Raw genomic sequence first — 57,671 nt, 5'->3', positions numbered from 1 at the left:
TAACAGGGGGAAACTTGTAGTATAACAGCATTTTATTTAAGATCCCATAATAGAACCCCAATAAAGGACGACTCATGAGTCATGCTTTATTATGTTTAGTGCCTATTTTTTTTGCTTACACTAGGCTATAATAAACTGTTACTGCAATTTTAAAGTAAGGAGATTTATTATGAATGTCATTGGTGCTACTTTAAATGCTAAGTTTATTCATACAAACTTAGCGATCCGCTATCTAAAAGCCTATGCTTTACCGGAATTCAACATCCAAATAAAAGAATATACGATAAAAGACCCTATCATGAATATTGTCACCGACCTCTATCAACAAAAGCCAGCCGTTATCGGGTTTAGTTGTTATATTTGGAATATCGGGGAGACGAGAAATGTTATCAATATGCTAAAAAAAATAGATCCTTCCATTATCATCGTGTTGGGGGGACCAGAAGTTTCCTATGATACTGCTGATTGGATGAAAGAGATCCCTGATGTTGATTTTATTGTCATGGGTGAAGGAGAACAAACGTTTAAACAGCTGCTTACAGAGATTGAAACGAATCACAACTACGATCATGTTCATGGAATTGCCTATCGGAAAAATAATGAAGTGGTCATTACACCGCAAATGAACAAGCTCGACTTAAAGGAACTCCCATCACCATACAGATTTCCAGAAGATGCTGGTCAATTAAGCAAACGGATTACCTATATTGAGACGAGCCGCGGCTGCCCATTCAGCTGCCAATTTTGCCTCTCCTCTATTGAAGTTGGCGTCCGCTATTTTGACAGAGAGAAAATCAAAGAAGATATCCGCTATTTAATGAAAAATGGTGCCAAAACTCTCAAGTTTGTGGACCGGACCTTTAATATTAGCAGGAGCTATGCAATGGATATGTTCCGCTTTTTGATTGACGAACATCTTCCGGGTACGGTTTTTCAATTTGAAATTACAGCTGATATTATGCGGCCTGAGGTCATTGAGTTTTTAAACTACGAGGCGCCGGAAGGGCTCTTTCGATTTGAAATTGGTGTTCAATCGACAAATGACTACACCAATGAACTTGTGATGCGAAAGCAAAATTTTGCAAAGCTCACCCGAACAGTTATGATGGTTAAAGAGGGCGGCAAGATCGACCAGCATCTTGATTTAATCGCTGGATTGCCTGAAGAAGACTACAAATCATTTCGTAAGACATTTAATGATGTTTTTGAAATGCGCCCGGAGGAATTGCAGTTAGGATTTTTAAAAATGTTAAGAGGAACCGGCGTGCGGCTTCGTGCAGAAGAACACAAATATATATATATGGATCAATCACCTTATGAAATTTTAGGCAATAATGTCCTGCCTTTTGAAGATATTGTCAAAATCAAACAAGTGGAAGACGTTTTGGAAAAATACTGGAATGACCACCGAATGGATCAAACGATTGAATATTTAGTCACAAAAGTGTTCCCGTCTCCCTTTGATTTTTTCCAACAGTTTGGTTCCTTTTGGGATGAACAAGGCTGGGTTAGAATAGGGCATCAATTAGAAGATTTGTTCCGGAGGTTATCTTCCTTCCTGGAACATTATAAGGCTAAAGACAAGGATATCATCCTTGGTCTGATGAAATTTGATTATCTCAGAAACCACAAATACAAACCAAGGAAGCCATGGTGGGATGCAAGCTTTGATAAGGAAAGGCGTGTAAACATCTATAAAAAAATTATTGAAAATCCAAACCTTTTAGGACCGGACTTCTTAAAACTGGAACTAGAAGAAAAAGAGTTATTTAAGCATACGATGCTTGAGGAGCTTACTTTTGATTTAGCAGAGTACAAAAAAACCGGAAATATAAAAATTCAGCCAACCTGTTTATTAGCCTATTTTGATCCCATCAACGAAAGGACACTCATGTTTTCCTTTAAAGAGTAATATAGCCGGCTATGCCGGCTTATTTTTTTTGGATATTTTTCTTTTGATTCATTTGCGGAATTTCATATAGTTTGATTCCATTTACATCTCCAAATTCAATACTAAATTCCTCACTTGGAATGCGGGGAGGGATTCTTCGCCGCCTTTTCATTACCCTCTTCCTTTTTTCCCTAATTTAGAATTTCGATTGGCTCCCCTAATCGCATTGTTATTATCGGTAAATTCCGCAGAAAATTCACTTTCCTGAATATTTTTATCAGGTGTTTTTGAATATTTTTCAACTGCATTAAATTCAGCTTTACGCTTTGCCATGTTTTTTCCTCCCTGTCGATAATCTGTTACAAATTTAGTTTTCAACAAAAAGGGAGAATCATTCATTACCTTTTTTTCCATTAATAAAATAACTTTTCTGTAGGAAAATAAAGAAAAAACAGGAGTGTGAATCATGAGCAAAAATAAGAAGGAACAATCTCTCGATTCATTAAGTATTGACGACACGTTTCCACATCAAATCAATGCGGTTAGTTTTAAAAATACCGGGATAAAAATGCAGCCTCCATTTATTAATGAACATGGAGTGGTGATTGGTGACAGCAAATACGCCTCTCCAAATTCACCGTTAGAGAATTGGTCAAAAGATACAGACCCATCGATTATGGCAGGTGATGAATGGGTACACCCGACAAATGATATCGGCTGGAACACTGCAGAAAATCGTGAACTTCTGGAAGAGAAACAAAAACCTCAAGCTGCGCCATTCATGCATCCGACAAAGGACGTTAGTCAGGGGAATGACTGATTAAGAATGCCATATCGGATAAACATTACCACTTATGAATTTTGAAGATTTATCAATACTATCTTTACAGAGATAAATTATTCTCTGCAGTGATTTTAAGGAGTTGACAATATGGCTAATAGCAGCAATAAATTATTAGTTCCAGGAATTGAACAGTATTTGGACCAAGTGAAATACGAAATTGCCCAAGAATTTGGAGTCAATTTAGGCTCAGACACCGTTTCACGTGCAAATGGTTCTGTTGGCGGAGAAATCACAAAAAGACTTGTTCAGCAGGCCCAAGCTCAATTATCCGGCAAATAATTAAATAAAATGGAAAAAAGTCCGGCATCGCTGGACTTTTGTTTGTTAATTGTTATGCTGTTTATTCTTCCCGCCATTTTTCTCGTGTCCAGGGTGATCCCCGTGCTGCGATTCATGAAGGTGTTTGCAGGTGGACCACTGCTTTAAGCTATCAATATTGTTCCAGCCCTTCCAAAGATAAACGTCATTTTTTAACCCCATCAATTTATGATGACTTGACTTATGCTTTTGGTTTGACTCTTCCTGAAAGGAATCGGTTGAGTTCTTTTGCAGCTTTTTTACTTGGCCTGGTGCAGATGAATTCTTTTTATTCTTTTGGTATGGTTTCTCTTTATCTTCGTGCTGCTTTTTTACAGCATTATTATTATCATTTTGTTTCTTTTCTTGTCCATGAGTCCAAGATTTCTTTTTATTGGCAGGAGCAGTTACCTTAGGTTTCTTTTCCTGCATAATTGCCGGTTTGTTCGTTTGTTGCTTCGCTTCACTATTAGTTGTCTGATTTTTGCTCTCTTGATATTTTCCTGTGGTAATACCTAATTTGTGAGCTTTCTCTCGATCTTGTTCCGTTCCATTTTGGACTTTTAAGGCTAAATGATCTTTATTTGCCGTTTCTTTTATTTCTTTTATATTTTCCGAAAGCTTTTCTTCCGCACTTTTTTCCTTTTGATTTGCCCTTACCGTGGTTAGGATAACCTGTTGATGATCCTTTAAATATCCTTCTTTTTGCATTTCATCTAAAATGGTTTTGGTTACATCACACGCTTCCTGATTTTTCCAATGGTTAATTTGTGAAATAACTTTTTTACCTTCTGGATTATATCCTTTTAATTCGACTACTTGCATGTTTTTATTAACGCCAAGTTCAATACTTGGATTTACATCAATGGACATGTAGGCATATGCTTTATTGTTTTGATAAAATGGGATAAATGTTCCTAGAAAAATAATGATTGCAAAAGCGGCTCCCCAAGCAGTCTTCATTTTTAACAAGTTTTTGGTCGACATTAAGGATGGACGAGTTTTAACATTCCCAACCGGGAAAAAATAGATTTCTTCTCCAATTGTATATGGTTGACTTTGTTTCTTGGCACGCAAAAACTCACCCTCAGGGGTTAAAAGCAACAGAAATGCGTCGTCAATTTCCATTACAATTCCTTTTTTCATGTTTCCAGCACCCCCTTTATATAATCCTTCATAAACACATAATCACTTATTAAAATAAGAGCTATGGCAATGATATATTTTCGATTGCGTTCTATTGTCTTTCGGCTGACGTTGACCATTTTTTCAAGCTGTTTAATTGGAAGCCGTTTTTTTTCCAGCAATAAATCCTTCAGTTCATGATCTTCAACGAGCATTTTTGCAGCAAGAATGGCATTTTTTCTAGCATCAGCATGCTTCGGAGAATTTTCCACGAGATCATGAAAGCTTAAATCAAAAGTTTTTAATAATTTTTGGAAATGGATAATTTCATCTTTTCGAAGCTGTTCATCCGATATTTTCTGATATTCATCAAGAGAAAGCTCATTGACAATAGCTGTTCCCGGTGACTCTTCCTCAAGAGATGTAATATGAAAATCCAAGCTTATATGTTGATTTCTCGTTTGTTTTCGAATATAGTCAATAACTCTTCTTTTAATTAGTACTTCGGAGAAGCTTAACAGGGAGCTGCCACGCTCAGCTGAAAATTTTTCAATCGCTTCATTAAAAGCGAGAAGTCCTATACTAAATTCATCATCTGTCTCATATATATATCGTTTGCAAACAGATGAAACTGTTTTTGCGATAAAAGGTTTATATGCTTCAATGATTTCATTAAGCAATAGGCGATCCCCTTGCTGAATTTGGATAACTGAATCTTCAAGGGTTCTCTTCTTCCTTTTGGTCATGAACGATAAACTGAGCATTAGCCTCACCTCTCTATTAAACCAATTATAACATACGAATGTTATTTTTGATTTTAGGGGGTGTTTGCCAGTTTAAGAAAGATAGCCGATAAAAAGCTGTCTTATCTGCACAGTTAATTGCCAATGAAAGCTATTAATCGTTATATCTCTTTTTTCCTCAATTCCTTCCCTCGATGATTTTTTGCGATCGCTTTTTTCACTACAAAGTTACGTTATCTGCTAAGTAGTTTGTGGGGGTGTGAAAAAATTTTTTACACAAAAAAACTTCCGCCCTTAAAACGGAAGCTTTCAGTTACTATTTTTAATCGAATTGGAAACTAACAAGAATTTAAGTAGAAAACCAATAAGTAAGCCAGGTATTAAGAAAAGGATGGGCAAAAAGATCGGGCCTGGATGGCAATCAAGGATGGTAACCTTTGGTGATACCATTAGACCTATGGTAACAAAATAGGCACTAAAAACAAAAGGCAAAAATGAAAATTTTTCATTTGCCGGCATCGCATTACGATAGGCATCCCACATCGAAAACATATAAACACATGGGTAAAACATTAACCATTGGTAATTTACGACATCTTCCGCCCTTTCAATTTCACCTAAGAAGCTAAACATAATCGCCCTATTAAAATGACTTTTCATATTCATAATAAATTCCAGGGCTACAAATAAAATTCCTTTGATATAATTCCCAGTTAGCAATTGACTAAATCCAGGAAAGGCAATATTCCATAAAACTGCTTCTAATTTACTGATTGTCTTCATGCTTTAGCCCTGCTTCGTGTGGGATAGGATTGGAACTCAAAATGGATTTACACCTATTATCATAACCAATTAATTACCAATTAACAAAAAATAAATAAACAAAAATGCACACAAGAAAGAGAAATCTTGTGTGCATTTTTGTTATTTTTGAACCAGTATATTAAGCATATGCTAATGGTTTTGATTCCCAAACAATTTCTTCTACTTCAGAACCTTCAAGTGTTTCTTTTTTTAATAAAGCATCGACTAATCGTTGATACTGATAGTGATGGGTTTCAATAAGCTGTTCGGCTTTTGATAACCCTCTTTCAAAAAGCTCTTGCATTTTTGCTTCTTTATCTTGTTTATTAAATGTTAAGGTAAATCCTTCTTGAAGCATACCTGTATCTACCATATGCTCGATCATTTGCTTGGCTTGCTGCACATCACCGCTAACACCGATACTGTGCTCACCCAGGATCATTCTTTCTGCAACCCCACCCGCTAAGATCATTGCCACACGATCCAATAAGTCACTGGTTGTGGATAAATGCAGTTCTTTTGGGATAGGTGCGACATAGCCCAGTGCTTCACCGCGCGGGATAATGGTCGCCTTTCGAACAGATCCGCGTTTTGTTAACGAAGCAATAATGGCATGTCCTGCTTCATGAATAGCCACTCTTCGTTTTGTTTCAAGGTCCTGCAAGGAGCGGGAGGTGCTCCCTAAAATCGTCCGATCAAGGGCATAATCAATGTCTGCTTTTTGAATGATATCCTGCCCATTTCGTACAGCTCTTCTGCTTGCCGTTTCAAATAGTGATTGAAGCTCTGCACCAGAAAATCCTGAAGTGCTTTCTGCCAGGTCATCTAAAGAAGCTAAAACATCTGAAGCCAATGCTTTTCCTTTTGTATGAATCGCAATAATTTCTTTTCGGCCTTTAGTATCAGGCAGTGGTACTTGGAAAGAGAAGTCGATTCTTCCAGGGCGGAGAAACGCCTCATCAAGCATGTCCTTGCGGTTGGTTGCCGCAATAAATAAAATACCATCATTTGAATGTCCGCCATCCAATTGGACAAGAAGCTCCGTTAAGGTTTTTTCCGCTTCTTCTCCACCATGTGCTTTTCTTTTGCCGGCAAGGGCATCGACTTCATCGATGAAAATAACGGCCGGTCCTTGTTTTCTAGCAGTCTGGAATAAGGAACGAACGCGGCTTGCCCCTACACCGACAAACAACTCATTAAAAGCAGAGCCGCTTGCGGAGAAAAATGCTGCATTTAATTCACGAGCGATGGCTTGGGCGAGTAAGGTTTTTCCCGTGCCTGGAGGACCGTATAATAGAATGCCCTTAGGTGGTTTAATTCCCATTTTGATTGCCCGTTCGGGTTCTTTTAAGGTAGAGAGTGTTTGCAGAATCTCTTCTTTCATTTCCTCTCCAAGTCCACCCACATCCTTTAAAGTGATCGTTGGAAGAGAGCGGGCTTTTGAAACACTGTTCTTCATTGTATTGGTTAATCCAAAACCGCCTTTTGTTTTTTGTAATGTTAGAGCGGCCCCAGCCAGCAGGATGATCACACCGCCTAAAATCCACTTTCCATATGGACTGCTGTCTGAAAAGGAATAGTTTATATTGTATTTCTCCACAAGCTTACTTACCATTTGACTGTTTGGAGGTACATGAGAAACATATTTGGCACTGCCTGCCTTAATATGGATGCTTCCATCCGATTGCTCAGTTAATGTGACCGTCTTTCCATGTTGATTTTGAATGGTCTTTTCCACTGATGAAAATGGGATAGCAACCTCGGCATTTGATGTCTCCACAATCCAGGCGATCCCGGCAATAACTATAATAATCGCTGCAATAAGCGGAATAATTTTAGAAATGATTTTTTTGCTTTTATTCAATTCACTTCATCTCCTTTAACAGAGTCTCATTCTATTATAGTACGATATTCCTAAATTGCAGGTGGGAATCGGTGGAAAGAGAATAGGCACAGATTAGAATAAAAAGGAAAACGCCTTTCCGAACAGAGTCGAAGAAGGCGAGAGATGGAAAAATTATGAAAGTAATCGCAGATGTGGAATAATTGGCATTAAAACGCTTTGGGCTAAAGCTCCTATACTGACACCTTGGCTTGATTGCTTGCTCCATTTAAATACATGAACTTTTTCTTCTTTTCCTTCATACAAAAATAACAATTGATCCGTTTCCTGTGCAATGCCAATCCTTTTATAAGAGATATCGTTTTGCTTTAGGACAATTTCAAAGGCTTTACGCAAAAGATTTAGTGTTGGTTCGTCAAACGAAGTAACTTCCATAATTCCTCCTGATTGTTTAAGAATAGTACCTTGATGCACTATGGTTCATTATATTCTTTTCACCTTCTGGGCAAAAGAAATAAAATGTTATTTGCAAAAGTTTAGCTTCAGAGATAAGATTGAAGTTATAGACAAAAATATTTACTGTCAAAAGAGAGGAAGACAAGATGGGTAACAAATTTACAGAAGAAGTTTTGTCACGCCGGACATTTGCGATTATTTCTCACCCGGATGCCGGTAAAACAACGTTAACTGAAAAATTATTGTTATTTGGCGGTGCCATACGTGATGCGGGAACTGTCAAAGCGAAAAAAACGGGAAAATTTGCAACAAGTGATTGGATGGAAATTGAAAAACAACGGGGAATTTCCGTTACATCTTCCGTTATGCAATTTGACTATGATGGCTTTCGTGTCAATATTTTGGATACCCCTGGCCACCAGGATTTTAGTGAAGACACCTATCGTACGCTGATGGCGGTTGATAGTGCCGTCATGATCATCGACTCTGCCAAGGGGATTGAAGAACAAACACTCAAGCTATTTAAAGTTTGTCGTATGCGCGGTATCCCAATTTTTACTTTTATGAATAAATTGGATCGTCAAGGGAAACCTCCATTGGAGCTTTTGGCTGAGTTAGAGGAAGTTCTCGGGATTGAATCCTATCCAATGAATTGGCCTATTGGCATGGGAAAAGAGTTTCTAGGTATTTATGACCGCTACCATAACAGAGTAGAACAATTCCGTGTGAAGGAAGAGGAAAGATTTATTCCTTTAAATGAAGATGGGGAAATTGAAGGAAACCATTCGATAAAAAATTCCGGCCTTTTTGAACAAACCCTTGATGAAATCATGCTTCTTAATGAAGCAGGTAATGAATTTTCTGTTGAGAAAATTGCTGACGGAAAGCTAACGCCCGTTTTCTTTGGCAGTGCCTTAACCAATTTTGGAGTGCAAACGTTTCTAGAGTCCTACCTCCAATTTGCTCCGCCTCCAAAAGCACGAAATTCTTCGATTGGAGAAATCAATCCGCTAGCTGAACAATTTTCAGGTTTTGTTTTTAAAATTCAAGCGAATATGAATCCCGCTCACCGTGACCGAATTGCATTTGTCCGGATTTGTTCTGGGAAATTCGAGCGTGGAATGACAGTGAATCTGCCTCGCTTGGGAAAGCAGCTGAAGCTTTCTCAGTCCACTTCATTTATGGCTGAAGAACGCAATACGGTTGATGAAGCGGTTAGCGGTGATATTATAGGTCTTTATGATACAGGCACATACCAAATTGGTGACACATTGACGACAGGGAAAGATGATTTTCAATACGAGAGACTGCCTCAATTTACACCGGAACTATATGTTAGCGTGTCAGCCAAAAACGTTATGAAGCAAAAATCTTTTTATAAAGGTATTCAGCAGTTAGTTCAAGAAGGAGCCATTCAGCTCTTTAAAACGGTGAAAACCGACGATTATTTGATGGGAGCAGTTGGTCAACTGCAATTTGAAGTATTCGAGCATCGGATGAAAAATGAATATAATGCTGAAGTGTTAATGGAACGGATGGGTTCTAAAATTGCAAGATGGGTTGATTCGGAGATGGTGGATGAAAATCTTTCAAGCTCCAGAAGTCTTCTCGTCAAAGACCGTTTTGACCAATATGTCTTTTTATTTGAAAATGACTTTGCCCTTCGTTGGTTCCAGGAAAAAAATCCAACAGTACCTCTGTACAATCCAATGGATCAGCATGAATAGTCAATCGTCTGAACAGTATGATGTAATCCTATAAACTAAAGTCAATGAGGATGTCCAAATCAGGGCATCCTCATTTTAGTTATATACATAAAGCCAAACGTACGATTTTTTCCCTTCTATTTGAGGTAAACTAACATGAATTCCTCTAAAAGGGAGTGATAGTGTGTTCAAAAAAAATGGTCTTTTTGAAAAAGAACAATCAAAATATAATGACCTTGCAAAAGGTTATCTCAACAATCAACAGGAAACGGAAGGATTATTAAATAAAGCCATTCGAAAGGCAAGTAAGAGGAAATCTGCGTTAGGGGAAACTTGGGACAAACTGCAGTTATTCATTGATTTAATTAAATCCTATTCAAAGGGAGAATATCGGGATGTTTCAACAGGAACAATGATAACAGTAATCGGTGCAATTCTTTACTTCGTGTCCCCGCTTGACCTAATCCCGGATTTTATTGTTGGGCTGGGCATTGTCGATGATGCAGCAGTTATAGGCTATGCATTAAAAAAAATCGGAAAAGAATTAGATGAATTTGACCGATGGAAAAAAAATCGTCTGTTTAATGCCGAAGATCATTTTGATTAAATATTAAAAGAACAGCAAGGTTTCCTTGCTGTTCTTAACAAAAACAATTGTATTATTAATAATTAAAGCAAGCTGCGCCTACAATAATTAAGAGGATAAATAATACGACGATTAATGCAAAGCCGCCGCCATAGCCAAATCCACCACAGCCGCATCCTCCAAAGCCGTAACCTCCATAGCCGTAGCCTCCAAAACCACCATATCCAAACATTTTCATTACCTCCTGTTTATATTAAAAACACCACGAAGCTCCGATAATGATTAACAAAATGAATAATACGACCAGTAGGGCAAATCCGTTGCCAAATCCAGCTACACCTGTCATTTTCATTACCTCCTTTTTTAATTTCTCTACATCCTATTCAGTTTGGTAAAAATGTGCGATAGACACTTATCCCAATTACCCAATGAGTGAAAAAGGGGATAAGCCTTTTCTTCATGTTTGACCCCTTCGCACATATTAAAAATATGGTTAGTCATTTTGGCATAATAAAAAGCAGCAGGATATCATAACTCCCGCTGCTTTCATTATTTTATTAGTTTATGATCCGAACAACCCGACCGTTGAATGCTGATTTCCAATAGCTATTGGACAATGAGGCAATTGCGACCCCAGTAGAACTTTGCGATCCAATAAATTTGCCCCCGCCAATATAAATTCCTACGTGACCATCTGTTTTATAAGTATTAAAGAATACTAGATCCCCTGGTTGCATTTGACTTGCAGGAACCTGTCTTCCAGCATACTTTAATGAGTCTGTGCTTGAACCAATATTATAACCAGCTTGCGCAAATGCCCAATGAACAAAACTAGAGCAATCAAATCTGCCATTTGCTACATCGGAAGCTGTACGACCGCCGCCAAATACATAAACGGAATTCCCAATATATTTATATCCTGCTGTAATGACAGTATGAACTGACCCGCCCCCAGTTGGTACTGTTGGTACTGGAGTGGAATCATTGGTGTTTGTATTGGTATCAGATGGACTGGAAGAATTTGTATTGGTATCAGATAGACTGGAAGAATTTGAATTATCTTCTGCCGGCTGATTTACATTCACCTGGCTAATCTGAAGTTCTTGTGAAGCAAGATTCTGATCTTGGGCAATTAGCATCGCTTTTTTAAATAGCTTATCCTTTTCTTTGCTCTTTAGATCTTGCTTTAATGCGTCATTTTGCTTTTTTTGATCCAAGATTTGGGACTGCATTCCTACTAAATCAGATTTCATATTGGTTAAATCATTAAGTTTATTTTCAACAGAAGCTTGCTTAACCTCAACTTCCTTTTTATCGGACTCAGTCTGTTTCAAAAGATCCTGATCGGCTTCGACCATAGTAGAAACAGCTCCAAGACGGTCAACAAAATCACTAAAACTGGAAGCCCCAAGCAAAACATCCAGGTAACTTACGGTCCCACCTGTTTCTTGGAATGAAACAGCACGCTTCTTTAAAATTTCGTTTCGCTTTGCAATTCTTTCCTTTAACGTAGACACCTCTTGCTGAAGTTGATGAATTTCAGTTTGAGACGCTTTCATTTGTTGCTCAGTTTGCTCAATCTTCGTTTGATTATCTTTTATAGCTTGATCAACACGTTTTGATTGCTCTATTAATTTCACAAGATTTGCTTCAACTTGTGAAATTTCTCCATTTGTTTTCGAGATGCTTTCCTGTATCCCCGAACGCTGATCTTTAATACTTGAAAGATTATTATTCGCTGCCGCTTTTACCGTTGGGATTGAGAATGCGCTTCCCAAACCAAGCATTATAATCGTACTAAGTGCAGTTAGTTTCTTTTTCATACCATTTCCCTACTTTCCAAATAGTCAAACTAGCATTTCAGCAGTTTTATTATTTTTAAATAATAATATGTTGTAGTAGTCTTAGATTTTTCGCATTATTTGACATATTTTATGTATACTAGTCTGTTTTTCATCTATAAATCTCACATTATTCTATGACAAACGACCTAATTCCATCTTGTTTTGTTGTAATTAGTAGTATATCATCTGATTTTGTCAATTAAGTTATGATAATATTACATTTATATTTCAATAGTTCTTTTTTTTGTTTTTGTTACAAAATGGACAAAAAAAGGATGTCCCAGCAGGGTTAAACCCTTGAAGGACATCCTTTTTTTGAAGATTAATACAGTACAGCACTATTAATTTAATAAAATACGCAGTTTGTTTTGTTCATTGACACCTATATCCCAGCAGTGGGTATGGAGCTGGAATTGTTCGTTAATTTTAATACGATTGAGTCGCAGCCATTTTACAGCAAATTTATTAGCATCTTTTTCAGCCCAGGAAAGAGAATAAAATGGACTTTTTTGAGGATGTTCAAATAAAAATTGATGTTTATTTGTAGTGAATTGATGATGATGCCGCATTTCATGAAATAGACAAAATGCACCATGGAGTTTTTTTAAGAATGGGTCTTTGTACGGGAGATTAAAAAGATAAATAAAAATCTTTTTTTGTTCATAGTTGTATGTAGAAAAAATCGATGATTTTACTAGGTGCTTTAGGAGATTGTACCTGGAATATAAGTTGCTTTTCATGCCATTTAATGCAGAAATGGTATTCCAATCGTCAAATATATAAATATCAGGTGCGGATGGTTGTGAATTTGGCAATAAATCTAATAAAAAAAGAATCTCTTTTTCTGGCAAAATTTGCGAAGAACTATAAACAGCCATACTTTGCACCACCTTTTGTCAAATAAAAAAGAAGTCTTATAATTTTATTATAGATAGTTATTTGAAAATTTCAATTATATTAAAATAAAAAGCGTGAGAATGATCTCACGCCTGGTACAAAGTAATATTATCTTGTTTTCACAAGCTCTTTAAAACCACTTTTGCTGCGGTCGACGATTTGATAATGTGTGTTTTTTACTAATTTTACATACTCCTTTTTCACCTGTAACCAGGCATTCCGGCTCTCTCGAGCAAAGGTCATACTTGATTCTGCACTTTTTTCAAGATTTTTTTCAAATTGATCGAAAATTTGAAACATGGACTTTATTGGGGTGAGAGCCAGTTTTTCTACTTGTTTAGAGACATTATTAAATTGATTTAAAAGTTCTTCCTGTTCACTCGCAACCGTCGCTTGTTCAATTGCTTCTTCCTTAACTAACTGAAAGCAGTTCAGCATTCCATCGAATACTTCTTTATTTGTTTTCTTCGATTGCTCATAAAAGTTTTCCAGAGATTTTCGATATTGTTTATTAAACTTAATTACTTCCTTAAATGACTTTAAGTAGGCATCCTCACGATTTTCTCGAAACTGTCTTCCCCGTTCACTAAACTGCTCGTATTGTTTCCAGAATGTGTCGATAAACAAGCCTTGGAAATTTGCTTCTTCCATTGACGAAATGAATTGATCATCTGCAGCTTGAATGGTTTCATTTTTCTTTTGTGCCATTGTCTTTCCTCCACTTATTCTTTTTTACTTTCTCTATCGGATCCCTTTTTTGGAAATGTGGGGATATAGAGCTCTATGAAACTGGAATACATGTTAAAAAATTGTTCCAGCAATGATTGGTATGTTTCTAGTTGATTGGCGTAGCCTTTTAAATATGTAATACCAGCTTTAGTGATAGAATATCTTCTTTTTGCGGGACCTCTTCCAGTTGTATCCCATTCAGATGTAACAAGCTCTTCCTTCTCCAGTTGCCTAAGGAGCCGATAAAGATTACCTTGGTCAATCGTTTTAAATCCATGTGTTTGCAGCTTCTGACTAAGCTCATAACCATGAAGAGAAACCTTGCTAAGAAGCAATAAAATAAATGGCAGTACAAAATTTTTAGAAGGATTAACTGTCTGATTATCCTGATTCACCATATCTTTATCACCCCACCTATATGTATTTTACACCTATGAGTATTTCCCCGTCAATCTTGTCTTAACTTTCTTCTTAAAAGTTTTCCGATTGACGATTTTGGAAGTTCATCAAGAATTTCAATTACTTTCGGCACCTTGTAAACAATTAAATTATTGTTTTAAAAAAGGAATTTGAAACGAGACGATATCGACATGATTCTTCATCATTCTCATCCATTTTCAGATATACATACAATGAATTTATTAAGGCGACAAACCTCTACAAAATCCAAGTTTTTTATACAAAATTTCTTTAAGCCCTTCTATGCTTATTCACAATAATTTCGAAAAATCGGCCTCTGTGAAACACTAAAAAAACACACAAGATTTTATCATCCTGTGTGTTTTTTTCATAATCAATCCAATTACTATTCTTCTAAGCCCGATGCATCAGCCTGTATTCCTTAATCCCGCAGAAATACCGCTGATGGTCAATAGCACTTCTGTTAATAGTTCGTCATTTGGCTCATCCTGTCCACGCAATTGTTTGATGAGCTCAACCTGCAGAAAGTTTAATGGGTCAACGTATGGATTTCTTCTAAAAACCGAGTCCTTAATATTAGGAGTGTGATCAAGCAATTCTTTATCACCGGTTATTTTGAGGAGAATGGCTTTCGTCCGTTCATATTCTTCCACAATATTAGTAAAAATCCGTTCGGCAATGGTTTGATCCTCGACAAGTGATAAATATTCTTTTGCCGTCATGATGTCCGCTTTCATCAGAGCCATTTGCAAATTATCTATCGTTGATTGGAAGAATGGCCATTTTTCGTACATGTTCTGTAAGAGCGTCAGGTTTTGATTACTTTTCGAAGCGTAGCTGTCCAGCCCAGTTCCAGCCGCATACCAGGCAGGAAGAAGCTGGCGGCATTGCGTCCAAGCAAATACCCATGGAATCGCCCGTAAATCTTCAAATCGCCCTTTATTTTTACGGCTCATTGGCCTTGAACCGATGTTTAAGTCCCCAAGCTCTCGTAATGGGGTTGCTTCGTTAAAATAAGTCAGGAAGTCTGGTTCATCAAAAACAAGCGACTGATACTTCGATAAAGCTGTACTTGAAATTTCTTCAAGGGCCCTTTCCCATTGCACATCACGTGATTGACCCTGGTCCGCTTCTTTCGAAACATGGGTTGCCACCCGCAGCAAGGTTGATGTTGCCTGTTCAAGGCTGCGATAAGCGATATCTTCAAGCAAGTAACGGGAAGACAAAACTTCTCCCTGTTCTGTAATTTTAACACCATCACCAATCGTTTCAGCAGGCTGAGATAAAATACTTTTGTTTAATGGTCCGCCTCCGCGGCCAAGCGAACCTCCGCGGCCATGGAAAAACTTTAGGCCGATTTGGTAGCTTTTCGCCATTTCATGAATTTCAATTTGGGCCTTATACAGCTTCCAGTTTGCCGTTAACGTTCCGCCGTCCTTACTTCCATCCGAATAACCCAGCATAATTTCCTGCTGATCACCTAAAATCTGCAAATGATTTCGGTACAAAGGCATTTTGAAAAGTGTTTCCATAATTTTGGACCCAGCTGTTAAATCATCAATGGTTTCCAATAATGGAGCAACATTTATATGACTCTCCAAAGTTCCATCGGCGTGGAGCCGGTAAATGCCAGCCTCCTTTGCCAGCACCAGCACTTCAAGCAGGTCGCTTGGAGACTTTGTCATACTTACGAGATAAACTGAAATGGAACGTTTTCCAAATTCTTCATGTGCCTTTTTAATCATTTGGAAAACCTTAATCATTTCTTGAGTTTGGCTTGAATAATCTTCATCCAATAATAACAACGGCCGCGGATCAGCAAGAATATTTTGTAAGATTTTAATCTTTTCCTCTTCAGCGAGCTCAGTATAATTCTCAGAGATTCGCACTTTTCTTAAAATTTCCGATATAGCCGCCTCATGTTCCCCGCTATGGTTGCGAATATCAAGTGTAGCCAAATGAAAACCAAAAAGTTGAACCTGTCGAATAAGCTTTTGTAAGATCTTCAATTCATGTGCTGCAGGATGGTGTTTTTTCAGACTCCTTTTTATCATCCATAAATCTTTCAAAAATTCTTCGGCTGAATGGTAGCCGATTTCAGATTTTCCTACTTGTTTTACCCGTTCAATAATCACCGCAAAAACGCGTCGGTAAACCTCGGTTTGAACCGGCCATTTTTTATCGTCCGATAACACCTTGTCCTCTTGCTCTGCAAGCAGTTGAAGAAGCTCATCACTAACGTCAACCCTTGTCGTGGAATGACTGTATCGTTTCATCAAATCCACTAACACATTCTTATATTTTTTTATGACTAATCTTCTTTGCCGCTTTAACGTCTCCCAGGTAACCTCATGAGTAACATTGGGATTACCGTCACGGTCACCGCCAATCCATGAACCAAACCGAAGAAAATTCGGTATTGTCCACTCGGTTTGAGAAAAATTATTCTCAAGGCACTCCTCTACTTCTTGATGGATTTCAGGAAGTACATCAAAGAGAGTTTGATCAAAATAATACAAACCGTTCCGAACTTCATCTAAAACAGTTGGCTTGTTATGTCTGAGTTCATCCGTCTGCCAGAGGATGGTGACTTCATTGAACAAATTTTCTTCCAGCTTTTTCTGTTCTTTTTTCGTTAATAGCGGATGATCAAGACTTTTTAAGATATCTGCGATTCTTTGTTGGATTTCAAGAATAGACCTCTTCGTTGCTTCAGTTGGATGGGCAGTGATAATCAATTCAAGTGACAACGTATTAAGGACTTTTTGAATCGTCTCTTCATTTATGTCATTTTCCTTTAGCGCCAGGATGGCACTTTCAATCGATGCAGGCTGGACGATAGAATCATCTTGCAGTTGATATTGCCTGCGTCTGCGAATGCGATGATTCAGTTCCGCCGCGTTGATTAAATGGAAATACATTGAAAATGCACGAATAATCTGTTTCCTCATCGGCGTGCTTAAGTTTGCAATTTCTTCTTTTAAGAGGGTGTAGGTCGTTTCATCGTATTGATTACGCAGCGATTTACACATGTTTCGAATTTTTTCCACTTTGTCGAATAATTCTGCTCCACCATGATTAACAAGGATTTCCCCGAGCATTTGGCCTAGTAATTTGACATCTCGACGCAATGGAAGACTGCTGTCATTTACACTTAATGCTGTTGTCATATTCTCACCTTCCCTTTAAAACTAAAAATTCAATAAATTTTTATAAATTAATATAACACACTCCTAGTAAATTGTTTAATGAAAAGATTTAATAAATTTATTTTTTTCTAAAGAAACCAATAAAAAAAGAGGCTGTCCGGTCACAACCTCTAAAAAATATTTTTGAAAAAAGCACCAATACTATCAACAATTCGTCCCCAAATGGATGTTGAAGCGGTATTATTTCTTCCATTCCATGCCGCCTGCTGGCCGATTGAATTATTATTGCTGGTGGTCGTGGCAGCTGGACTGCTTACAGTTGCATCGGCAGTGACAACCGCTTCCGTTTTTACTGCACTAATTGGCTGGTTTTTTTCAAATACCAATACATAGGTTTTTCGGTCCTCTCCATTGGTGACAACGACCGGAATCGTTGTTTTATTGCCATCAAGCTTTACCGTTCCGCTTGTGCCTCCATCAATTTTAATGGAGCTGCTGCTATAGGTCGCACCGGGAGTAAGCGTAATCGTATTTACATTATTAGATTCGGCTAAATGATAGGTATAGGCCGTTTTGGAAAAAGTTTTATTCCACGTTCCATTTGAAACTGTTAAGGAAGACAAGGTTGCCTTATTTATTTTCGGAACAGCTGCTCCTGATTGGTTAGCCGCGCCATTTTTCCATGCTGAAGTTTGATTCTGGCTGGACTGAGTAGAAGAATTCCTATTCTTGAATCCATTTGCAGGCTGCTTGGATTGATTTGGACTATGGGATCCATTTCCAGGTTGCTTCGATTGGTTTGGATTATGGGATCCATTTCCTTGCGGCTTGGTCCCAGGCTTATTACCGTGTGTAGACGGCGGATTACTGGTTTGTTTTGCCGCTCGTATTACATGCAAGGTATATGTTTTTGGCTCCCCAGTTTCCGCGGTAACTAAAATAGCAATATCAGATTTACCTACAGGAAGCGAAATGTTAATTCCTTCCCCGTTAAATGGTTTGTTATTGATCTTAATTCCTGAGGTTTTTTCGAAAGCAACAGGCGTAATCGTAATGGCAGCTGTCTCGTTTGGCAAACTTACATTATATTGAGCAATAGCCGGTTTAAAGGCAGGTGATAATTCACCCTTTGATAGTTTAATATTTTCTAGTAAATTATTGCTATTTTGTTTCCTCATCACCGTCAGTTTATAAATACCTGGAGGATTTGAGCCATCATCAACGGTAATGGTAAAAATATTTTCACCGGTTTTTAGCGATAATGCACCAATCTCCCCATTGCTTACAGTTTGTCCATTTATGGTCACCACCGCTTGCGGATTTTGCGTTTCCACGTGCATGGCTGTTTGTTGAACACTATTTTCAACTGTTGCCGTATAATCAAAAACATCAGGAGAGAAATCTTGATCGAAAGTAATGTTATCGAATTCTAACTTAGATAATGCATTTTGTTGGTCTACTGCAGCGGTAGTAGTGGTTGGATTCATTGCCGCATAGGTAGTTGGTATGTAGGAGACTGACCCAATGCCAAACATCGAAACCACAAGAATTATTTTCACTCCTTTACCGTTTCGCAGCCTTTTGAGCATCTAAATTCCCCCTAAATTCTTCGCTAAATTAAAATGTGGACTAACTATATCATTCAAGGCTTAATTTTTTCTTAATTTTTTCGATCAAAAAAACTCAAACCAGCTCTTTATCCGGTTTGAGTTTTTCTTTTAATGGTTATTAAGTTCTGTAAGCCTTAAGCCTATCGCTGCTCCCATTTCTTCTGCGGCTTTTGGAATGGTATTTTTTAATATTGAATTCACCATTTTACCCATCGCTCCACTTGCATTGACATCTAAAAAGCCAGTCATTTTTGTTTTGTTATTCCCGAGTGCTTCTACTTCGAAATATCCTCCACCTGCATACTTATCACTCAATCCGGTTAAATCAAAAGAAACTCTTGTTGGTTCCTTCCATTCTTTGATTTCTACTAATAAACTAACCTTTTTTTTCATTATGCCCATGTCGCTCTTAAATTCCCATGTCGATTGGCTCTCCGATAATTTTTCATGTTGAATATACCCAGGTACTAGTGGTGCCCAATTATCCATATCCTTCACGAAGCCCCAAATCACATCAATTGGTACATTTATGATCTCCTGATGCATTCCGCTTGGCATAAAATGTTCCCTCTTTCCTTTTCAATGTAAAAGACCTCCAATCAGCTGAAGGTCTTTTTAAAAGTTATATGTTTTATTTAATGATTATAGAAGAATTGATTTATGGAAAAAGTGTTATTTTAATAGCACAGAATGCTGAGTAAGAAATTGATGGATTCGATCGGCTGCTTCCTCAAGTCGCTTAGGCGGCTGTACCAATGCAATGCGGACATAGCCCTCACCAAGTGCCCCGAAAGCATCTCCAGGGACAACCGCCACACCAGCATGATCAATTAATTCAAACGCGAATCTCCGCGAAGTCCAGCCTGCCGGGATTTTCGCCCAAATAAACATGGTGGCAGGAGATTTTTCCAGCTTCCATCCGCTTTTTTCGAGGCCCATCAATAGCGCATCTCGACGGATTTCATATTTCCGAGCCTGTTCTTTTAAGGCTGCGTAATCAGATGTAAGGGCCATGACGGCAGCCTTTTGAATCGGATAAAAAATGCCATAATCAATATGGGATTTTAAGGATGCAAGGATTCTTACCGCTTGCTCATTTCCCACCACATAGCCAACACGGCATCCAGCCATATTAAATGTTTTGGAAAGGGAATTGAATTCAATTCCGATCTCTTTGGAGCCCGGTATGGACATAAAACTAATTTGTGGATGATCATCAAAAATCAATTCCGAATAAGCAAAATCATGTACGACTAAAATATTGTGTTGTTTCGCAAACGCTACTACTTTTTCAAAAAATTCCTTGTCTGCCAATGCGGTTACCGGATTCCCAGGGTAACTAATGATCATCATTTTCGTTTTTGCTAATACTTCTATTGGAATATCGTCAAGCAGGGGCAGAAACCCATTCTCTGCTAATAATGGCAATGGGTACATAACCCCGCCGGCCAGGTTTACACTGGCCTCGTAAATGGGATACCCAGGATCTGGGGCTAGTACATAATCGCCAGGGTTAATGATTGCAGTCGCTAAATGGGCGAGCCCATCCTGCGAGCCCATTAACTGAAGGACTTCGTTTTGTGGATCTAAATCCACCGAATACCTTTGCTTGTAAAAATGGCAGACGGCTTCACCGAATTCGGATATTCCCTTTAATGTATAGCCATAAGTACTGGAGTCATTTGCATATTTAACCAGTGTCTCGATCACTTCCGCTGGCGGCGCCAGGTCGGGACTGCCTACGCTCAAATCGATGACATCCAACCCTTTTTTTATGGCCATTTGTTTTCTGTCGGCCACCTCTTGAAAAATACTTGCGGTCATTTTTTTGAGTTTTTCCGATGGAATGAGATTCATAGTTTAAAGCCTCCTTAAAAGTCTTTCTTGATTCTCTTTATTTGATTAATAAAGCAATTCAGAACTATTTTAACAAAATATTCAATTCATTTGGTAACAAAGCAAATAATTTTATTAGTACAGCTGAATTGAATAATTTCGGGTTTCAAAAAATTATCATTGATAATCGTACTATCTTATTTTAAAATTCAAGGATAGGTTTAAAAATTCTGATAAATTGCTTTTGGGGGTAACTTTGTTGGCAAGCATCTTTCGTTACTTTTTATTTTTCGCGGGGTTAATCTTTTTTGGATTGGGAAATGCGATTGCCGTTAAGGTGAAGCATGTTGGACTGCATCCTTGGGATGTTCTGAATGTTGCACTCTATCAGCATTTTGGCTTATCAATCGGGACCTGGTCAGTCGTGTGCGGCTTAATTCTTGTCCTCGTTTCGCTTATAGTGGACAAAAGATATATAAATATTGGAACGTTTTTAAATGCCTTGATTATTGGACCGGTCATGGATTTTTTTCTTTGGTTGAATATTTTGCCACATGCCACAAATACGTGGTTGGATTATCTTTTTCTCTTATGCGGAATTCTGATTACGGGGATTGGCGGAGGAATGTATGTAGCAGCAGGAATCGGCGCCGGTCCGCGTGACGGCTTTATGTTATCGATTTCGGACAAAACGAGGCTGTCGGTCAGTCAGGCACGGATTATTGTTGAAAGTTTGGTCTTGATTATCGGTTTTGCACTGGGCGGCCCTGTTTTTATTGCTACTTTCTTTTATACCTTTATTCAAAGTCCCATTTTCCAAAGATCGTTAAGGTTTTTTAAATCAATAGTGGAAAAGCCAAAAAATGAGACTGCGAATCAGAGTGTGAATGTGTAAAAAAAACGAGTGCAATACTCGTTTTTTTACATACCTTTTGTTTTTTCAACCCAATCAATAAAGTTGTTTACAACTGTATCTAAAAATTGAACGGTTGGTACGTGAATTAATGTTCCCGATTCATCGATTTTATCTTGGACTCCACCAATGAACACTTCATTCCCTGGGAGAGTTAGTGCAGAAACGCCAGGTGAATTCAGAATTTGACGTAAATGCATTTGAGCACGGGCAGTCCCTAACACGCCACCGGAAGCTCCTACAATCATAACAGGCTTTCTTACCATCACTTTCTCCACACGTGAAAGCCAATCAATCGCATTTTTTAAAAACCCTGGAATGGAATGGTTATATTCCGGTGTCGCGATCAAAATTCCATCACTCTCGAGTATCTTCTTTCTAAGCTCAATTACACTAGCTGGTGGTGATAACTCATCATCTTGGTTGTACATTGGCAGATTTTCAAGTGGTAAAATATCGATTTCCACTTGCCCTTGATACCTTTTTTGCATAAATAAGGCAAGCTTCTTATTATAGGATTCTTTACGGTTACTGCCGACTAATGCTGAAATTTTCATCGTATTTCCCTCCAATTACTTAATGAAATAATTATATTCCTATAGTGAAACAACTCTCCACTTTTATGCCTATTAAAAAAGCAGGAGAAACTGGCTCTCCTGCTTATATTACCTTTTATTATTTTTTACGGAAAGAAAAAACAAGGGCAATCGCGGAAAGAGCAATCGCTGCGATTGGCAGTGCGTTATTGGCTTTTGCAGTATTTGCGGGCTCTGTTGTTTTTTGTGCTGGGGCAGCATGTTGATCCGTTGCCGGTGTAGATGGTGTTGTTGTTGCTGTTACGATATCCGTAATGGAATGCGGTGCATCGGAGCCCTCATTGCCAGTCCATTCCACAATGCTTCCATCTTTGTAATATTGATAGGCATCCCATGCAGCTTTTTCGGCTTTATCCGGATTTTTGGCCACAAAAACAAATTGTTGGAATTGTCCCGGTAAAATCCCTTGCCCTGTTGCAGTATAAGTAAAGGTTTTTACTTTTCCGCTGGAATCCTTAGCAGCGGTATAATTCCAACCTTGAACAGGTTGATAGGATTCAACTTCAACCCCTGATGGCACTTTTACCGTTACTTTAGTGGTGGCAACATTCTTTTCAACTGGAACTTTCAATGTATAGGTTTCCCAAGCACCCGTTGTAGATGTATTCGGCGTGACAGTCACATGGGCACTTGCCATGCTGGCAAATATAAATAAACTTGCAACTGTTGGAATAACGACTTTGGTAACCTTACCTACTAATTTTTTCATGTGAGTTCTCCTTTAATATCTATTATTGACTTCCCACAATGCAACGGAAATCGGTATCAATATTTTCTAAATCCTTCGTTAAACCGTGAACATGGACATTCCAGCGACCGGCCATATTGAAGCTCATCCCTTTGTCACGATATTTGCCTGGTGCTATCTTTTTTAAAATGACAGAGTTCGATCCCATGTTCATTTCCAGAGACTTAAAGGTAAGGGTCACTTGGTCAAGATTGCTCATTGGCTCGCCCTGTTTGGTTTTCAAAGTAACCTCAAAGCTGTTTTCTCCAATTACATTTGGCGTAACTTTTAACGTAATGATATTTCCATGATTCACCGTTTTGGTTTGATTAAATGGCCCAGGGGATGACATAGCGGTTGGCAAATTGGTTAATATCACAGAAAGAACCAAAACAATGGCTCCGACGGCAAATTCGCCCCATAGGGAAAAGCTCAAACCATTTTCTTTTTTTCTCCGGCCTTTTAGAAAATTAACAGCTGCAAATAAAAGCATAATGATAAACAAAATTACCTTCCTGCATAACACCTTGCCGTAGTCTGTATGAAAGAGGGAACTGAGATTTGGGAAATAAGCGAGACTCCCAATGATGCCAGTCATAGCTAGCAGGAGAACAAGGATAATTCCCCACTTCCAAAATCGCCGAATAATCTCGATATAAATCGGCTTTGTTTCATTTTTCCTGCTCATTGGCAGCAATGCTACCATGCCAACCAAACAGCCAATCCAAATCGAGGCGGCAAGTAAGTGAACGAAGTCCAATGAAACAGCAAAAAATTTATTTGTTGAAGAAGCAGCATGGCTTGTTAATGCTTTAGTCATTAGCAAACCCAGTCCTAATGAAAACGAGAGACAATAAAGCCATATCCCCCTGTCCGCTTTTAACATGATCATGGTTATTGCTAAAATAATCAAAATAGCAATTTGAATCAGCCAATTGTGACCAAATACCGTATTGACCATCACATCCTGAAGCTTTTGTATGGTAAACACGCTTCCCCATGATGAGCCTGTTTCAATGGTGGCCTGCAAGGGCAGGCTTAACAGAATGCTAAGACTTGAGAGGAAGAAAGAAAACCTGATTAATTTTACGATTGATTTCCTCGCCGAAACCATTTGTGCTGCCTCTTTTGGCAATACTATTAGAAGGAAAAAGAAAAGCCCAATAAAACCGGCATTACTAATATATTGAACCCAGCGAATGATAATTAAATCCGCCTGAGGTACATATCCTTTAGTTTGATCATGAATCACGGTTTGATTTTGCTGTGAGCTTGCGGTCCCTATTTGAAAGGGAATGACCCCTTGAACAGGGTGACCATCGTCTGAAATCACCTTCCATTCAATTCGATAGGTCCCATCCGGAAGGTTTTTTTCCAATCCTGCCTCGAGGATGGCCGGCTGCTTCGGATTAATTCGTCCATTCTTTTTGTCCACTCGATTCCCGAGGGAATCAAATACCTGAATAGAATTAAATACTTTTTGGATCGGTTCATCAAATAGAATGGTTACCTTATCAGGGGCTTTACCTATTACTTCATTTTCATAGGGTGTAGACTTTTTTATATAAGCATGGGCTGAAGAAATAGACGGGAAAAGTAATAGAAAAAGGAAAACAACCAGCAAAAAGGTGCTCCCGCTTTTTTTAAAGTTCAATCCCTCACCCCCTCAATTATAATAACCAAAAATGATTATCCTTTTGATTCAACTAAGCTAGGATTTTCTATCAGAACTCAATTAACATTGTTCAAACCAAACGTAAATTCTAAGTAGTATAATTTCCCCTACTTCTATAATGTTAATCAACCTAAGTAATATTAACAATGTCGCTATATGAACATTTTGTGAACAATTGTAGCACCCATATTTTCAAATATTAGAATAACATTATTCAACAACCAAAACAAAAAGGAAGACCGCTATTAAAATAACGGCCTTCCTTTTTCCAAATATCAGAATGCTTTTGCATTTTTCATTTTCCAATAGAATTCGCTAAATACATCCGCGAATGCAGCCATGGCATTTTGAAGCTCTTCATAATTATTATCGACTCCGCCTACTTCAATTAAAATCGCTCGTGGTGAAAGGTCTTGATTGTATACTGCATTTCCCATACTTCTGTCCTTTGAAAAAACTCCCCGACTTAATCCAGGGTATTTTTGTTCTACAGCTTCATGGAGCTTTTTGGCCAGGTCCAGGTTTTCTTTGTAATTAGGATTGGCTGTCCCGACAATAAAATCCAATCGGGCATAGCTTTTATTATTGATTGTTGCGGTGGTTATTTTCCTTCGTTGCGAATCACGGTGAATATCGATCATAAATTTTAAATCATGGTTTCCAGCCATGGCTTCCTGTACAAGCCCCCGTGAATAACCATATGCAGAATTAGCATCCAAGCCTTTTTCGTGAAGCTTTTCTGCTGCATTAATGGTACTGTGTTCTGACCCAATTCCTTTCTCTTCCAGATCCTTAACTAGCATATTTCCGACACCGACAACGTTCACTCTATTGTTAGAACTTGTTGCGTCATTGGGGTTCGCTACACTTTTTAATAATGGCAAATATGATTCCCAACTGTGTGTATGGTAGATGTACACTACATCCTTCCCATTCGTTGTCTGACTTGGAGGCGTCTCGTTGTTGGAATCATTCTCGTTCAATTGATTTTGAGCAATTTCCCTTTGTTTTAAGAGAACCTCCATTGGCGGGGAAGATTCAATCGGCAGCGAGGTTAAATCTGTACCTTTTCCGGCAATTTCAATTTTCGTATTAAACTCGGCAAATCCCGGCAGCTCTCTTTCAAAAAAAGTCCGAATATCATTAATTTTGATATTGGTTGCAATTTGAAAGCCCACTTTTGTTAACGGAATATCATTAATTTCCTTATGGTCTTGAATATAATATTTGTTTTCACTTCCGAAGAAATATAAGTAAAGTTTATCTAAATCCGATGTTTCTAGTATTTGTCCAACCGAGTCAGAAGACATTTTAATAGAAAGAATGGTCGTCATTCCTGCGATTAGAATAAATACTAACATAACCGATAATACGGCTCCATTAATGCGTACGAATAGGCTGGATTCTTTATTTTTTTTCATAATGATATACCTCCTCTATCAAATGTTATGCATGAAAAATGATAGATAGAAGTATCAATTGAATGAAAAACAAAAGAGGCCCCTTTTTAAGGAGAGCCTCTAAATCTTTAGGTTCATTGGTTGCCATGATTCAGTTTTAAGAAATTTTCTTTAATTCCTCTGTCAGCTTAAGGAATTTTTCTTTATTTCTTTCCAGTAAGGAGCGATCGATTTCCTCACGGATTTGAGCTCTGCGGAAATCGAGCAGGGCATTGTTTAACACCATCTCAGCTATTTTGGAATCCGTTTCTTCGTTTGAGTTTTGTGGTGAATTAAGTAATTTCTTCTCCATCGGAAATCAACTCCTTTAGTTTTTTTTAATTATACTAACAGTTTTCTAAAAATTCAAACATTTTATTTATTTTTTTCAAAAAATTTTTTTAGGCTATTTGCAACACGTTTTATACAAATTTCCTGTCTAGGTTACAGAAATTGGGGAACATTATATTCAACAAATTTGTACACTTCAACAGGAGGAAAAGATTTATGGAACAGGCTGTTCTTTCTGGACATCACTCAGTAAATAACATCAATGTATACTATGAATTTTATCCTAATCCTACATCTGATAAGACGGTTATTTTATTACATGGATTTCTCTCATCAACATTTACCTTCCGCCATTTAATTCCCTTATTAAATCAGGAATTTCAAGTATTATCTGTGGATTTGCCTCCTTTTGGAAAAAGCAGTAAATGCAGCCGATACATCTATTCCTATAAAAATTTAGCCCAAACCATCATCAAATTAATCGAGCTCTTTGAATTAAAGAAAGTAACATTCTTAGGACATTCCATGGGCGGTCAGATTGTTCTAAACATCCTTTACATGATGCCTGAGCTCGCTGACAGGGCCATCCTGCTTTGCAGCTCATCCTATTTAAAGCGATTTGGTATGCCGTTTATTATGACAAGTTACCTCCCTTACTTTCATCTGTTTGTAAAATATTGGTTGTCGCGAACAGGGGTGAAAAAAAACCTCCAAGAAACCATTTACGATCACTCGTTAATTAACGAAGAAATGATCAATGGATATTTGCAGCCTTTTTTACAGGATGAAATTTTCGTTGCCCTCACCAGAATGATCCGGCATCGTGAAGGAGACCTCCCCGCGCAAATACTAAACAAAATTCAAACACCCTGTTTATTAATCTGGGGAGAGCATGATCGCTCCATGCCAGTCCATATTGGGGAAAGACTGAACAAAGACCTCGCCAATTCAGAGCTAATAATCTTAAAAGAAACCGGACATGCCTTGCCGGAAGAGCGTCCACACGAGGTCTTTCAACATATAAAAAGGTTTTTAGAGGTTTGTTAGAGTATCAAAAAAAGAAGATGCTGACTAAACAATAGAGTCAGCATCTTCTTTTCGATTTAAGGAATTAATAAAATTTTTCCGGTACTTTTTCGACTTTCGAGCAGCTTGTGTGCGTCCGCACCATTTTCTAAAGAAAAAACAACCGGATTGGAAATATGAAGCTTTTCATCAAGAATCCACTTGAATAACACGTCGGATCGTTTGACTCTCTCCTCATGAGAGGTCAGAACATTCCATAGGTCACCGCCAGTTAGTGTTTTGGAAGTATCCATTAACATCCTTGGATCTACCGGAGCAGGGTCTCCCCCAGCCATACCATAAAATACAACGGTACCGCCAACTCTTGTTGCTTGAAAACTATCTGCTAAAGTTGAGCCCACCGATTCATACACCACATCCACACCTCGGCCGTTTGTTTCCCTTTTTACAGCCTCAATCCAATTCTCTTCATATAAAAATACGGTATCAGCACCAGCTGAACGGGCAGCCTCCGCCTTTTCCTTCGAAGAAGTTAAGCCGATTACTTTTCCACCAAGCAGCTTTGTAATTTGAACGAGTAATTGCCCCACACCGCCTGCAGCAGCATGAATAAGGACGAAATCTCCTTTTTTGACCTCATAGCTGTCGCTTGTTAAATAATGCGCTGTTAATCCTTGAAGCAGGATAGCAGATGCCATCTCAAAGGAAATACCTTCAGGTAGCGGGATGGCTTTTTCCATAGGGACAGCAATCAGTTCGGCATTGGCAAACGGCACGTCTGCAAAAGCAATCCGGTCACCTGCTTTTACATGGGTAACATTTCCACCTATTTTTTCTACAACCCCTGCCCCTTCATAGCCTAAAATATATGGAGGTCTGCCGGCTAGATGATAGTTGCCTTTCCTTCGATATACATCCGCAAAATTCAACCCTACTGCTTGAGTTTTTACTAAGATTTCATCCTCTTTGATGACTGGGTCTGCAATTTCTCTATAGTGAAGTACTTCCGGCCCACCGAAAGTATCAAAAACAAGTGCTTTCATTTTACTACCTCAATTCCTTCTATTAATATTAGAGATATTATCGAATATATAAGTTTATCATAAAGCTTTAGGATGAGAAAACCAAAGGGGCATAGGGATGAGAAAATTAAAAGCACTTTTTCAATTCGGGATGTTTTTTATCCTTTTAAACGGCTTGCTGTTTTTCGTTGGCTGGAACGGCTGGGAATGGCTCAAGCATTCGTTTGGATTTTGCTATTTATTTGTCTATTGGCTTATATATGGAATCGTGGCTTACTCCTTTTTAATTGGCCGTCTTTCCAAGTATCTTGCCTTTTTAAGAATTGTGGGGAATTTTTGGTTTGGACTCTTTCAATATGCTGTTATTATTCTCCCTGTCGCTGATCTTGTTATTCTTGTAATTAAAACGGCACATAGAGGACCTATTTCATCGACCACCATATTGTTCGTTGGGCTTATTGTCATTTTCATTTTTGCGCTTCTATTTGGAAGAGGATTACACAATGCTTATAGTCCTGTGATCCGAAAATATGAAATTACCGTACCAAGAAAAAATAGCCATCTGGCATCGCTCAGAATTGCAGTTGCTTCCGATATGCATTTTGGCCGTCTGTCCGGTGTAAACCACTTAAGACGATTAATTAAAAATATCAAGGAAATAAATCCTGAGCTCATTCTTTTACCTGGTGATATTATCGATGACGAGCCGGAACCGTTCATTCAAAAAAATATGGGTAAAATGATGAGTGAATTGAAAGCTCCGTTAGGCGTCTTCGGCGTCTTGGGCAACCATGAATATTACGGAAAACAAATTCCGCAATTTATCGAGCAAATGAAAAAGATTAATATTAAAATTTTGATGGATGAAGTGCTGGTCATCGATGACAGCTTTTATCTCCTTGGCCGTAAAGACAAAACCGATAGAGAGCGAAAATCTTTTAAGGAGCTATTATCGGAAATCGACCCTTCTTTACCGATCATCGCCATGGATCATCAGCCATATGAAATTAAACAGGCCGCGGAAAATGGAGTGGATGTGCTTTTTTCCGGTCACACCCATCGAGGGCAAATGGCTCCGAATCATCTCATCACGAGAAAAATGTTCGAATTAGATTGGGGATATTTGCATAAAGACCAGCTGCACGCCTTTGTTTCTTCCGGATTTGGATTTTGGGGACCACCACTCAGAATAGGCAGCCGTTCAGAAATTTTGCAAATTGATCTATCTTTTGTATAGGAAAAAGGGTGACAGCCGTCACCCTTTTTTATTTAAACCATCCTTTTTCCTTGGATTGTGTGATGGCTTCTATCCGATTTTTTACTTCCAGCTTATCTAAAATAATCGATATATAGTTACGGACAGTTCCAGTTTTGATGCTAAGCTGGTCGGCAATTTCCTTTGTGTTTTTCCCATCCGCTACTAGCTCCAAGACTTCTTTTTCCCGGTCGGTAAGGGGATTTTCTTCACCGTAAACATCATCCATCAGCTCCGGTGCGAAAATTCTTTTGCCTGCCATAACACTGCGGATGGAACTTGCCAGCTCTTCACTTGGACTATCCTTTAACAAATAGCCGCTCACTCCTGCCTTTATGGCACGTTGAAAATATCCCGACCGCGCAAAGGTAGTTAAAATAATAATCTTGCAGCCGAGCCCCTTAATGTCCTCTGCCGCCTCGAGCCCGCTTTTTCCGGGCATTTCAATATCCATTATACAAATGTCCGGCTTATACTTTTGGACAAGCGCGACAGCTTCTTCTCCATTTGAAGCCTTCCCTATTACTTCCATATCATCTTCTAAATTTAAAAGCGACCCAAAAGCACCTAACAGCATTTGCTGGTCTTCGGCAATGACGATTCGAATCATACTTGAATCCCCCCTTCGTTTGGAGTAACAATATTTGGAATCCTAATGATTAATGTTGTTCCTTCTTTTGTTAATAGCTCAAGACTGCCATTAATAAATTCGAGGCGCTCCTTCATACCAAGAAGCCCATGTCCACCTGTTTCCAGGTTTACCGCACTTTTAAAAACACCATTATCACGGACAGTCATGATTACTTCTTTCCACGATTGCTCGAGAGAAATAGTACAAGATGATGCACCACTGTGCTTGACCACATTGTTTACCGCCTCTTTTAAACACATGCTAAGAATATTCTCTGTAAATAAAGAAACATTCTCCAGATTAAAATCCTCATCACATACAAACTTTATTTCCGCCGCAGTGATCATTTGTTTGACCCTTTGAATTTCATCCTTCAAACGGATTCCTCTCATTGAAGATACCATTTTTCTTACTTCCCGTAATGCTGTTCTGGCGGTTTGCTGGACGTCTTTTAATTCGTTCCTCGCCTGCTCTGGGTCTTTGGTAATCAATTTACCGGCGAGATCACTTTTTAAGCCAATGAGTGAAAGCTTTTGTCCAAGAGTATCATGCAAGTCACGGGCAATCCTCTGCCGCTCTTCCATTTTAACCAATTCAGAAATACGCTTATTGGCATCCTCCAGCTTTTCTTCCAACTGCCCTCTTTTCTTTCGGTTATAGATGCTAAATGGAAGAAGGATGACACTGACCCAGATTATAATGACAAAAGGCAATTGAGGCAAAAACATTTTTTCATGGGCGACGATATTATAATTGATTGAAGCAGAAGTGCTAAACAAATGAATAAAATATAGAATGAAAAAAGGAATGCGCTCTTTGATATTGCCAATAAAATAGGAAAGGAAAAAAGCGAAATAGACATAACTAAAAAGGCTCGTTGATGTGATCGAAATACCAATTAGAATTAATGTCCAAACATAAACCGGCCAGCCCTTAGAAACAAAGGCAATTCGGTAGAATACAAAAAATAGAATGGTTAATAAAATACCTATCACGATTTTGATCAACGAGGAGGTCTGAAAGATAAAATAAAACGGTAAAATGCAAAGAACAGTCCAAATGTATGGGGTAATCCCATTATTTTTTTGGAAAGTCATGTACTTTTTCATCATGTACGAAACCTCTTATTTTCTGTGATAAAAATGAAGGACAAGGACATATGTATGCCTTATCCTAATTTTACCACTTTATTCGATTAAACAGTCTTCATTTTTGCTAAAAATCTCAAATCTTTAAAGCCGATAAATTTTTTTGATTGTTCATCCCATAGATGAAATTTAAGAGAGCTTAAGCTAGTTGCAAGTGTTAAAGTCGGAACATTCTGCAGCGGCTCCGTATGTTTGTGTACCTCTTCAAGCTTATAATTTGGAACCCTCGGGCTTAAATGGTGAACGTGATGGTAACCGATATTTCCAGTTAGCCATTGCAACAGCTTCGGAAGTTTATAGAAGGAACTTCCTTCTACCGCTGCTTTTACATATTCCCAATCTGGATCTTCTTCAAAATAAGAATCTTCAAATGTGTGCTGAACATAAAACAACCAAATTCCCGCTGCCCCTGAAATCATAAAGATTGGCCCTTGAACTAAAAGAAATGATTCCCAGCCAATCCATGTGCAAAGCAATCCTGCAAGTACTGCTATGGAAATGTTTGTTAAATAGGTATTTACTCTTTCCTTCATTCTGGCATCTTTTCGATTAAAGCGATTTTTAATAAGAAAAACATAAATGGGACCTAAACCAAACATGACCAATGGGTTTCGGTAGAGGCGATAGGATATTTTTGTCCATAAGGATGCGGCTACATATTCCTCCACTGTTAGCATCCAAAGATCCCCTATACCTCGCTTATCTAAATTACTGCTGGTAGCATGGTGAACAGAATGCTCATACTGCCATTGGCTATATGGGTGGAGCGTTAGGACCCCTGTGATCGTACCAAGAATTTTATTGACTTTACGATTTTTAAAGAAGGAATGGTGACAGCAGTCATGAAAAATGATAAAGACACGCACCAAAAATCCTGCCGCAATCACACTTAATGCGAATGTTAATAAATAAGAAATAGCTAAGCTTTGATACGCAAAGAACCATAAAAGGAAGAACGGTACCAACGTATTGATCAGCTGCCAGACACTGGCTTTTGTATTTGCCTTTTCAAAAGGTGCCACTTGTTTTCTCAATTGTTTTTGATTTTCTAATAGTTGGGGCATAGTATTTATTCCCTTCATCATTAATTACAACTAATTATAATGAAAGGATATTCCCCCATGAAGACATACCTGTCATGCTCGAAACATGATAAATGTCATGTATCGTCGAATTGAGTTTTAAATTAGTGGTTGATTTCCGCTCCAGGATGCTCGCTTTCCGCGGGGCGGGCGGTGAGCCTCCTCGGCGCAATAGCGCCTGTGGGGTCTCACCTGTCCCGCTGCTCTCGCAGGAGTCTCGCACCTTCCGCTCCAATCAACTTCTCATATAACCTATTTAATAACAACAATCTTTTTAGAAAACAGCCTAAATAAAATACCATTAGCCTAAACACTAATGGTATTTCTGTTTATTAAATTTTCCTCTAGTTAGACAGACCATTAACGATTTGTGTTAGTCCCTCTTTGATTGAGGTTACTGGTCGACCTAGGAGTTTTTCGAAATCATTGCTCTCGATTGCCAGTGTGTCTTCTCGAATGCTTTTTTGGATATCAACTAGTAATGGAAGCAGGAATTCTGGAACGCCGGCACCTTTCATAATTTCCGCATAAGCAGCATCATCAACCTGTTTTACAGGAACTTCTTTACCCAATACATTAGCGAGGACAGATACAAGTTCTTCCTGTGTCAATAGCTTGCCGGAAAGCTCGTAGATCATATTTTCATGCCCATTACCAGAAAGGACAGCTGCTGCGGCCTCTGCATAATCTTGTTGAAGTGCCCAGCCTACTTTGCCATTTCCAGCTGATGTCACCCAAGGAGCTCCTGCTAGCACTCCCTGGATGCTTGGAATTTCATTCTCTAAATACCAATTGTTGCGTAGGAAGGCGTAGGGAATCCCTGTTTTCAAGATCGCCTTTTCTGTTGCTTGATGCGTTGGTGCGAATAAGTTATTGCTTTCCATTGCATTCACAATACTGGTATACGCAATAAATTTCACTCCAGCCCGCTCTGCCGCAGCGACTGCATTGGCATGCTGACGAATTCTTGTTTCATTGTCTCCATCAGCAGAAATAATTAAGATACGATCGATACCTGCAAAAGCCGAATCCAAAGTTTCCGGCTTGTCAAAATCCCCCTGACGAACTTCTACTCCACTATTCTGTAATGCTTCCGCTTTCTCTGGGTTTCGGACACTGACAGCCAGCTGTTCTGCAGGTACAGTTTTCAGTAATGCCTCTACAATTTTACTACCTAATTTACCTGTTGCTCCTGTTACTAACATTTTCATTGTTTTTTCCTCCAATATATTTTTTATCATAAGATGTAATTGAATTGATTACCTGTAATCATCATAATTACAATCGATTTATTTGTCAACACAAATATCCCATTTTGTATTTTGAGTATATTTAGCTATAATACACTTGTAATCGAATTAATTACATGATAAAAATAAGTCGATACTCTTATAGATAGACGATAGGAAGGTGACCAAAAATGTCGATTAGCAGCCGATTTTCAGTTGGAATTCATATATTAGCACTTCTTGAGGTTAATAAAGGAGGGGTAAATACATCAGAGTTTATCGCAGGAAGTGTAAATACAAACCCTGCCGTGATTAGAAAGATTATGGGTATGTTAAAAAATGCAGGTTTAGTAAATGTACGACCTGGTATTGCCGGAGCCGAACTTGCCAAGGGTCTATCTAAAATTTCATTATTTGATGTCTACAAGGCCGTAAATGTGGTGCAGGAAAAAGAGCTGTTTAGCAAACATGACAATCCTAATCCAGCTTGTCCCGTCGGAAGGAATATTCAAAATGCAATAGAACCATTATTTTCAATGGCTCAATCCGCACTGGAGAAGGCTCTTGGAAATGTGACCATCGAAGATGTTGTAAAAGATATTATCGAAAAAGAGCAACTAAAAAGTAATGAATGCAACCATTAATATGATCTTTCTTACCAGACATCCCATTAAGCTTGAGATGTCTGTGGGTGTTTAAACACTAAAGGCAATGACACGTTCGTAAGATTCTTTATGAACAAAACATTACTTGATTGATCATTCTCTTTATAGAAACTTGCATCAGAATCATCCGGATGAAAATGGAAGACTACTTTTTTTATCCGCTCATCAGCAATTTTCCCTAAAATATCTTTCATTCTTATTGCTTGACGACTAACAACATCAAAGAGATGTAAAACATCAGCCTCCATTTTGAATATAACTACAGCTTGCTCCTCTTCTAAATAATAAAGATCGTGCGGAAATACCATGATGCTGTAAAACATTAGGAGCTCTTCTGTTCCAACGGTTCCAAACATCTTTGAAATCGGTACTCGATTAGCAGCTAATGAATAAATAAAAGCTAAGTCCTCAGGTTTTCTTCCGTCCAATTTTCTCAAATATGAAGGTGCAGATAAACCAACATGATAATCCATTGAATATTGAACTTCCTGAATAGTTTGAAACCCAAATTTCGGATAAAAATCCAAAACAGATTGATTGGCAAACAAATAAAATATGTCAACATGTTGGAAATCCGCTAACACCTTTTCCATCAATCTTCTAGAAAGACCTATGTTCCGGTAGTCAGGATGGGTCATGACGGTTCCAATTTGAACCGCTATCTTCCTCTCGTTATGAATCACTAAAGTAATCAGGTTAACAGAAACATTGGCAACTATTTTATCTTGATGAACAAAAGAGTAGGGCTGATATTTTTCCGTCCAATAACCTTGTTTAAACCATGTTTCAAACTCAATGCCAAAAATGCTTTCTGCCAGTTGATTAAAGCTTTTCCTTAAAAGAACATGGTCCTGATACCCTTTTAAAAAGATAATATCTTGCATAATATCCCACCTTCGATTAATCTAATAAACAGGTGTATCCCCTAATTTAAAAACAATTACAGGAATAAAATTGCATTTTAATGGATAAAATTCGTCTAAACAAAATTAAAATAAAATGCAGTGTTAAAAGCGAATGATGATTTTTTATAACCGTTGATTGGAGCGCCCTTCGCTACAATCAACCAAGTTTAACAAAGCAAAAAAATTCTTTTACCAGCTTTTTATTAAGGATAAATTAAGTAAATCAGTGTACAATAACTAGGTTAAATATTATTAATTCGCTAATGTAACAACTCTAACATGAGAATACACCCCTAGTGCTGCGGCTTTAGATAATGAAAGGGGAGAATTTATGAAGAAATTTAAGGATTTATATCAAAACATGCAAAAACAGCCTTTAATGCTGGCATTGACCTTATTAATTGTTTTTCCACCGATTGGCATTTTCTATATGTTAGTCCTTGGTGGGAAGGAATTCTATCGAACTTTAAAATCCAGAAAAGGAATTCCATTTGATAGTATTACTGTATTATTTTTAATCATGTTTTTATCAAGTATCGGAGCAGCCATTCAGCAGCTGCAATGGAGTTTCTTAGCCATTTCACTCTCCATTGTTGGTTTTTACGGAGTTTATCTTTTTACAATAACTCAAAATAAAGTGACTCAGTTAAAATCTTTTAGCTGGATCATCATTTTTGGCGGGGCCTATCAATATATATTCGGGCTGCTCAATCAGTTCCTTTTTCGGGAAGGATGGACAAACTCAATCATTGGATATTTAACAGGCAGCCAATTATTAGGATTTTTAAGTCATGAACGTTTGTACGGTTCAGCGTATAACCCTAATTATTCCGCCTTTTTATTAGTGTTTGGGTTAGGATTTCTCTTTGCCGAGCTATTAAAGGTCATCAGAATGAAAACCTATAAATTATTGATCCTTTATATCCCATTACTTTCCTTTATGGTTGCCGGAATAAATGCAACAGGATCGCGTTCAGGATTTGGGGCCATGATTTTCTTATTTGGAATCTTTCTCTTTAGATTAAGCTGGAAAATTACGATTGCGATTGCAACGCTTGTCCTGCTAAATGGGTTTTGGCTTTATCACTACATTCCAAGAAGCTTTGACATTTTTACAAACTTTTCAACCCGTGTTTATATTTGGAAAAACAGTATTCAATTGATCCTGGAGTATCCACAATTTGGATTAACGCCGCTTGGTTTTCCTGATAAGTATTTCTACCATACCGGACATCAGGCTGCCCATGCCCATAACATCTTTTTGGCCATTTTTGCCGATTTTGGGATTATTGCCGGGTTCGTTTTTATTGGATTAACAGTAGCAATTATGTTTAATTTCATTAAATTGCTTAAATATAACCGCAGCAAAACTTTATTTGATTGGTTCTTATTTTCAATGCCAATCCTTGGTTTAACCGGTATTTTAGACTTTCCGTTATCCTCACCACAGATTGCCCTTCCTGCGCTTATTTTAGTCAGTATGTGGCAGCAATACATCGGGCGGACCAATCATTCGTTTAAACATTGGCATGCATTGCTTCGTCAAAAGAAAGTACCAGACCCTAGCTAATATTAGCATAGGGGACTGGTACTTTTTTTGCAAAGAGAAATTTAAAAATTCTAAAAAATGTCACGATTGTTATCCTTTTTAGCATGGGGGTAGGCATATACTAAAGTTGAGAGGGAGGTGAAGAACATGTCATTGGCTGATTTTGATGATATTTATCAGATTTGTAATCATTGGGATGAAGTGAAAGACGGAGCGGAAGCGAAAAAAATGAAGCTGGATTTGTCCTCTGGTGACTTTGGTTCACCGACAAGCCGATGGTGGGAAAGTCTTGAAGAAGAAATTTTACTTGAAGAACAGGAACGTGAGACAGTCCATACTTAAAAAAATTAAATGAAAATGGCAGGTAATCCAATGAGTTTACATCGTGTATATGTAAAATGAATTCCCCTATGTTTGTCCAAATCTTGAAGAAACAAGGGGGAAATTTCATCTAGTCATGACTTTAGAAAGGTTTCAATAAATCCAAGCTGTTCTTCTGTATCTAATCCAGGTGCATGCCCTAATCCTTTTAATTCATGAAGGATAAAATTAGGGCCGCGCTTGGCCATATCTGCTACGGTGTCTAATGGTAAAATTCCTGATATTTCGCCCCTTATTATCATTACCTTCGCAATAATTTGATCCCATTGCTCCCACAATGCTAAATCATTCACTTGTAAAAATTGCTTCACAATATTCGGATCATAGTTTGGAGTTAATTGACCATTGTCCATTCTACGGGATGAATTTTGAGCAAATTGCATCCATTGTTCATCCTCTGTAAATCCTAGTGCCGGATAGATTTGTTGAAAATAGTTTTTTAATTGAGCCATGGTCTCAAATTTCGGTGGATTTGCCGTGTAGGTCAAGATGGCTTGAAGCGCTTCATTTGAAGCACTTGTGCTGTTCCTCATAGCCTCTTCTGAAGGACAGGCGCCAATATCATTTAGGACAAGATGGGTAATTCTCCCTTTTAAGCTTCCTCCTGCTGCCCGAATTCCTATTGCTCCCCCCATTGATGTACCGACCCATCTAACTTGATCAATCGCTAATTCATTCAGTAAACCAACAATTTGCTGTTCGTAAAAATGAAAACAATATTCCTCTTCCGGATTCGTGCTCCATTGACTTAAACCTCTTCCAAAGATATCGGGGCAAATGACATGATAGGACATTGAAAGAAGGTCTGCTAAAATATCAAAATCTCGGCCGTTTCTCGTTAACCCATGCACACATATGACGGTCGGATTTGAGGGCTCGCCCCATTCTGAAAAATGAATTTCCTTCCCCTCGATCACCATAAACTTGGACTTTCGCTTGGACATGTTATCTCCTCCATTTTTTACCTGTTTATTGAAAAAACACTTGATTTGTTCAATCAAGTGTTTGATTCACGATTCTTATGAAGTCAATTCCTAACATTATTTTAAAAATGCGCCCAACGCTACAATCGCATTCCGTAATGCCTGCTCATAGGCTTTATCTTTGCCGATTACGGTCCGAAAATCAGCGACATCCTGCACGGTAGACCGCCCTTCGATTTCATAACCATTGTCAAAGATTAACAAACAAATGGTTGATTTATCGCTCATGCGATGAAATTTCTTCTCCACAATCATTCGCTCCAATTGGGAGCGCTTATCTTCCTTAATTTCAATCAAACGAGAATGAGGGATTACGATATGGTCATATATGTGGTTATTTTTACAAGTAACAAATAGGTTTTTTTGCCCCTTATATTCGACATGGTTAATCTCGCCACATTTTGGACAAATGCTATCAATAAACATTTAAGATCGCCCTCCTTTTAAAAAATAATATGTACCGTTCCATCGATAAATTCGATGATGATCAGCAAATTTCCTGCCGGATTGATTTAATTATTTTTTAGGAATAAAAAGGCTGAACCCTATGAATCCCAGGATTCCAGCCTTTTTTGGACTTCTTTATAAAGAAATATAATGCCTATTTTTATCCATTACAATCGCTGCTACTTGTTGAATATTAAGGGGGGTCGCGAAGGATTCCATTTTAGAGGTATCCGACCAGGATTTTGCATTTCCCGCCCATGTGTTGGTTGTGCCGCAAAAGGTGACTAAGTCTCCATGGCGGACAAAGGTATTAGCCCATTCCAAGATATTCTCTGGTTGATCGCCGTTAAGAAAATCAGAAATGGCCATCTCTAATTGTTGGGTAATCGTTTCCTCCACATCGGGATTGCCAATCATGGTTGCAAGCCTTCCCTTAATTAATCCATTCACACCATCACCATTAAAGAACATCGTCACCGGAACCCCATAACGTTGAAAGTACACTGCTGTTATAAATGCTGAAAAATAGGTTGGATAAGCAGCTGTCTCAAAAACTGAATAGCCGCTTCTTTCTTTCTCTGGGCCAGAAGATACATATATTAGAAGCGGCTGCTGACTTTGAGCAGGATAAGAGTAACTCACTGATTTCCCTCCCGAATGTAAGCGTCCATTTATTTTATGTGATTAGAGGAAAATGGGTGTATAACATGAGGTTCTAACATGAAGGCCATTGCGTTTATGTATAGTGCCATGGAATGTCAACTATACCTATTGGGATTTTTTCTATTTGAATTCATCTCCAATTAGAATAGCTGGTTTTCCAATTGGATAATATTCAATTTCCTCACATTCTCTTATTCTATCTTCGTTAAAACAATTTCGACCGTCAAAAATAATAGGATATTTCATTTTTTTGACGAGGCTGGATAGATCCAACAATTTAAACTCCTTCCATTCTGTAATAATAAAGACAGCATCGGCATTCAAAACTGCATCCAACACAGAGCTGGCATAATAGATGGTATCACCAATAATTTTTTTTGCTTGTTCGATGCCTATCGGGTCATACGCTTTAACTTCTGCTCCCAGACTTATTAATGATTGTACGATAGTAAGTGAAGGCGCTTCCCTCATATCGTCCGTTTCCGGCTTGAAGGAAAGACCTAGCAGCGCGATTGTTTTGCCCTTTAAATCACCAAAACGCTTTAACGCTTTTGTAACTAGGAGCAGTTTCTGATTGTCATTAATCGCGATTGTTTCTCTAAGTATGGAGAAATCCACCCCATTTTGGGATGCACTATGGAGAAATGCTTTTACATCCTTAGGAAAACATGAGCCACCAAAACCAATTCCCGCCTGCAAAAATGCGTTTCCAATCCGATTATCATTTCCCATGCCCATTGCGACATCCTTAACATCCGCCCCTACCGCTTCGCATAAATTCGCAATTTCATTAATAAAGCTGATTTTTGTCGCCAGAAAAGCATTGGAAGCATATTTGATCATTTCTGCACTTCTTAAGCTTGTGAACAGGATTGGAACCTGTAGAGGAAGATACATATCCCGTACTTTTTCTGCTGCTTTCCTATCCTCATAGCCAATAATGATCCTATCCGCATGCATGGTATCTTGAATAGCAGATCCCTGTCTAAGAAATTCAGGGTTTGAAATAATCTTGACCTTTGTCTTACCTTTATCTTTGAGAATTTGATGAATAGATTCATTTGTTCCAACCGGCACCGTACTTTTAATAACAACTATAGTTTCTTCTTTAAGGTGGACCGCTATATCCAACGCTGCCTGCATAAGGTAGGATAAGTCTGCTGCCCCATCCTCTCTTTGCGGTGTGCCAACAGCCATGATAATAATTTCGGCATTTTTTATTCCATCTTTATGTGAAGTGGTAAATAGCAGTCTTCCTTCTGCTGCATTTTTAATGAGTAATGCTTCAAGTCCTGGTTCGTAAATTGGAGAAATCCCCTTTTGTAAAATAGAAATTTTTTGCTCGTCTATATCGATGCATGTTACATGATGGCCTATTTCTGACAAACAAACGCCCGTAGATAGCCCGACATAGCCTGTACCTATAACAGCTATCTTCATATTAAGAAGACTCCTTCTCAATGATCTTAGGGCTTTCTTTCTTCAAAATTTCTATTAGGAAGGAGAGTAACTCTTCCCTTATTTCCTCCCGATTTAGAGCAAAGTCAATCGTTGCTTTAATAAAGCCGATTTTATCTCCAATGTCATACCGTCTCCCTGCAAAGGTATAGGCTAATACTGATTGCTGTTTATTCAATTCATTAATGGCATCAGTCAGCTGTAATTCATTTCCTTTTCCAATTGGAAGCCGTTCCAAAATATCAAAAATCTCCGGTTTTAAAACATATCTCCCCATTATGGCATATTGAGAGGGAGCTTCTTCTTTTTTTGGTTTTTCTACTAATGAATCAATATAGGAAAGATTTGATTCAATATTTGTCCATCTTGGTTTGATTATTCCGTATTTGTCTACTTCATCTTCGGGCACATGCTGGACCCCCACGATGGAGCAATTGTAATAATTGAATGCTTTGATAATCTGCAATAAACACGGAGTTTCCGAGAGTACAAGATCATCTCCCAGCAAAACAGCAAACGGCTCATTCCCAATAATATTCTTCGCGCAAAGAATAGCATGTCCCAGTCCTTTTGGTTCCTTCTGATGTACATAATAGATATTAGCTAAATTTGATATTTTCTGTATTTCCTCTAAAATTACTAGATTATTTTTTTTCAATAAAGTTTCTTCAAGCTCATAGGATTTATCAAAGTGCTCCTCGATTGCTCTTTTCCCCCTGCCAATGATGATAATAATTTCCTCTATCCCTGAAGCTACAGCTTCTTCTACGATATATTGAATCGTTGGCTTATCAACAATCGGGAGCATTTCCTTCGGCTGAGCTTTTGTAGCCGGCAAAAAACGAGTTCCGAGACCGGCAGCTGGAATGATAGCCTTTCGGATTTTCATACGCTTCCTCCTTTCTTGTAGTTCATAATTCTTTATATGCAAGGGGACAGCCCCCTGTCACATTAGATACCTAGAAAAAGAGGCGAATAACCGAAAATGGCATAAATAGGCTAAATATTGATTTAAAGAAAAAAACTCCTTTACCTGATAAGAGGTAAAGGAGTTATCCATGACTATCATGCAATGGCCGATAAATTTTTTTCTTGAATTTGTCTACTAGTTCGGGAAGATTCTTTTTCCTTCGTCTTAATAACGTACTGACAATCGCCTTCCTTTCCTCAGAAGAAACCATCCAGTCATCGGGGATTAGTGCAACAATTTCTTCTATTAATAGGATTGGGATCATCTGAATCAGTTCTAGTTGCTCGTTAAATTCCTTCTCGTCAGTGACAAAACGGGCCATTACTTGGTGTGTATGACTCTTGATCATATCGACTGGAAGTTTTTCCAAATCAGATGGTTTCCAATTATATGAACCGAAGACTTCTGCATGGTCAATGATCCATAAATGATAAAAATTTGGTGTTTCTTCGTGTAAGAGAATGTTTTTGCGGGTCCGATCGTGATTATTAAGCCAATAATCAAATACAATAACTCCAGCAAGCGATGGACGATTGATAATCTGTGGCTCAGCGACCTGGTGGCCATCCATACAATCTGGGATATACAGTGATGCAAATTGTTTTTGGGTAATCGTTAAATGTTCTATATCGGGGATCTGCGAAGAAAATTCGGGTGGAATTTCTACCAATTTAGCAAATGGAATAGGGAGCCCAAGATAGCGTCCTAAGCAATACGCAACCCATTCATTTGCCAGGGATTTTTCAAAGCCGGATTGTAAATATTTCACCACATAGTCTTGTCCATCGTCAAAAGTAATAAGGTGCGCATTCGATTTTCCTTCCAACTTTTTACGGTACGAAACAGGCTGAATCATGGCCCCATCACCGTATTAATATCCCCGTTTTCTTTCTGGTGAAATTTTTTTAACAAGTTGATATAAATATCTGCTACCATTTCAATAGCAAAGGTTTGCTGCACATGATCAATGGCTGCCTTTGACATTTGTTGATGAAGATCTCGATCATCCAAAATATTATATAACTGCTTTACCGCATCCTGAACATTTTGCCCATAATAGAGTAAACCGGTCTTGCCCTGAATAACCAATTCTGACATTGGCATGATATTCGATGCCACAACTGGAACACCACATATCATGGATTCAATAAAGGTATTGCCGAATGACTCTGATCTTGCTGTGGAAAGAGTGCAGCCGCCTGATTGGAGAATTTTCGCGTAAACTTGGGGCATTTCCTGATAGGGGATAACCGGAAACCATTTAACGATATCTGTAAGATTCTCCTCTCGCCATTTGGCTTCAAATTCTTCCCTTTGCACACTTTGTGCTCCGCCAATTACCCAAATTTCTATATCGTCGCGTTCACTTTTAATCTTTTTGGCTATCTCCAGCAGCATCGGCCAATTTTTCCGTTTATCTAATCGCCCGATCCATCCTATAATTTTTTTATCTTTCGGTATTGCAGGTGTACTGTTGAAATCAATTTCCTTGCTCGATAATGCTCGGAAAAAGGATGTATCAATCCCATTGTAAATGACATGGATGGGAATATCATTAGTCAATATCGACACTAACCGTTTTTGATACTCTGAAGGAACGATGATTAATTCTGGTTGGATATTTCGAAATGATTTTAAATGATTACTAAGCTTTATGAGCTCTGGTGTACGAGCTTCCACAAGGACGGGGCCTTGGTATTTCGCTTTTCTTAACCATTTGTAGGCATTCCCTGTATCTACAACAATAATGGCATCATAAGAGTTATTCTTAATAATGTTAATAATCTCCTGTTCATCCTTCGTCAAATAAACGGTAGCCACATCCTTCATAATGTGAAGTCCGCCATGATCTGTTGTATACAGAAATTCTGTATCAATTCCATGTTGTTTGAAATAATTCGCGCGATTCCTCCAGCCGGCGTTTACACCGCCAACAGTGAGCAGTCGCCAAATTACTAGTACTTTCATATTAGTCTCCCCTCGTTATTGTTGTGCACCACCTCTCAGGTCTCTTTCTTTATTGTTAAAATGCCTCTTATTTAACCATGGTGATGATGATGGCTTTTCATCCTGTTTTCGCTGATCCATCTTGTCACTTTGCTGCACTTTTACATACTTGCTTTCACGTCTTCTCTCACTGCTAGAATGATCGCGACTATAGCGATTATTTTGGTTTTGAAGACCCCAATACTTTTCCATTTCATTTAAAGTATGAAGATCATATCCTTGTTCAAGCATCATGTTGTTCCATTCTTCTTTAAATACCTTGCTCACTAAGGCCTCTAGCATAACACCATATTTTCCCTCATCGTTTGTTGTTAACAACTTATTGCTTACATCTTTCAAAGTATTATTATCCGTTTTTTGTGAAAGGAGGATTTGAAGAATTTGACGAGATTGCTCTTCCATATGGATATAATGCATCCATTCATTATATAAATCAGGAACAAGTGCTTGTACATGCGATAAAAACAATGCTTTATTTTTTTCTCCAAGTGAAGTTAAAAGCTTTCGTGGATAGGGATATACACGATCACGCCAAACTGTTCTCGCCACATCAATTACTTTCAAGTTTCCATCCGGTTGTAAGAAAATTTGCCTTTTATGATGGTCAATCCTTTCAAACCCGATTTCTTTAAACGTTACTAACATCTGAATCAATTTGGCGGATAGCTCTTGTGTTAAGGTCTGCGATTGCAGGTATTCACGGAGGTCAACCCCTTTTACCATTTCCATTGCAATATACCTTTGCCCTTTTGCATAAACGCGTGGAAGCAAATTTGTTTGTTGTCCTAGCGATAAGGCGTAATATTCTCGTTCACAATCCTCTGAATTGCCAAATACTTTCACACAAATGTCATCCGAAACTTGGAAAACGGCTCCTTGGCGCCCTTTACCAATCATGACCATCGGAGAGTTATTAATAACCTCTACATCAGCTTCCATCAGATTCCGAACTTGTATGTTTTTTATCCATCCTTCCAATTGGTAAATGTTCAATTTTTTATTAATCATTGTGTTCACTCCTTTCGTAAAGTATTTATTAACTAGCTGCAATTACTGAATAGAATTATAGAAAATTATCTTTTATATTAGTTAATTCATACATTTTAAAAATGATAGGGCAGTGGTTTATAAAATTAAAAAAATTGTCCAGTGAAAGCTAAAAACCCCACGGCTTTAGCCCTGGGGTACAATTCTCAACTACTAGTCTAAAATTAAGCCACTGATTGCTCTAAATTACGTTCCTCGTTTTTATTTGAATAATAACTATGCAAAATCATGCCAAGAACAACGATTAAAATCCCACACCAAGCTAAAGGAGATGGAATAGGCGCGGACAAAAATAATAGTTCACCCGCTAATGTAAACAGGACTTCCATCGATTGTGTAGATTCTACAGAAGCTAATTTTTGCATATTTCCCCGGGCCATATCTGTTGCTTTGAAAAAAAGAACAGTGGCAACAACTCCGGAAAAAAGGGCGACCAATAATGATTGGAAAATCTGGCCATTACTAGGAAGCCCTACGGTATAAAAACCATAAATGGACAATATAAACCAAAATGGAAGGCTTGCAAGCGTCATCCCTAGCACTCGTTCGAAAGTATCCAACCGTCCTTCACAAACCTCCATCATTTTACGATTTCCCAATGGATATGCAAAGGATGCAATCAGAACGGGGACAACTCCCAGTAATACATTTTCCAAGGAAAGGCGATTGGCATGTTCAATTTGCATGAAAATAATTCCCAAGAGAATAATCAGTGACATTAACAGACCTCTAAGTGGAATTTTTCCCCTTGTCTGTATGGGGCCTTTTTTTGTATTTACCGTTTCAAAAAATAATGGCGCAAGTAATGTACCTGAGACGATCGTAATTTGCCATGTTCCTGCAATAAGCCAACCAGGCGAATACACGGATGCAAAACATAAGGGAGCGTAGAACAGGCCAAAGCCGACAGAACTCCATAATAACCATCTTCCAGGCTTATTTCTCATCTCATATAAGAGTGGACGGAGTTTTTTTCTCATTAGTACGATACACAATAGAAATGGCGTCATAAAGATATACCTCAGGGCTGCACTCCAAATCCAACTGCCGCCGGAAAGCTGCATAGATGTATTGAGAATAAATGTAAAAGCAAAAAAGAAGGAAGCACAAATGCCGATAAAAATAGGTTTCAACTGAACTCTCCCCTAATCCCTAGTTTCGTAAAACCAATATATCGCAAATTGGATTTATATACAAAGATTATTTATGTTGTATAACTAAATAAATAAGTCCAGCAGAAATAACAACATTTATAAAAGAATTCCAAAAAAAATCCGGCTCCAGTAGAATTGGTGCCGGACACTTTGTTCTATTGCAGATGGAATCCCTTGCTTTCGACGAATTCCCTCATGTGAGCTCTTCTTTTATTTTTCATAAAATGGGCCATGGATTCAGTCCAGTTCGTTTGTTTGTTATTGGTAGAACGATGTTGATAATAGGTGTTCATTGTTTGATCATACTCATCAAGCAAACTCTCGTATTTCTCCACAGTATATTGATTTTCATGGAGGATAGCATCTAACGGAAGTCTTGGTTTCACCTCGTTCCTTTCGGCGGGAACCCCCAAGCATAATCCAAATAGAGGAAACACTTTGTCAGGAAGACCAACAAGCTTGCCAATGGGATCGGGATTATTTCGTACACCGCCAATATAGCAGCCGCCATAACCAAGTGATTCTGCTGCTGTGATGACATTTTGGGCAATCAGGGCGGTATCAATAATCGCAACCATAAAATTTTCTAAATTATCGTGCTCGATAACAATTCCATTCTTCTTACCAGCCACTTCCAGGCGTTTTAAATCCGCACAAAATATGAAGAAATCGGAAGCGTCACTGATATGTCCATTTTTAGCGAGATCAGCGATTTGATCCTTTTTTTCCTTATCCTTAACATGAATGATGGAATATGCCTGGACAAAATGAGAGGAAGCCGCGCCTTGTCCTGATCGAAGTATTTCCATCAGATGTTCTTTTGGGATTGGTTCCCCTGAATATTTGCGAACAGAGACATGGTTTTGCATCACGTTAATTGTTTCCGAAACTGACTTTTTACTTTTCAATTGAAATCATCCTTTTTCATCTACTCAGTTTTATTATAACTTATTATAAAAGGATGATTCTCTTTTACTTGTTCAAAGTGTTTCATTTATGAGGTAGTGTCCCAATCATAAAAAAATTACACCATTTTCTAGACAGATTATTAGGAGAGACAGATACCTATTTTTATTTTCTGGTATTTATCCCTAGAACTATTTTCTTTATAAATTAATAATTTATATTAACCTACTTATTGGAGTGATAAATATGCCGCCTAAACATCCTAAAGATCCTAAAGATCCTAAAGACCCTAAACATCCTAAACACCCTAAACATCCTAAACACCCTAAACCCTCAAAGAATCTCATAAGAAATCCAAATGTATATGGAATTGGAAAATTGATTCCTTTTTCTGAATGGTTTAAAAAACAAAGAGCAAATAATGTAACTGGAGAAACTGGTTCAACTGGAGTAACTGGAGAAACTGGTTCAACCGGAGAAATTGGAGAAACTGGTTTAATCGGACTAACTGGGATTACTGGGGTAACTGGGGTAACCGGGGTTACCGGACAAAATGGAGAAACTGAAGTAACTGGGACAACAAATAAAACAGACACGACTAGGTTATCAGAATCAGACTTAGATGTTTCTCAAAGTGATCAAGAATTAATTAACTGGGTGAAAGAATTGTACAAACATTACATTGACCCAAAAAATTAATACTTCCAAACCTTGTCTGCACTTTAGCAGGATGCAGGTATTTTTATACGGAGGATATGATGATTTCACTTAGTTTGTGTATGATTGTGAAAAATGAAGAAAATACCCTTGAGCAATGTTTGGCATCCGTAAAAGATGTTGTTGACGAAATTATTATTGTAGATACAGGCTCCACTGACCGGACTCTAGAAATTGCCCAAAGGTATACAAGTAATATCCACCATTTTCAATGGGTTGATGATTTTTCTGCCGCTCGGAATTTTGCATTTCAACAAGCGAATGAAGATTATATTTTAACGATGGATGCGGACGACATATTTTGTTATGAGGATAGAGATAAATTATTTCAATTAAAAAAAACTCTCCCATCATCCATAGATGGAGTTACAATGAAATACCTCGCTGCATTTGATGAGTCGGGTAATGTTATGGTAAGTCTAAGACAGATGAGGCTTGTAAAACGCGAAAAACAATTTAAATGGCATGGGGCAGTCCATGAATGCCTTGATGTATGCGGAAATATTATTCATAGTGACATATCGGTTACCCATAAAAGAAAGCATCAAAATCTTGAAAGAAACTTACTTATTTATGAAGGTCGATTAAAAAAGGGGATTCCCTTTACTCCACGGGATTTATTTTACTATGCAAATGAACTATATGATCACGAAAACTATAAAAAAGCAATTCCTATCTATTTGGAATTTTTAAACACTAAAAATCATTGGATTGAAGATGAAAGAACGGCTTATGGTAAAATCGCCGATTGCTATGGACAGCTGGCTGATATTGAGAATGCGATTCGATACGCTTTAAAATCGTTTCAATTTGGACCTCCAAGCCCTGAAGACTGTTGTCGCATCGGATTTTTCTTTCTACAAAATGGCGACCCGAAAGCTGCACTCCACTGGTTCAAATTTGCCACAATTCTCCCCGAAGTAGACAACGGCGGGATTAGACACCACGGCTGTTCAACATGGATCCCACACTTACAACTATGTATTTGTTATTCTAGATTAAAAGAAATCAATGAAGCGTACAAACATATAGTTTTTGCCCACTCCTTTTATCCAAACCATGAATTAATTGTAAAAAATAAATCCGTACTGGAATCTCTTTTAAAAGAAAACTCCTCTAGTTAATTCCGAGGAGTTTTCTTTACTTACTTTTATAATATAAACCTGATTTATTGGAATTTACCTTTTCATTAAAAATATTTTAAAAATCACTATCCATATTCGAAATTATCCTAGTCTATTTCTATTAAAAACAAACCCTACTCGCAGAATGATTCAATAGAGTTAATTTGGAATGATTGTAGATTAATGGATGCTGCTCTTGAGGGCTCATAACCCAGACGGAAGACAATATCCTAAGAATTAGAGTTTATTTCCAAATACATCAGGAGTTTATATTAACTGTTTATACTTATATTATTCCTAAGTTGTCTACTTAACTATTTTAAACACTACTTTATTAGAGCTACCACCAAACTCCTTATTTAGTAGGGTCTTTGCACTTACTCAGATTGGACTTTCATCAATTAGGAATTAACGGCTTGCTTGGCACACACAAAACAATGACCATCTCTAAATGAGATGGTCATTTCAGATTGTAGACAAAAGGCATCCGAATGTGTCCATTCGGATGCCTTTTTGTTGGACTTTTGCTCGTAAGAGCAAAACTTAGACTTATCTTATTCATATATTTACCCCATTACCGGACTTTTCCATGTCCAGCTGGCCATCTTTTTCAAATTCATGGCAGCAAAAGTAAGCATCGCTTGCATAGACAATTTTTTTAGACCTCTTAAGGTTGTCCATCGCATTCCATGCTTTTCCTTAGCATCCGCAAAGACACGCTCAATCGTTTCTTTACGTCTTGCATATATAGTTTTATTTTCTTCTGTATGACGAAGATGGTCGGCTTCTTCTAAATAGTTTTCCCACACATGTCGTTGAATTAGTTTTTTATGTTCTTTACTCTGTGTACACTGTGATAATAATGGGCAATTTTTACACTCAATGGGGTTAGAGAAGTATTGTCGATAACCTTCCTTTGTCGTTGTTGCATATTTTAATATTTGTCCTTTCGGACAGATATAACAATCATAGTATTCATCATAAACATATTCATGCTTTCTTAAGAAGCCATCCTTCGTACGAGGGCGAGTGTAAGGTAATGCAGGCGTTATATCATTTTCAAATAAGTATTGGGCAATGGCAGGCGTTTTATATCCAGCATCAGCAGCAACAGCCTCAGGTTTCCCGTGTTTTTCAATGACCTTTTCTAGAAGTGGTTCAAAAATAACGCTATCGTGTATATTCCCTGGTGTAACAATCGTACCCAGAACAAAACCATTTCGATCAGCAGCTGTATGGAATGAGTAAGCAAACTGTTTAGTACGCTCGTCCTTTACGTAATAACCACTTTCTGGGTCCGTGGTGCTTTCTTTAATTTCTTTCTTTTCTTCCTTTTCAAATTTATCTGGAGGAAATGGCTTTTTCCCGTGATCTTCGCGGTCACTATTAATCTCCTCTTGTAATCGCGCTTCATATGCTTTGGTTTCTTTTCGAACGACTTTCTTCTCAATTTTACGCTTATTTGCACTTGCTTTAACATGTGTGGAATCAATAAAAACGTGATCACTGCTTATTAATTTTTTATCAGAAGCTTCCTTCAAAATACGATAGAAAATCTGCTCAAACAAATCAGTGTTCTTGAAACGTCTTTCGTAATTTTTACCGAAGGTTGAGAAATGTGGTACTTTATCATAAAATCCAAAGCCTAAAAACCAACGATAAGCAATATTTGTGTCGATTTCCTCTATAGTTTTACGCATAGAGCGAATACCGAAGGTATATTGGATAAACGCCATCTTAATCAATACTACAGGGTCAATACTCGGACGACCTCGATCAGATGAATACATATCTTGTACAAGTGAATAGATAAATGAGAAATCTATGGCAGCTTCTATTTTGCGAACCAAATGGTTCGCAGGTACAAGTTGTTCTAAAGCTATCATTTCTATTTGGTCACGATTCATCTGTGTATTTTTTGAAAGCATAGTATCCACCTCATTAAAATCTTCATATATCAATTATACAAAAAAGACTGCCGGCAGACCCGATTTTTCTCGGATTTGTCGACAGTCTGCAATGACCATCTCTAAATGAGATGGTCATTTATATGTTCAGATAGATAAATTGTAAAAAAAACTCATTTGCTTATTCCAGGAATGTTGAATTTGACTGTTTGAAGGGATTAATGTACTTGTTCTGCAGCTTTGTGCTGCTTCCGTATTTATTGCGTGCCTTGCTTTTTATTTTCTCGCCATTAACAAAATAGTCATAACTCCATGGTTCATTCGATGCTACATCACGCCCAGCTTGCTTCACTTCTTCCAGATAAGTATCTTTTATTTGATAAGCAGGGTGAGTTTGATCTGGTAGATACCATTTTAAGACAGAGTCCAATCGATTACTGTCAAGACCGGAAAAATGGAAGAACCTTAACGGCTGTCCGTTTACAGTAAAGTTTCTATTGGAATCATATGCGAATCTTCTTTGTGGTAAATTCCAGCAGGCAACATTATAACCAGGGTGTTTAAACAAGTGAACATCAAAAAGGCAAAGTGATAGGTCCACCCATTTTTGATCCACAAACATGCCTTCATAAGTTTTTTCATAACAATATTTTTTAATTCGATACGCCCACCAGCGAAGAAAGCGCTCTGCTTCGTTCGATCTTCTGATCGCAAGAAAGCCGGTATTGCAAATACCATAAATAAGGGTGGTTAGTTCATTGTCTATGATGCCGTCGTCTTCCGTAATATGAGGGGTTACGAGAATAGGGTATTTGTCTAGTGCATGCATTGCCTCATCAAACGGTCCAAAGATTTTTATATCTGAATCGAGAAAGATGAATTTTTCCTCTTCCGGAAATTGATCAAATAAATGAAGAAAAAGCTTTGCTTTCACGGAAGTCACTGCCTCGAGGGCCTTGTATTTAAAAATTTGTTTATAAAAGTGTGTGAATCCTATATTTTTTGCTAAAATCACACGATCGAAATACGGGCAGCTGCTTGCCAAAGGGTGAATGTTTTCTTCCACTAAACAGACCACCACTTTTGAATTCGGCATGTGTGCTTTAGCGGATTTGGCCATTACGATCGCTTCGGGCAAGTACCGTGTGGTTGTGACATTACATATTATCATGTGATCCCTCCCTTGTTTGTAAAAAGTTGCTTTCGTAGTCATACCATTCGTGCCAATCATTCCTCAAGGGAAGCTGTAAGTACCTTGCAAAATTCAACAACAAACGGTTCAATCTTGTCTCCGGGTTGATAGATATCTTTCAGATAGAGGCTGCTATAGGTGAATTCATCATGGAGCGATGGGCCATTAGGGATGACAAGCTCAACTGATTTTTTTAGCTGTTTTTTTGCTGCCCTTTGAATTAGTTCTGCAAAAGAGCGAATGCTCATGGTATCAGGACCGGGAATATGGAGTAAAGGTACTTCGTGGCATTTAGAATAGCTATGTTCGATTACCTTACAAATATCCTGTACGGATATAAAATTCCTTGTTTGGTAACCCGGCGTACGTAAAACGATTTTTCCGGTGGTGATCGCCTCTTTGCAAAATGACAGCGGAACTAAGGTCCAGCGCTTGCATTGAGCTAGATCAGCAGGTATGCCAAAGAAATTGCTTGGCCGGATGACTAAGCCATTAATTTTATTTAAACGGGTGTACATCCGAACATAATCTTCCGCTTGCAAATGGCTTAATCCGTAATCGTTCATCGGGTAGGGGGACGATTGTTCATTGATAGTTCCTACAGGTGTTCCAAAAACATGAAAGGTGGATAAGTAAACGAAATATTTAATGCCGTTTTTCACGCAGAAGTCTAGTGCGGCCTTTGTTCCAGCCACGTTTTGAAAAATACTTTGATATGGGTTTGATTCACAAGCTACCTCATTGGCGGCAGCTGCATGAATAAATAGGTCAACTTGTTTGTTGATCAAAAGGTTTGCAAAATCTCCCGGACGATCGAGATCTAAGTGCAAATTTGCATCCGGTTGACGACTTGCTGTTACTATCTCCCAGTTTATTGATTGAAAATAACGGCAGGCAATACTGCCAAAATAACCATTGCTTCCGGAGATGATTGCTCGCATGCTGGTTGCACCTCAATTATGATCGATTGTGTCGTAATAACGAAACGGACTTGAGAAATGGTCAATTAACGGCAACTGCTGATCTCTTTTTGAAACGATAGGGTTTGGATCTGGCCATGGAATCGTAAGAGATTCCCAGTGTATTCCGGCATCATGTTGAGGAGAGTGCACACGTGTTGACATATAAACCATTATTGCCGGGCCGGTTTCTACATAAAACCCATGAGCTACTCCGGACGGAACGTATATGATCCTGGGTTTTTCAGAGTCCAACTGAAATATTTCATATTTACCGTAGGTAGGGGAACCGATTCTAAGGTCCGCCACCACATCCATCACTTTACCTTGGAGGCAATAAATTAATTTGATATTGTCCAAGGGCGGAACTTGAAAATGCAAGCCCCGTAAAACACGCTGATTTGATATCGAATAGTAACTTTCAACGAAGTTCGTTTCTAAACCGTTTTGTGCAAATTCCTGCTGATGGAAAGTCTTGATAAAACTGCCACGGTTGTCCGTGAAATGCAATGGAATTAACTGATAACAGCCAGAAATGCTTGTTTTCTGTACCTGCATCAAAACACCTCTTCTTCATAAGATACATTTATTAAGGTTGGCGGAAGGTAAAAGGGCTTACGAAATCTGATAGTGCTGGCAGACCATGATCCTTTTTAGAGAGAATGGGATTGTCATCCGGCCACGGGATCGAAAGAGAACTCCAGTGAATCCCGCTGTCGTGAGCAGGGGAGAAAACGGTGGTCATATGGCAAAGAACGATGGCTTGTTCACTCAATACATAAAAACCATGGGCTAAACCGTGTGGAATGTAGACCATATTGGCTTTATCTGATTCCAGTATGAAGGTACAATATTGGCCGTAAGTAGGGGAACCTTTCCTCACATCCACTACGACGTCCATAATCGTCCCCGAAACACAGCAAACCAATTTTGTATGTTCTTTTGGCGGCAGCTGAAAATGCAATCCTCTCAATACTCTTTTAGTCGAAATCGAGTAGTATTGTTCAGTAAAGTTATATTCAAGTTGATGTGCTTTAAAAAAAGAGGGAATCACCGTTTTGATGAAACTGCCTCGCTCATCCTTATCGTATGCCGGAATGATTTCATAACAATCCTCGATGCATGTTTTATTAATACGCATGGAGTCTCCCCCCTTTATATTAACTCAGAGAATTCTTCTATTTGCTTAAAACAAACTTCTCTGATGTCGCTTTTTTCATGGTACGCTCGAACCCAATCAATTACTTTTTCAATCGCTTGATCAATGGTCCATTTCGGGTACCATCCTAATTTTTCCTTTGCTTTCGAATAATCCAGTTTTAAATAACGAGCTTCGTGGGGATGATTCCTGCTGTCCACCTCGTAAAAAGCTTGTTCTCCCCATTTTTCGCAAATTCGTTTAACGATCCATTCAACAGGCTTCACATCATCCTCTCTCGGACCAAAATTCCAAGCTTCAGCATAAGCAGCTCCCTTTAGGTATAGCTGTTCAGCCAATAGCAGGTAACCATGGAGCGGTTCCAAGACGTGCTGCCAAGGACGGATAGACTTTGGATTGCGAATCACGATCTTTTTTCCATTTAAAAGCGCCTGTATACAATCAGGGATCAATCGCCCCGCCGCCCAGTCACCACCGCCTATTACATTGCCAGCTCTAGCGGTAGCTATACATACTCCGTGTTGGTGATAAGTGTTCGGGTTGAAAAAAGCTTTTCGGTAGGAATCTGTAATCAGCTCGCTGCACGCCTTGCTATTGGAATAGGGATCGTAACCGCCGAGCCGATCATTTTCCCTGTAGCCCCAATGCCATTCCTTATTCTCGTAACATTTATCCGTCGTTACGTTTACCAGTGCTTTGATCCTTTTTCCGTTGTTGACAGCCTTTCGGACTGCCTCCAAAAGATAGATCGTTCCCATCACGTTGATTTCATACGTTTCCGTCGGATTTTCATAAGAATGCCCCACAAGCGGCTGAGCAGCCATATGAAAGATAATATCAGGTTCAGTTTGTAAAATCGTTTCATACAATTGATCAAAATTGCGAATATCGCCATACACGGAATGAACTAAGTTTTCAATCGAGCATAAATGATACAAATTAGGTTCCGTTGGCGGATTTAAAGCGAAACCGGTAACTTTTGCACCCAGCTGATGCAACCATAAGCATAACCAAGAGCCTTTAAAGCCCGTATGTCCTGTGATAAGAACTTTTTTATTGCACCAGAAACTTTTATTCACTTTGATCATTCACCTTTTTCCAAGGTGCTTGATTGGAATTCCATAATTCAGATAAATAATTCTTATCCCGAAGAGTATCCATGGGGTGCCAAAAGCCTGGATGCTTGTACGCCACAAGCTGCTCATTCTTGGCCAGGGTTTCAAGCGGTTCTTTCTCCAATACCACGTCGTCACCGGTTATATAATCAAAAAAATCAGGTTGCATTACGAAAAAACCTCCATTTACCCATTGACCATCCCCTTTTGGTTTTTCTATAAATTCCGAAACCATACCGTTTTCTATGATATTTAAACTGCCAAATCGCCCTGTTGGTTGTACGGCGGTTACTGTCGCTATTTTTCCATGAGCACGATGAGTGTCCAATAATTGCTTAATATTAACATCAGCAAGACCGTCCCCGTAAGTCAGCATAAAAGGACTATTCCCGATATACTTCTGTACCCTCTTGATCCTACCAGCCGTCATCGTATGAAGGCCGGTATCTACAAGCGTGACATTCCAAGGCTCTACGTTATGCTGATGAATCGATATTTTTTGTTCTTGAAGATGAAACGTAACATCCGCATGGGACAAAAAATAATCGGAGAAGTATTTCTTGATTTGATCCCCTTTATATCCCAAACAGATGATAAAATCATGAAAACCATAGGATGAATATAGGTTCATGATATGCCATAATATAGGTTTATCACCAATTTCAATCATTGGCTTTGGTTTTAGTCTGGTTTCTTCGCTTATCCTTGTGCCGAATCCCCCCGCCAATATGACAACTTTCATAATTACCTCCCACCTGGGCATAAGAGACGCTATTTTAAGTTCCTCTAATCCCTTGCATGATTTTGAATAAATCTTGTTTAAACTTTTGCAGTTGAAACTCATTTTTGATAAATTGCAATCCATTTTCTCTGAGTCCCATCCACGTTTTCTCATCGGTATAACATTGAATAACTTTTTGGGCGAAATCGTCCGGATCAGCACCAATCAACACAGTATTTTCACTTAGTTCAAGCTGATCTGCTATTAAAGGAGTCACCACGCAAGGCAGGCCATGGGCGAGGCTTCCGATCAATTTCAGGGGGATTCCCGACGCATATCTTGTTGGAACAACAAATACTTTAGATCGTTCGTATACATCCCACAGGTCGTCCATTTTCCCGGCAACCACGATATTGTCGGAACCCAAATTCTTGATCGAACGAATATTATCTGAACCAGTACCCACAATCCATAACTTCGCGCCAAGAGCTTCATAAACTTTAGGAAAAATCTCGTTTACAAAATAGAGGATGGAATCTTCGTTAGGTGAAGGTGAATCAAGAAACGCTCCAACAAAAAGGATATCCATCCGGTCTTTAAAGGGCCTTGAGGTCGGGTTGGCATCCATCGAAAAACTGAGCATTTCAACCGGCTTTATCCCAAAGTTTTCTATTGTTTTTCTTTCCCGCTCGGATACAGCTACAACCATATCGGCTTTCCTCATTAAATCCAGTTCCCCTTGAATGATGGACTTAATCTTATCCTCGCTAAGGTTTTTTCCATACAATTTCCTTTTAAGAATTTCACGGGCTGGTGAGAAGGTTTCTGAATCATAGATCACTTTTTGTGAAGGATTGACTTTCCTGATCATATCAATGGTTTGACTCATATTGAGGGGCCGGCTGATCCAAATCACGTCATATCGATCCTTTTTTTTGAGAAAAAATTGCTTTAAGTTGTTCCTGTCAGGAGTTTTAATTTTTATTCCCTTCTGTTGTAAAAGATCAGTATGTGGTTGTATTTTCTTGGGATTTTGCAAGGGTAATAGAGATACCTCACACCCCATGTCGACAAGGCAATCCAAGACAAGATTGCTTCTAGGATAACCCCATCCTAATTCCGGTGCCGGAATACAATCATCTATGACCAACACCCTTATATTTTCAAATGAATTAAATCCCATGTAAAGAATTCCTCCTAACAATTAATTGATTGACGAACCTTTACTGGAAGAGGACAATGTTTGTTTTCTCATGGAAGTGCCCTTTAGTGTTAGGTTCATGCTTGTATATAGTATGATGAAGCCTTTAGAGAGGATATAATCTAAAAACCTATAAAATAAAATTGTGCTTTGGCTAAACCAAAAGCTTTTTTATAGAAATAGATACCCATCCATGCGTTAACTTCATTATCTGCATATGAATATTTAGGAGATGGACATGCAAATCGAGTGAATATCTTGAACACCCTGTAAAACTATTAATGTAAAGGATGATTCTTAATAGATGAAGATTATTGTATTATCAGGAGGATCGGGAAAAAGATTATGGCCGTTATCAAATGAATCAAGATCCAAACAGTTCCTGAAGATACTACTCAACCCTAAACATGAGCTGCAATCAATGGCTCAAAGGATGTGGACACAATTAAAGTCTGTTAAATTAGAAGATTCGTGTTTTATTGCATCCAGTAGAACACAAGTGGATATTATTCAAAATCAATTAGGTCCCAATATTCCTCTAATTATCGAACCAAGCCGCCGCGATACATTCCCTGCCATTGCTTTAGCCTGCAGTTATTTGTATTCCAAAGTAAAGGTTGATTTAGA

At 38.3% G+C, this 57,671-nt stretch carries 60 protein-coding genes (1 of these 60 running past the window's edge); 14 read left to right on the top strand and 46 right to left on the bottom strand.

The window, feature by feature from the left end:
• Positions 1–169: 169 nt before the first annotated feature.
• On the top strand, positions 170–1,912 hold the full coding sequence (locus ACZ5XR_RS05835) for a B12-binding domain-containing radical SAM protein (RefSeq protein WP_464500736.1): 1,743 nt from the start codon (positions 170–172) through the stop codon (positions 1,910–1,912).
• A 19-nt stretch (positions 1,913–1,931) separates the two neighbouring features.
• Here the strand turns inward: ACZ5XR_RS05835 and ACZ5XR_RS05830 are convergent, their stop codons facing one another.
• Together ACZ5XR_RS05830 and ACZ5XR_RS05825 are read right to left on the bottom strand one after the other, a co-directional pair.
• Entirely contained in the window at positions 1,932–2,063 is a 132-nt protein-coding gene (locus ACZ5XR_RS05830; RefSeq protein WP_464500735.1) for a hypothetical protein, read from the bottom strand.
• The gene (locus ACZ5XR_RS05825) at positions 2,063–2,224 is read right to left on the bottom strand and encodes a hypothetical protein (RefSeq protein ID WP_464500734.1); all 162 of its coding nucleotides are present in this window, start codon (positions 2,222–2,224) and stop codon (positions 2,063–2,065) included. The genes ACZ5XR_RS05830 and ACZ5XR_RS05825 overlap by 1 nt, the downstream gene beginning before the upstream one ends.
• A 133-nt stretch (positions 2,225–2,357) precedes the next feature.
• Here ACZ5XR_RS05825 and ACZ5XR_RS05820 point away from each other — a divergent pair, with 133 nt between their 5' ends.
• Together ACZ5XR_RS05820 and ACZ5XR_RS05815 are read left to right on the top strand one after the other, a co-directional pair.
• Positions 2,358–2,711 carry a DUF3905 domain-containing protein gene (locus ACZ5XR_RS05820; RefSeq protein WP_464500733.1) on the top strand — a complete coding sequence of 118 codons (354 nt, stop codon included), beginning with the start codon at positions 2,358–2,360 and terminating at the stop codon, positions 2,709–2,711.
• A gap of 111 nt (positions 2,712–2,822) precedes the next feature.
• Positions 2,823–3,014 carry a small, acid-soluble spore protein, alpha/beta type gene (locus tag ACZ5XR_RS05815; RefSeq protein ID WP_464500732.1) on the top strand — a complete coding sequence of 64 codons (192 nt, stop codon included), beginning with the start codon at positions 2,823–2,825 and terminating at the stop codon, positions 3,012–3,014.
• Positions 3,015–3,059: 45 nt separating this feature from the next.
• Here ACZ5XR_RS05815 and ACZ5XR_RS05810 read toward each other — a convergent pair whose 3' ends face one another.
• The 5 genes from ACZ5XR_RS05810 to ACZ5XR_RS05790 all read right to left on the bottom strand — a co-directional run bounded on the left by ACZ5XR_RS05810 (position 3,060) and on the right by ACZ5XR_RS05790 (position 7,982).
• A complete protein-coding gene (locus ACZ5XR_RS05810) occupies positions 3,060–4,178 on the bottom strand; it encodes an anti-sigma factor domain-containing protein (RefSeq protein ID WP_464500731.1) in 1,119 nt (372 codons plus the stop codon).
• Positions 4,175–4,921, bottom strand: coding sequence for an RNA polymerase sigma factor SigI (gene sigI, locus ACZ5XR_RS05805; protein WP_464500730.1), 747 nt, complete (start codon positions 4,919–4,921; stop codon positions 4,175–4,177). Before sigI ends, ACZ5XR_RS05810 begins: the two co-directional genes overlap by 4 nt.
• Positions 4,922–5,209: 288 nt before the next feature.
• Positions 5,210–5,683, bottom strand: a complete 474-nt coding sequence (locus ACZ5XR_RS05800) for a hypothetical protein (RefSeq protein ID WP_464500729.1) — start codon at positions 5,681–5,683, stop codon at positions 5,210–5,212.
• A gap of 160 nt (positions 5,684–5,843) precedes the next feature.
• On the bottom strand, positions 5,844–7,568 hold the full coding sequence (locus tag ACZ5XR_RS05795; RefSeq protein WP_464500728.1) for an AAA family ATPase: 1,725 nt from the start codon (positions 7,566–7,568) through the stop codon (positions 5,844–5,846).
• Between the two features lie 153 nt (positions 7,569–7,721).
• Complete coding sequence (locus ACZ5XR_RS05790; RefSeq protein WP_464500727.1) at positions 7,722–7,982, bottom strand: hypothetical protein; 261 nt, start codon at positions 7,980–7,982, stop codon at positions 7,722–7,724.
• Positions 7,983–8,149: 167 nt separating this feature from the next.
• Here ACZ5XR_RS05790 and ACZ5XR_RS05785 point away from each other — a divergent pair, with 167 nt between their 5' ends.
• Together ACZ5XR_RS05785 and ACZ5XR_RS05780 are read left to right on the top strand one after the other, a co-directional pair.
• Positions 8,150–9,730 carry a peptide chain release factor 3 gene (locus ACZ5XR_RS05785; protein ID WP_464500726.1) on the top strand — a complete coding sequence of 527 codons (1,581 nt, stop codon included), beginning with the start codon at positions 8,150–8,152 and terminating at the stop codon, positions 9,728–9,730.
• Positions 9,731–9,893: 163 nt separating this feature from the next.
• Complete coding sequence (locus ACZ5XR_RS05780; protein WP_464500725.1) at positions 9,894–10,316, top strand: YkvA family protein; 423 nt, start codon at positions 9,894–9,896, stop codon at positions 10,314–10,316.
• A gap of 55 nt (positions 10,317–10,371) precedes the next feature.
• On the opposite strand, the gene ACZ5XR_RS05775 is transcribed toward ACZ5XR_RS05780, so the two are convergent.
• The 10 genes from ACZ5XR_RS05775 to ACZ5XR_RS05730 all read right to left on the bottom strand — a co-directional run bounded on the left by ACZ5XR_RS05775 (position 10,372) and on the right by ACZ5XR_RS05730 (position 20,801).
• A complete protein-coding gene (locus tag ACZ5XR_RS05775; protein ID WP_464500724.1) occupies positions 10,372–10,527 on the bottom strand; it encodes a YjcZ family sporulation protein in 156 nt (51 codons plus the stop codon).
• A gap of 21 nt (positions 10,528–10,548) precedes the next feature.
• Positions 10,549–10,641, bottom strand: coding sequence for a YjcZ family sporulation protein (locus ACZ5XR_RS05770; RefSeq protein WP_464500723.1), 93 nt, complete (start codon positions 10,639–10,641; stop codon positions 10,549–10,551).
• A gap of 211 nt (positions 10,642–10,852) precedes the next feature.
• Positions 10,853–12,118, bottom strand: coding sequence for a coiled-coil domain-containing protein (locus ACZ5XR_RS05765; protein ID WP_464500722.1), 1,266 nt, complete (start codon positions 12,116–12,118; stop codon positions 10,853–10,855).
• 362 nt (positions 12,119–12,480) lie between these two features.
• On the bottom strand, positions 12,481–13,017 hold the full coding sequence (locus tag ACZ5XR_RS05760) for a hypothetical protein (RefSeq protein WP_464500721.1): 537 nt from the start codon (positions 13,015–13,017) through the stop codon (positions 12,481–12,483).
• Positions 13,018–13,144: 127 nt separating this feature from the next.
• Entirely contained in the window at positions 13,145–13,744 is a 600-nt protein-coding gene (locus ACZ5XR_RS05755; RefSeq protein WP_464500720.1) for a hypothetical protein, read from the bottom strand.
• 14 nt (positions 13,745–13,758) lie between these two features.
• On the bottom strand, positions 13,759–14,163 hold the full coding sequence (locus ACZ5XR_RS05750; protein WP_464500719.1) for a helix-turn-helix transcriptional regulator: 405 nt from the start codon (positions 14,161–14,163) through the stop codon (positions 13,759–13,761).
• A gap of 429 nt (positions 14,164–14,592) precedes the next feature.
• The gene (gene ppc, locus ACZ5XR_RS05745) at positions 14,593–17,355 is read right to left on the bottom strand and encodes a phosphoenolpyruvate carboxylase (protein ID WP_464500718.1); all 2,763 of its coding nucleotides are present in this window, start codon (positions 17,353–17,355) and stop codon (positions 14,593–14,595) included.
• Positions 17,356–17,504: 149 nt separating this feature from the next.
• Positions 17,505–18,923, bottom strand: coding sequence for a cadherin-like beta sandwich domain-containing protein (locus ACZ5XR_RS05740; RefSeq protein ID WP_464500717.1), 1,419 nt, complete (start codon positions 18,921–18,923; stop codon positions 17,505–17,507).
• A 129-nt stretch (positions 18,924–19,052) separates the two neighbouring features.
• On the bottom strand, positions 19,053–19,502 hold the full coding sequence (locus ACZ5XR_RS05735) for a CoxG family protein (protein WP_464500716.1): 450 nt from the start codon (positions 19,500–19,502) through the stop codon (positions 19,053–19,055).
• 114 nt (positions 19,503–19,616) lie between these two features.
• A complete protein-coding gene (locus ACZ5XR_RS05730; protein ID WP_464500715.1) occupies positions 19,617–20,801 on the bottom strand; it encodes an aminotransferase class I/II-fold pyridoxal phosphate-dependent enzyme in 1,185 nt (394 codons plus the stop codon).
• Positions 20,802–21,036: 235 nt separating this feature from the next.
• On the opposite strand from ACZ5XR_RS05730, the gene ACZ5XR_RS05725 reads away from it, so the two are divergent.
• Positions 21,037–21,675 (top strand): YczE/YyaS/YitT family protein, encoded by a 639-nt coding sequence (locus ACZ5XR_RS05725; RefSeq protein ID WP_464500714.1) that lies wholly within the window; start codon positions 21,037–21,039, stop codon positions 21,673–21,675.
• A 26-nt stretch (positions 21,676–21,701) separates the two neighbouring features.
• On the opposite strand, the gene ACZ5XR_RS05720 is transcribed toward ACZ5XR_RS05725, so the two are convergent.
• The 5 genes from ACZ5XR_RS05720 to ACZ5XR_RS05700 form a co-directional block, all read right to left on the bottom strand.
• Positions 21,702–22,250 (bottom strand): NADPH-dependent FMN reductase, encoded by a 549-nt coding sequence (locus tag ACZ5XR_RS05720; RefSeq protein ID WP_464500713.1) that lies wholly within the window; start codon positions 22,248–22,250, stop codon positions 21,702–21,704.
• Positions 22,251–22,368: 118 nt separating this feature from the next.
• The gene (locus ACZ5XR_RS05715) at positions 22,369–22,998 is read right to left on the bottom strand and encodes a YcnI family copper-binding membrane protein (RefSeq protein WP_464500712.1); all 630 of its coding nucleotides are present in this window, start codon (positions 22,996–22,998) and stop codon (positions 22,369–22,371) included.
• A gap of 22 nt (positions 22,999–23,020) precedes the next feature.
• Complete coding sequence (locus ACZ5XR_RS05710; protein WP_464500711.1) at positions 23,021–24,670, bottom strand: copper resistance CopC/CopD family protein; 1,650 nt, start codon at positions 24,668–24,670, stop codon at positions 23,021–23,023.
• A 296-nt stretch (positions 24,671–24,966) separates the two neighbouring features.
• Entirely contained in the window at positions 24,967–26,112 is a 1,146-nt protein-coding gene (gene spoIIP / locus ACZ5XR_RS05705) for a stage II sporulation protein P (RefSeq protein WP_464500710.1), read from the bottom strand.
• Positions 26,113–26,248: 136 nt separating this feature from the next.
• Positions 26,249–26,443 (bottom strand): IDEAL domain-containing protein, encoded by a 195-nt coding sequence (locus ACZ5XR_RS05700; protein ID WP_464500709.1) that lies wholly within the window; start codon positions 26,441–26,443, stop codon positions 26,249–26,251.
• Between the two features lie 194 nt (positions 26,444–26,637).
• Here ACZ5XR_RS05700 and ACZ5XR_RS05695 point away from each other — a divergent pair, with 194 nt between their 5' ends.
• Positions 26,638–27,468 (top strand): alpha/beta fold hydrolase, encoded by an 831-nt coding sequence (locus ACZ5XR_RS05695; RefSeq protein WP_464500708.1) that lies wholly within the window; start codon positions 26,638–26,640, stop codon positions 27,466–27,468.
• Between the two features lie 56 nt (positions 27,469–27,524).
• Here ACZ5XR_RS05695 and ACZ5XR_RS05690 read toward each other — a convergent pair whose 3' ends face one another.
• Positions 27,525–28,490 (bottom strand): quinone oxidoreductase family protein, encoded by a 966-nt coding sequence (locus ACZ5XR_RS05690; RefSeq protein ID WP_464500707.1) that lies wholly within the window; start codon positions 28,488–28,490, stop codon positions 27,525–27,527.
• A 97-nt stretch (positions 28,491–28,587) separates the two neighbouring features.
• Here ACZ5XR_RS05690 and ACZ5XR_RS05685 point away from each other — a divergent pair, with 97 nt between their 5' ends.
• Positions 28,588–29,706 carry a metallophosphoesterase gene (locus ACZ5XR_RS05685; RefSeq protein WP_464500706.1) on the top strand — a complete coding sequence of 373 codons (1,119 nt, stop codon included), beginning with the start codon at positions 28,588–28,590 and terminating at the stop codon, positions 29,704–29,706.
• A 28-nt stretch (positions 29,707–29,734) separates the two neighbouring features.
• Here ACZ5XR_RS05685 and ACZ5XR_RS05680 read toward each other — a convergent pair whose 3' ends face one another.
• From ACZ5XR_RS05680 to ACZ5XR_RS05665, 4 genes are all read right to left on the bottom strand, one after another.
• The gene (locus ACZ5XR_RS05680; RefSeq protein WP_464500705.1) at positions 29,735–30,334 is read right to left on the bottom strand and encodes a response regulator; all 600 of its coding nucleotides are present in this window, start codon (positions 30,332–30,334) and stop codon (positions 29,735–29,737) included.
• Positions 30,331–31,467 carry a sensor histidine kinase gene (locus ACZ5XR_RS05675; RefSeq protein WP_464500704.1) on the bottom strand — a complete coding sequence of 379 codons (1,137 nt, stop codon included), beginning with the start codon at positions 31,465–31,467 and terminating at the stop codon, positions 30,331–30,333. Before ACZ5XR_RS05675 ends, ACZ5XR_RS05680 begins: the two co-directional genes overlap by 4 nt.
• Before the next feature lie 83 nt (positions 31,468–31,550).
• Entirely contained in the window at positions 31,551–32,567 is a 1,017-nt protein-coding gene (gene desA, locus ACZ5XR_RS05670; protein WP_464500703.1) for a Delta(5) desaturase DesA, read from the bottom strand.
• Between the two features lie 362 nt (positions 32,568–32,929).
• Positions 32,930–33,796 (bottom strand): SDR family oxidoreductase, encoded by an 867-nt coding sequence (locus ACZ5XR_RS05665; RefSeq protein WP_464500702.1) that lies wholly within the window; start codon positions 33,794–33,796, stop codon positions 32,930–32,932.
• 209 nt (positions 33,797–34,005) lie between these two features.
• Between ACZ5XR_RS05665 and ACZ5XR_RS05660 the strand changes: the two genes are divergently transcribed.
• The gene (locus tag ACZ5XR_RS05660; RefSeq protein ID WP_464500701.1) at positions 34,006–34,458 is read left to right on the top strand and encodes an Rrf2 family transcriptional regulator; all 453 of its coding nucleotides are present in this window, start codon (positions 34,006–34,008) and stop codon (positions 34,456–34,458) included.
• A gap of 26 nt (positions 34,459–34,484) precedes the next feature.
• Here the strand turns inward: ACZ5XR_RS05660 and ACZ5XR_RS05655 are convergent, their stop codons facing one another.
• Positions 34,485–35,363 (bottom strand): GNAT family N-acetyltransferase, encoded by an 879-nt coding sequence (locus ACZ5XR_RS05655; RefSeq protein WP_464500700.1) that lies wholly within the window; start codon positions 35,361–35,363, stop codon positions 34,485–34,487.
• A gap of 352 nt (positions 35,364–35,715) precedes the next feature.
• Between ACZ5XR_RS05655 and ACZ5XR_RS05650 the strand changes: the two genes are divergently transcribed.
• Together ACZ5XR_RS05650 and ACZ5XR_RS05645 are read left to right on the top strand one after the other, a co-directional pair.
• Complete coding sequence (locus ACZ5XR_RS05650; protein WP_464500699.1) at positions 35,716–36,954, top strand: O-antigen ligase family protein; 1,239 nt, start codon at positions 35,716–35,718, stop codon at positions 36,952–36,954.
• A gap of 126 nt (positions 36,955–37,080) precedes the next feature.
• On the top strand, positions 37,081–37,275 hold the full coding sequence (locus tag ACZ5XR_RS05645) for a hypothetical protein (RefSeq protein ID WP_464500698.1): 195 nt from the start codon (positions 37,081–37,083) through the stop codon (positions 37,273–37,275).
• A gap of 113 nt (positions 37,276–37,388) precedes the next feature.
• Here ACZ5XR_RS05645 and ACZ5XR_RS05640 read toward each other — a convergent pair whose 3' ends face one another.
• The 10 genes from ACZ5XR_RS05640 to nfsA form a co-directional block, all read right to left on the bottom strand.
• Positions 37,389–38,258 (bottom strand): alpha/beta fold hydrolase, encoded by an 870-nt coding sequence (locus ACZ5XR_RS05640; RefSeq protein ID WP_464500697.1) that lies wholly within the window; start codon positions 38,256–38,258, stop codon positions 37,389–37,391.
• A gap of 96 nt (positions 38,259–38,354) precedes the next feature.
• Complete coding sequence (locus tag ACZ5XR_RS05635) at positions 38,355–38,723, bottom strand: Gp49 family protein (protein ID WP_464500696.1); 369 nt, start codon at positions 38,721–38,723, stop codon at positions 38,355–38,357.
• Positions 38,724–38,879: 156 nt separating this feature from the next.
• Complete coding sequence (locus tag ACZ5XR_RS05630) at positions 38,880–39,386, bottom strand: hypothetical protein (protein WP_464500695.1); 507 nt, start codon at positions 39,384–39,386, stop codon at positions 38,880–38,882.
• A 141-nt stretch (positions 39,387–39,527) separates the two neighbouring features.
• Entirely contained in the window at positions 39,528–40,847 is a 1,320-nt protein-coding gene (locus ACZ5XR_RS05625; RefSeq protein ID WP_464500694.1) for a UDP-glucose dehydrogenase family protein, read from the bottom strand.
• A 1-nt stretch (position 40,848) separates the two neighbouring features.
• Complete coding sequence (galU, locus tag ACZ5XR_RS05620; RefSeq protein ID WP_464500693.1) at positions 40,849–41,754, bottom strand: UTP--glucose-1-phosphate uridylyltransferase GalU; 906 nt, start codon at positions 41,752–41,754, stop codon at positions 40,849–40,851.
• Between the two features lie 163 nt (positions 41,755–41,917).
• A complete protein-coding gene (locus tag ACZ5XR_RS05615; RefSeq protein ID WP_464500692.1) occupies positions 41,918–42,691 on the bottom strand; it encodes a HipA family kinase in 774 nt (257 codons plus the stop codon).
• Positions 42,688–43,803: a glycosyltransferase family 4 protein gene (locus ACZ5XR_RS05610; RefSeq protein ID WP_464500691.1), complete on the bottom strand. Its 1,116-nt coding sequence runs from the start codon at positions 43,801–43,803 to the stop codon at positions 42,688–42,690. The genes ACZ5XR_RS05615 and ACZ5XR_RS05610 overlap by 4 nt, the downstream gene beginning before the upstream one ends.
• 15 nt (positions 43,804–43,818) lie before the next feature.
• Positions 43,819–44,850: an RIO2 family protein gene (locus tag ACZ5XR_RS05605; RefSeq protein ID WP_464500690.1), complete on the bottom strand. Its 1,032-nt coding sequence runs from the start codon at positions 44,848–44,850 to the stop codon at positions 43,819–43,821.
• Between the two features lie 203 nt (positions 44,851–45,053).
• Entirely contained in the window at positions 45,054–46,022 is a 969-nt protein-coding gene (locus ACZ5XR_RS05600) for a DMT family transporter (RefSeq protein ID WP_464500689.1), read from the bottom strand.
• Between the two features lie 176 nt (positions 46,023–46,198).
• Positions 46,199–46,951 carry an oxygen-insensitive NADPH nitroreductase gene (gene nfsA, locus ACZ5XR_RS05595; RefSeq protein WP_464500688.1) on the bottom strand — a complete coding sequence of 251 codons (753 nt, stop codon included), beginning with the start codon at positions 46,949–46,951 and terminating at the stop codon, positions 46,199–46,201.
• Between the two features lie 244 nt (positions 46,952–47,195).
• Here nfsA and ACZ5XR_RS05590 point away from each other — a divergent pair, with 244 nt between their 5' ends.
• Both ACZ5XR_RS05590 and ACZ5XR_RS05585 read left to right on the top strand, forming a co-directional pair.
• Positions 47,196–47,648 (top strand): hypothetical protein, encoded by a 453-nt coding sequence (locus ACZ5XR_RS05590; RefSeq protein WP_464500687.1) that lies wholly within the window; start codon positions 47,196–47,198, stop codon positions 47,646–47,648.
• A 56-nt stretch (positions 47,649–47,704) separates the two neighbouring features.
• Positions 47,705–48,790 carry a tetratricopeptide repeat-containing glycosyltransferase family 2 protein gene (locus tag ACZ5XR_RS05585; protein WP_464500686.1) on the top strand — a complete coding sequence of 362 codons (1,086 nt, stop codon included), beginning with the start codon at positions 47,705–47,707 and terminating at the stop codon, positions 48,788–48,790.
• A 566-nt stretch (positions 48,791–49,356) separates the two neighbouring features.
• Here the strand turns inward: ACZ5XR_RS05585 and ACZ5XR_RS05580 are convergent.
• From ACZ5XR_RS05580 to ACZ5XR_RS05545, 8 genes are all read right to left on the bottom strand, one after another.
• Positions 49,357–50,718, bottom strand: a complete 1,362-nt coding sequence (locus ACZ5XR_RS05580; RefSeq protein WP_464500685.1) for an IS1182 family transposase — start codon at positions 50,716–50,718, stop codon at positions 49,357–49,359.
• 160 nt (positions 50,719–50,878) lie between these two features.
• Complete coding sequence (locus tag ACZ5XR_RS05575; protein ID WP_464500684.1) at positions 50,879–51,868, bottom strand: glycosyltransferase; 990 nt, start codon at positions 51,866–51,868, stop codon at positions 50,879–50,881.
• Between the two features lie 56 nt (positions 51,869–51,924).
• Positions 51,925–52,830: an NAD-dependent epimerase/dehydratase family protein gene (locus tag ACZ5XR_RS05570; RefSeq protein ID WP_464500683.1), complete on the bottom strand. Its 906-nt coding sequence runs from the start codon at positions 52,828–52,830 to the stop codon at positions 51,925–51,927.
• Between the two features lie 12 nt (positions 52,831–52,842).
• Complete coding sequence (locus ACZ5XR_RS05565) at positions 52,843–53,406, bottom strand: dTDP-4-dehydrorhamnose 3,5-epimerase family protein (protein ID WP_464500682.1); 564 nt, start codon at positions 53,404–53,406, stop codon at positions 52,843–52,845.
• Between the two features lie 31 nt (positions 53,407–53,437).
• Positions 53,438–53,989, bottom strand: coding sequence for a dTDP-4-dehydrorhamnose 3,5-epimerase family protein (locus tag ACZ5XR_RS05560; protein WP_464500681.1), 552 nt, complete (start codon positions 53,987–53,989; stop codon positions 53,438–53,440).
• A gap of 14 nt (positions 53,990–54,003) precedes the next feature.
• Positions 54,004–55,095, bottom strand: coding sequence for a CDP-glucose 4,6-dehydratase (gene rfbG / locus ACZ5XR_RS05555; protein ID WP_464500680.1), 1,092 nt, complete (start codon positions 55,093–55,095; stop codon positions 54,004–54,006).
• Complete coding sequence (rfbF, locus tag ACZ5XR_RS05550; RefSeq protein WP_464500679.1) at positions 55,079–55,864, bottom strand: glucose-1-phosphate cytidylyltransferase; 786 nt, start codon at positions 55,862–55,864, stop codon at positions 55,079–55,081. Before rfbF ends, rfbG begins: the two co-directional genes overlap by 17 nt.
• A gap of 34 nt (positions 55,865–55,898) precedes the next feature.
• Positions 55,899–57,026, bottom strand: a complete 1,128-nt coding sequence (locus tag ACZ5XR_RS05545; protein ID WP_464500678.1) for a glycosyltransferase — start codon at positions 57,024–57,026, stop codon at positions 55,899–55,901.
• Positions 57,027–57,348: 322 nt separating this feature from the next.
• On the opposite strand from ACZ5XR_RS05545, the gene ACZ5XR_RS05540 reads away from it, so the two are divergent.
• Positions 57,349–57,671: the beginning of a sugar phosphate nucleotidyltransferase gene (locus ACZ5XR_RS05540; protein ID WP_464500677.1), read on the top strand. 1,051 nt of this gene lie beyond the right edge of the window; only the first 323 of its 1,374 coding nucleotides appear in the window; its start codon is at positions 57,349–57,351; its stop codon lies off the right edge, out of view.

The organism is Neobacillus sp. Fa239, assembly GCF_055395235.1.
Note: the sequence above shows the minus strand (reverse complement) of the source record. Positions and strands in the feature narration are given on the sequence as shown.

Coding starts and splice junctions, on each gene's coding strand:
- ACZ5XR_RS05835 (WP_464500736.1), top strand. CDS start 170: ATGAATGTCATTGGTGCTACTTTAAATGCTAAGTTTATTCATACAAAC.
- ACZ5XR_RS05830 (WP_464500735.1), bottom strand. CDS start 2,063: ATGAAAAGGCGGCGAAGAATCCCTCCCCGCATTCCAAGTGAGGAATTT.
- ACZ5XR_RS05825 (WP_464500734.1), bottom strand. CDS start 2,224: ATGGCAAAGCGTAAAGCTGAATTTAATGCAGTTGAAAAATATTCAAAA.
- ACZ5XR_RS05820 (WP_464500733.1), top strand. CDS start 2,358: ATGAGCAAAAATAAGAAGGAACAATCTCTCGATTCATTAAGTATTGAC.
- ACZ5XR_RS05815 (WP_464500732.1), top strand. CDS start 2,823: ATGGCTAATAGCAGCAATAAATTATTAGTTCCAGGAATTGAACAGTAT.
- ACZ5XR_RS05810 (WP_464500731.1), bottom strand. CDS start 4,178: ATGAAAAAAGGAATTGTAATGGAAATTGACGACGCATTTCTGTTGCTT.
- sigI (WP_464500730.1), bottom strand. CDS start 4,921: ATGCTCAGTTTATCGTTCATGACCAAAAGGAAGAAGAGAACCCTTGAA.
- ACZ5XR_RS05800 (WP_464500729.1), bottom strand. CDS start 5,683: ATGAAGACAATCAGTAAATTAGAAGCAGTTTTATGGAATATTGCCTTT.
- ACZ5XR_RS05790 (WP_464500727.1), bottom strand. CDS start 7,982: ATGGAAGTTACTTCGTTTGACGAACCAACACTAAATCTTTTGCGTAAA.
- ACZ5XR_RS05785 (WP_464500726.1), top strand. CDS start 8,150: ATGGGTAACAAATTTACAGAAGAAGTTTTGTCACGCCGGACATTTGCG.
- ACZ5XR_RS05775 (WP_464500724.1), bottom strand. CDS start 10,527: ATGTTTGGATATGGTGGTTTTGGAGGCTACGGCTATGGAGGTTACGGC.
- ACZ5XR_RS05770 (WP_464500723.1), bottom strand. CDS start 10,641: ATGACAGGTGTAGCTGGATTTGGCAACGGATTTGCCCTACTGGTCGTA.
- ACZ5XR_RS05765 (WP_464500722.1), bottom strand. CDS start 12,118: ATGAAAAAGAAACTAACTGCACTTAGTACGATTATAATGCTTGGTTTG.
- ACZ5XR_RS05760 (WP_464500721.1), bottom strand. CDS start 13,017: ATGGCTGTTTATAGTTCTTCGCAAATTTTGCCAGAAAAAGAGATTCTT.
- ACZ5XR_RS05755 (WP_464500720.1), bottom strand. CDS start 13,744: ATGGCACAAAAGAAAAATGAAACCATTCAAGCTGCAGATGATCAATTC.
- ACZ5XR_RS05750 (WP_464500719.1), bottom strand. CDS start 14,163: ATGGTGAATCAGGATAATCAGACAGTTAATCCTTCTAAAAATTTTGTA.
- ppc (WP_464500718.1), bottom strand. CDS start 17,355: ATGACAACAGCATTAAGTGTAAATGACAGCAGTCTTCCATTGCGTCGA.
- ACZ5XR_RS05740 (WP_464500717.1), bottom strand. CDS start 18,923: ATGCTCAAAAGGCTGCGAAACGGTAAAGGAGTGAAAATAATTCTTGTG.
- ACZ5XR_RS05735 (WP_464500716.1), bottom strand. CDS start 19,502: ATGCCAAGCGGAATGCATCAGGAGATCATAAATGTACCAATTGATGTG.
- ACZ5XR_RS05730 (WP_464500715.1), bottom strand. CDS start 20,801: ATGAATCTCATTCCATCGGAAAAACTCAAAAAAATGACCGCAAGTATT.
- ACZ5XR_RS05720 (WP_464500713.1), bottom strand. CDS start 22,250: ATGAAAATTTCAGCATTAGTCGGCAGTAACCGTAAAGAATCCTATAAT.
- ACZ5XR_RS05715 (WP_464500712.1), bottom strand. CDS start 22,998: ATGAAAAAATTAGTAGGTAAGGTTACCAAAGTCGTTATTCCAACAGTT.
- spoIIP (WP_464500710.1), bottom strand. CDS start 26,112: ATGAAAAAAAATAAAGAATCCAGCCTATTCGTACGCATTAATGGAGCC.
- ACZ5XR_RS05700 (WP_464500709.1), bottom strand. CDS start 26,443: ATGGAGAAGAAATTACTTAATTCACCACAAAACTCAAACGAAGAAACG.
- ACZ5XR_RS05695 (WP_464500708.1), top strand. CDS start 26,638: ATGGAACAGGCTGTTCTTTCTGGACATCACTCAGTAAATAACATCAAT.
- ACZ5XR_RS05690 (WP_464500707.1), bottom strand. CDS start 28,490: ATGAAAGCACTTGTTTTTGATACTTTCGGTGGGCCGGAAGTACTTCAC.
- ACZ5XR_RS05685 (WP_464500706.1), top strand. CDS start 28,588: ATGAGAAAATTAAAAGCACTTTTTCAATTCGGGATGTTTTTTATCCTT.
- ACZ5XR_RS05680 (WP_464500705.1), bottom strand. CDS start 30,334: ATGATTCGAATCGTCATTGCCGAAGACCAGCAAATGCTGTTAGGTGCT.
- ACZ5XR_RS05675 (WP_464500704.1), bottom strand. CDS start 31,467: ATGATGAAAAAGTACATGACTTTCCAAAAAAATAATGGGATTACCCCA.
- desA (WP_464500703.1), bottom strand. CDS start 32,567: ATGCCCCAACTATTAGAAAATCAAAAACAATTGAGAAAACAAGTGGCA.
- ACZ5XR_RS05665 (WP_464500702.1), bottom strand. CDS start 33,796: ATGAAAATGTTAGTAACAGGAGCAACAGGTAAATTAGGTAGTAAAATT.
- ACZ5XR_RS05660 (WP_464500701.1), top strand. CDS start 34,006: ATGTCGATTAGCAGCCGATTTTCAGTTGGAATTCATATATTAGCACTT.
- ACZ5XR_RS05655 (WP_464500700.1), bottom strand. CDS start 35,363: ATGCAAGATATTATCTTTTTAAAAGGGTATCAGGACCATGTTCTTTTA.
- ACZ5XR_RS05650 (WP_464500699.1), top strand. CDS start 35,716: ATGAAGAAATTTAAGGATTTATATCAAAACATGCAAAAACAGCCTTTA.
- ACZ5XR_RS05645 (WP_464500698.1), top strand. CDS start 37,081: ATGTCATTGGCTGATTTTGATGATATTTATCAGATTTGTAATCATTGG.
- ACZ5XR_RS05640 (WP_464500697.1), bottom strand. CDS start 38,258: ATGTCCAAGCGAAAGTCCAAGTTTATGGTGATCGAGGGGAAGGAAATT.
- ACZ5XR_RS05635 (WP_464500696.1), bottom strand. CDS start 38,723: ATGTTTATTGATAGCATTTGTCCAAAATGTGGCGAGATTAACCATGTC.
- ACZ5XR_RS05625 (WP_464500694.1), bottom strand. CDS start 40,847: ATGAAGATAGCTGTTATAGGTACAGGCTATGTCGGGCTATCTACGGGC.
- galU (WP_464500693.1), bottom strand. CDS start 41,754: ATGAAAATCCGAAAGGCTATCATTCCAGCTGCCGGTCTCGGAACTCGT.
- ACZ5XR_RS05615 (WP_464500692.1), bottom strand. CDS start 42,691: ATGATTCAGCCTGTTTCGTACCGTAAAAAGTTGGAAGGAAAATCGAAT.
- ACZ5XR_RS05610 (WP_464500691.1), bottom strand. CDS start 43,803: ATGAAAGTACTAGTAATTTGGCGACTGCTCACTGTTGGCGGTGTAAAC.
- ACZ5XR_RS05605 (WP_464500690.1), bottom strand. CDS start 44,850: ATGATTAATAAAAAATTGAACATTTACCAATTGGAAGGATGGATAAAA.
- ACZ5XR_RS05590 (WP_464500687.1), top strand. CDS start 47,196: ATGCCGCCTAAACATCCTAAAGATCCTAAAGATCCTAAAGACCCTAAA.
- ACZ5XR_RS05585 (WP_464500686.1), top strand. CDS start 47,705: ATGATGATTTCACTTAGTTTGTGTATGATTGTGAAAAATGAAGAAAAT.
- ACZ5XR_RS05580 (WP_464500685.1), bottom strand. CDS start 50,718: ATGCTTTCAAAAAATACACAGATGAATCGTGACCAAATAGAAATGATA.
- ACZ5XR_RS05575 (WP_464500684.1), bottom strand. CDS start 51,868: ATGATAATATGTAATGTCACAACCACACGGTACTTGCCCGAAGCGATC.
- ACZ5XR_RS05570 (WP_464500683.1), bottom strand. CDS start 52,830: ATGCGAGCAATCATCTCCGGAAGCAATGGTTATTTTGGCAGTATTGCC.
- ACZ5XR_RS05565 (WP_464500682.1), bottom strand. CDS start 53,406: ATGCAGGTACAGAAAACAAGCATTTCTGGCTGTTATCAGTTAATTCCA.
- ACZ5XR_RS05560 (WP_464500681.1), bottom strand. CDS start 53,989: ATGCGTATTAATAAAACATGCATCGAGGATTGTTATGAAATCATTCCG.
- rfbG (WP_464500680.1), bottom strand. CDS start 55,095: ATGATCAAAGTGAATAAAAGTTTCTGGTGCAATAAAAAAGTTCTTATC.
- rfbF (WP_464500679.1), bottom strand. CDS start 55,864: ATGAAAGTTGTCATATTGGCGGGGGGATTCGGCACAAGGATAAGCGAA.
- ACZ5XR_RS05545 (WP_464500678.1), bottom strand. CDS start 57,026: ATGGGATTTAATTCATTTGAAAATATAAGGGTGTTGGTCATAGATGAT.